We start from the raw sequence: 56,905 nt of genomic DNA on the forward strand, positions 1-56,905 counted from the left end.
GGTGGGGCGCATGGGTGGCAGGAAAAGCAGTACGCGCGTCCACGTCGTCAGCGACGTCCACGGCAACGCCGAGGCGCTCGCCCGGGCCGGCGACGGAGCCGACGCGCTGATCTGCCTCGGTGACCTCGTGCTCTTCCTCGACTACGCCGACCACTCGCGCGGCATCTTCCCCGACCTGTTCGGCGTCGAGAACGCCGACCGGATCGTGGAGCTGCGCACCGAGCGCCGCTTCGAGGAGGCCCGCGACCTCGGACGCCGGCTGTGGGACGGGCTGGACCGGGAGCGGCTGATCGAGGGCGCGGTGCGCCGCCAGTACGCCGAGATGTTCGCCGCGTTCCCGCAGCCCACGTACGCCACCTACGGCAATGTCGACATCCCGGGCCTGTGGGGCGAGTACGCCGGACCGGGCACCACCGTCCTCGACGGCCAGCGGGTGGAGATCGGCGGCCGCGTCTTCGGCTTCGTCGGCGGCGGACTGCCCTCCCCGATGCGCACCCCCTACGAGGTGGACGAGGAGGAGTACGCCGCCAAGGTCGAGGCGCTCGGCGAGGTGGACGTGCTGTGCTCGCACATCCCGCCGGAGGTGCCGGAGCTCTGCTACGACACGGTCGCGCGCCGCTTCGAGCGCGGCAGCGAGGCCCTGCTCGCGGCGATCCGGCGGACCAGGCCGCGGTACGCCCTGTTCGGGCACGTGCACCAGCCGATGGCGCGGCGGATGCGGATCGGCGGCACGGAGTGCGTGAACGTCGGGCACTTCGCCGCCACCGGCAGGCCGTGGGCCCTGGAGTGGTGAGCCGGGCCCTGGAGTGGTGAGCTCCGCACGCACGGTAGCCTGCACGCGGCGGCCGCAGGCCGCACACTTCCTCGTACACTCCCTGGAGGGGCGACCGCCATGGCCGAACACACCAGCTCGAGCATCACGATCGAGGCGGCGCCGGCCGACGTGATGGCCGTGATCGCCGACTTCGCCCGCTACCCCGAGTGGACCGGCGAGGTGAAGGAGGCCGAGGTGCTGGCCACCGACGCCGAGGGCCGCGCCGAGAAGGTCCGGCTGCTGCTCGACGCCGGCGCGATCAAGGACGACCACACCCTCGCCTACACCTGGAAGGGCGCGGACGAGGTCAGCTGGACCCTGGACAAGTCGCAGATGCTGCGCCAGCTCGACGGCTCGTACCGGCTCGCCCCGCTGGACGGCGGCAAGCGCACCGAGGTCACCTACCAGCTGACCGTCGACGTGAAGATCCCCATGCTCGGCATGATCAAGCGCAAGGCCGAGAAGGTCATCATCGACCGCGCCCTGGCGGGCCTGAAGAAGCGCGTCGAGTCGGCCTGATCCATGCGCATCCTGCTGATCACCGGTCCCGGCGGGGCCGGCCGGACCACCGTGGCCGCGGCCACCGCCGTCGCCGCCGCGCGGCCCGGGCAGCGGGTGCTGCTGCTCTCCCAGGACGCCGGGGATCCCCTGGCCGCACTGGTCGGGGAGCCGGCGGGGGAGTCCGTCGAGGCCGCGCCGGGGCTGGCCGCCGTACCGGCCGGCGGGGTGCTCGTGGCCCGCGTGGACTCCGGGGAGGAGTTCCGCGAGGAGCTCGTCGCCCTCCAGGAACGCGGATCGGCCCTCCTCGGCATGGTCGGTGCCCGGCCGCTCGGGGCCGAGGAGCTCACCGAACTGCCCGGCGCAGAGCAGTTCGCCCTGCTGCGGGCCCTGCGCCGGGCCGCCGCGGCCCCGGCGACCGACCTCGTCGTCGTCGACATGCCCCCGCTGCACCAGGCCGTCGCCACCCTCGCCCTCCCCGCCCAGCTGCGCCGCTACCTCGCCCGGCTGCTCCCGGCCGAGCGCCAGGCGGCCCGCGCCCTGCGGCCCGTACTGGCCCAGCTGGCCGGAGTGCCCATGCCCGCGCAGTGGCTGTACGAGGCCGCCGCGCGCTGGGACGAGGAGCTGGCCGCGGTCCAGGCCGTCGTGGAGGCCGGCACCACCTCGCTGCGGGTGGTCGCCGAGCCGGGACCGGGCTCCGACGCCGCGCTGCGGACCGGGCTGCTCGGCCTCGCCCTCGAACAGCTCCCGTTCGCCGGGATCGTCGCCAACCGGATGGTGCCGCAGGGCTCGCCCGACCCCTGGCTGGCCGGGCTCGCCGCCCAGCAGGAGAAGTACGCCGCCCAGTGGGCCGGGGACGTGCCCGTGCTGCCGCTCGGCCACCTCGGGCGGGACCCGGCCGGGCCGGAGGACCTGATCCGGCTGGCCGGGGCGGAGGGGCTCGTTCCGCAGGCTTCGGGGGACTCCCGCCACCGCCGCGGGTGGGCGGTCGAGGACCGGCTCGCCGACGACGGGGTACTCGTCTGGGTGGTGCCGCTGCCCGGCGCACACAAGCGGGACCTCGACCTGGTCCGGCGCGGCGACGAGCTGCTGCTCGCGGCGGGCCCGTACCGCAGGATCGTTCCGCTGCCCTCCGCGCTGCGCCGCTGCACCGTGTCCGGCGCCGCCCTCGCCGACGGGGTGCTCCGGATCCGCTTCACGCCGGACCCGGACCTGTGGCCCCGCAGGGCCTGAACGCCGGGCGGGACCTGAACCGCGTACCCCCGTTCGGGTACCGTCGAAGGTAGTACCCACCGCACCGCCCAGCAGCTGCCGCAGGAGAGTCCGCCATGAGCGAGGCCACCGACCGTCCCACCGACGACGACGCCTGGGCCAAGGCCTGCGCCGAGGACCTTGCCGCCGAGCAGGAGCGCCGAAGGGCCCGCGAGGGCGCCGCCGGCGCCGGCGGCGCGAGCGGCACCGGGACCGCCGCCGAGGAGCTGTTCAAGCTGTTCGAAGCAGTCGCCGACAAGGTGTCCGGGCTGAACAACCCGCTGCTCGGAGCCGCCGCCCAGGGCGCCGTACGCCAGTTCGTCAACCAGGCGAAGGCCGCCGCCAAGCCCGTCGTCGAGCGCAACCCCGAGGTCTTCGACCACCTCGCGGCCGCCGGCTCCGAGCTGCTCGCCGCGTACCGCTCGGCCGTCGAGGGCCACGAGCGCCGCTGGACCCGCGACGAGCCCGCCCCCGGCGGCCCGGCGGACCGTCCCTCCGGCGACCACTCCGACCCGCGCGACGAGGGCGGGAGCGGTCCGACGCAGCGGATCGATCTCGACTGAGACGCTCCGGGGGCATCCGGCGGATCATGACCGGGCCCGGGGGGCCGGCCCTGATCCGCCGGATGCCCCCTCGCCCTCGGGTACCGTTGGCCGTGGCGGGGTTTGACCGGAAACCGAGGGACTAATGGGACTCACCATCGGCGTCGACATCGGCGGCACGAAGATCGCGGCCGGCGTGGTCGACGAAGAGGGCACCATCCTTGAGACGTACAAGGTGCCCACCCCGCCGACCGCGGACGGAGTGACGGACGCGATCTGCGCCGCAGTGTCCGAAGTCAGCAGCAACCACACCATCGAGGCCGTCGGCATCGGCGCCGCCGGATACGTGGACGACAAGCGCGCGACCGTGCTCTTCGCGCCGAACATCAACTGGCGCCACGAGCCGCTCAAGGACAAGGTCGAGCAGCGCATCGGCCTGCCGGTCGTCGTCGAGAACGACGCGAACTGCGCGGCCTGGGGCGAGTACCGCTTCGGCGCCGGCCAGGGGCACGAGGACGTCATCTGCATCACGCTCGGCACCGGCCTGGGCGGCGGCATCATCATCGGCAACAAGCTGCGCCGCGGACGCTTCGGCGTGGCCGCCGAGTTCGGGCACATCCGGGTGGTCCCGGACGGCCTGCTGTGCGGCTGCGGGAGCCAGGGCTGCTGGGAGCAGTACGCCTCCGGCCGCGCGCTCGTCCGGTACGCGAAGCAGCGCGCCAACGCCACCCCCGAGAACGCGGTGGCCCTGCTCGCGCTCGGCGACGGCACCCCCGAGGGCATCGAGGGCAAGCACATCAGCGAGGCCGCGCGGGCCGGCGACCTGGTGGCCGTCGACGCCTTCCGCGAGCTGGCCCGCTGGGCCGGCGCGGGCCTGGCCGACCTGGCCTCCCTCTTCGACCCGTCGGCCTTCATCGTCGGCGGCGGGGTCTCCGACGAGGGCGACCTCGTCCTCGACCCGATCCGCAAGTCCTTCAAGCGCTGGCTGGTCGGCGGCGCGTGGCGCCCGCACGCGCAGGTGCTGGCCGCGCAGCTCGGCGGCAAGGCCGGGCTCGTGGGCGCGGCGGACCTGGCCCGCCAGGGCTGACACCGACTGTTGTCCGAACTGCCCGCCGTGCCCCCTGTGGTACGGCGGGCAGTCTGGCTATGTTGCCGTCCATGCTGCCGAACTCTGTGACGGAACCCGACGGTTCCGCGGTGATCCGAGCCCTCAGCTACAACGTCCGCTCGATGCGGGACGACGAGGAGGCGCTGGCCCGGGTGATCCGCGCCTGCGCCCCCGACCTCGTCTTCATCCAGGAGGCTCCGCGGTTCTTCCGCTGGCGCAAGCACGCGGCGCGGCTGGCCGCGAAGACGGACCTGGTGGTGCTGAGCGGCGGTGCCACGGCCGCGGGCCCGCTCCTGCTCTGCTCCCTGCGGGCCTTCGTGGAACGGACGGAAGACGTCCTGCTGCCCCGTACGCCCGGTCTGCACCGGCGGGGCTTCGCCACGGCAGTGGTCCGCTTCGGGGCGGCGCGGGTGGCGGTGGTGAGCGCGCACCTGTCGCTGGACGGGGCGGAACGCCGGGCCCAGGCCGACCTCTTGCTGGACCGCCTCACCGCGATGGGCGCTCCGCACGGGATCGCGGCCGCAGACGTCAACGAGGGCCCTGCCGGGCCCTCGTTCACGCGGCTCGCCGGTGCGCTCCAGGACTGCAGGGCCGTCGCGCCCTGGGGCGGGGAGCAGACCTTCCCCTCCCGGGCCCCGGAGCGGCGGATCGACGCGGTCTTCGCCACGAAGGGCGTGAAGGTACTGGGCTGCGGCGTCCCGGCGGACCTGCCGGGACTGACCCCCGCCGACCTCACCGCGGCCACGGACCACCTCCCGGTCCTGGCCGCCCTGAGCCTCCCGGCCCCGCCGTAGCCGACCGCCGGGGCCGAGCCGTGCGAGCGGCGCGTCGGGGAAGGCGGCTCCGGGTCGGGAAGGTCAGACCACGGCTCCGCGCCCCGGATCGTCGTCCTCGTCATCGTCGTGCGACATCCGGGCCACGAGCGTCGCGAACCCGCCCAGGAACCCGCCGATCCCCAGCGTCGTGAGCCACCACGTCATGTCCCACTGCAACAGCACCGCCACCAGCAGCAGGACCGGCCCGCCCACCACCGCGAGCCATGCGAACTTCGCCGTGGTGTCCGCGGGCGGCAGCTCCGGCTCCGGGGGGACGAAGTGGCCCTCGTCCTTCTCGTCCGGCTCCGCCGGCGTGTGGTCCCGGGGGCCGGTCCCGGGCCCCGTACCGCCGACACCCACTCCCGGCGCGAAGACCACCGAGCTCCCCAGCGCCTTCGGCGCCGGCGGGGGCTCGGGAGGAGCCTGCGGCGACTCCGCGGACGGCTCGGCCGCCGGGGGCTCCGGCTCCACGTCCTCCTCCGGCAGCATCAGGTTCTCGATGGGCCGGAACGGCCTCGACCCCGGCGGGTCCGGCGGCTCCTGCCCGTACCCGGCGACGATCGCCGCCCAGGCCGCCTCCTCGTCCAGTGGGGGGACGCCCCCCGGGGACTCCTCGTGCTCAGCCACCGCTGGCCGCCCCCTCCCTGCCGACGCTCTCCGCGAGCCGCCCGACGAACGCAAAACTGTCCGCGAAGATCCGCTCCGCGTCATGGTCCAACGTCGCGACGTGGTAGCTCTGTTCCAGCAGGGTCTCGGTGACGTCCGTCGAGGAGATCCGCGAGAGGATCCGCGCCGAGTCGGCCGGGTTCACCACGTGGTCCTGCACGCTGTGCAGCAGCAGCACCGGCTGCGTGACCTGCGGCAGCTCGGAGTCGACCAGCCGCAGGAACTGCCGCAGCGAGGCCGCCGCCCGGGTCGGGACCCGGGTGTAGCCGACCTCGGCGACGCCCGGCTTGGCGATGTCGCTCGCGATGCCCGGGGTGGACCGCAGGAAGTGCTGCGCGACCGGGAGGGCGAAGGCCATCGGGTCGTTGATCTTGTTCACCGGGTTGACCAGGACGATGCCGCTCACGGCGTCCCCGTGCCGGGCCGCCAGCCGCAGGGTCAGGGCCCCGCCCATCGACAGCCCGAAGACGAACACCTTCGTGCACCGCTCCAGCAGCTCCCGCAGCGCCCGGTCCACCTCGGCGTACCAGTCCTGCCAGCCGGTGAGCTGCATGTCCTGCCACCGCGTCCCGTGCCCGGGCAGCAGCGGCACGGAGACCGTCAGACCCTGCCCGGCCAGGTACTCCGCCCACGGGCGCATGGACTGAGTGGTACTGGTGAAGCCGTGGCAGAGGAGGACACCGACCTCTCCGCCCTCGTGGCGGAACGGCTCGGCTCCAGGGAGGACGGGCACCAGGGTCTCCTTCGACGGGTGGGGGGTGCGTAGCGCTGTGTGACTTCACCGTACGCGACGGGGGTGACACCGACCAGGGTCGTCGCCCCCTCCGCCCCGAGCCAGGGGATATGGTCTGTTCGACAGACACAGGAAGGCTTTCGAGTTGATCTACGGCGCAATGAAGTTCTCCATCGGGGGTTCCCTGAAGCTCGCCTTCAGGCCTTGGGTGGAGGGCCTCGAGAACATTCCCGCCGAGGGGCCGGCGATCCTCGCGAGCAACCACCTGTCCTTCTCGGACTCCTTCTTCCTGCCGGCCGTGCTGGACCGGAAGGTCACCTTCATCGCGAAGGCGGAGTACTTCACCTCCCCGGGCGTCAAGGGCAAGCTGACCGCCGCCTTCTTCAAGGGCGTCGGCCAGCTCCCGGTGGACCGCTCCGGTGCGCGCGGAGCCGGCGAGGCCGCGATCAAGAGCGGCATCGAGGTCATCGAGCGCGGGGAGCTGTTCGGTATCTACCCCGAGGGGACCCGTTCACCCGACGGCCGCCTCTACCGCGGCAAGCCGGGCGGTCTGGCCCGCGTGGCCCTGGCCACCGGGGCGCCGGTGATCCCCGTGGCGATGATCGACACGGAGAAGATCCAGCCCCCCGGCAAGGTCGTCCCCAAGCTGATGCGCCCCGGGATCCGGATCGGCAAGCCGCTGGACTTCAGCCGCTACCACGGCATGGACGGCGACCGCTTCATCCTGCGCTCGGTGACCGACGAGGTCATGTACGAGATCATGAAGCTGTCCGGCCAGGAGTACGTGGACATCTACGCGACGGCCGCCAAGCGCCAGATCGCCGACGCGGAGAAGGCCGAGAAGGCCGCCAGGGCCGCAGCCGACAAGCACGACAAGAACGACAAGAACGCCGCGGAGTAGAGCACGGGCGGCATCGCCCGCACGGGGTGGGTGGGGGAGATGGCGAAACGCGAGCGCGTCGTGCGCATGTCGGTCGAGCAGCCGCTGTGGCGGGCGCTGACCGCCTACCGACTGCTCACCATGGTCTACGCGGGCCTGCTGTTCGCCTCCGCGTACCGGGAGTTCGACCGGCCCCGGGTCGCGGCCGGCTACCTCGCCGTACTCGCCGTCTGGACCCTGGCGACCCACCGCCGGGTGGCGAACGCCGCCAGCTGCACCAAGCGGTTCCTGGGCGCCGACCTCACCGTCGCGCTCGCCGGCATCCTGCTCACCCCGATCGCGGACACCCACGAGCGGATCGCCGGGGGCGGCCCCACCCTCCCCTCCATCTGGACGGCGGGCTCCGTCCTCGCCTTCGCCATCAAGGGCGGCTGGCGCTGGGCCGGCTTCGCCTCGACCTTCGTGGCCGCGGCCAACATCGTCGTCCACGGCGGCGAGCCCACCCGCGACACCCTGCACAACGTACTGCTGGTCTGGGTCGCCTCCATCGCCATCGGGTACGTCGTCGAGGTCGCCCGGGCCAGCGAGGCCACGCTGGCCCGCGCCCTGGAGATCGAGGCCGCCACCCGCGAGCGCGAGCGGCTCGCCCGCGACATCCACGACGGGGTCCTCCAGGTCCTCGCCATGGTCCAGCGGCGCGGCACCGAGCTGGGCGGCGAGGCCGCCGAGCTGGGAAGGATGGCCGGGGAGCAGGAGGTCGCGCTGCGCACCCTGGTCTCCAGCGGGCTGGTGCCCACCTCCCGGATCTCCCGGGACGAGTCGCTCGGCGCGCTGGTGGACACCTACGAGGTGGAGGAGCCCGGCGCCGACGAGGGCGAGCTGGACCTGCGCAGCCTGCTCGCCCCGCACGCCGGATCCCGGGTCAGCTTCGCCGAGCCGGGGACGCCGGTGCCGCTGCCGGTGCCCGCGGCGAAGGAACTGGCCGCGGCCGTCGGGGCCGCCCTCGACAACGTGCGCAAGCACGCCGGGGAGGGGGCCCGGGCCTGGATCCTGGTCGAGGACTGGGGCGACGAGGTGATCGTGACCGTCCGGGACGACGGCCCGGGCATCCCGGCCGGCCGCCTCGACCAGGCCGAGGGCGAGGGCCGGATGGGCGTGGCCCTGTCCATCCGCGGCCGGCTGCGCGACCTCGGCGGCAGCGCCGAGCTGGTGTCCGTCCCCGGACAGGGCACCGAAGTGGAATTGAAAGTACCGAGGGGGAGAACCCAGTGAGCCAGAGCGCCGATCCGCAGCCACAGCCGCACGAGATCAAGGTGATGGTCGTCGACGACCACCCGATGTGGCGGGACGCCGTCGCCCGCGACCTCGCCGCCGCGGGCTTCGACGTGGTCGCGACGGCCGGGGACGGCCCCGAGGCCGTCCGCCGGGCCGTGCCCGCGGCCCCGCACGTCCTGGTCCTGGACCTCAACCTGCCGGGCATGCCCGGGGTGCAGGTCTGCAAGGAGCTCGTCGGGGCCGATCCCGCCCTGCGCGTCCTGGTCCTGTCCGCGAGCGGGGAGCACGCCGACGTCCTGGAGGCGGTGAAGTCCGGCGCCACCGGCTACCTGCTGAAGTCCGCCGGCGCCCAGGAGCTGATCGACGCCGTCCGCCGCACCGCCGCGGGCGACCCGGTGTTCACCCCGGGCCTGGCCGGGCTGGTGCTCGGCGAGTACCGGCGCCTGGCCACCGACCCGGTGCCCGCCGCCCCCGACGAGCCGAAGGTCCCCCAGCTGACCGACCGGGAGACCGAGGTGCTGCGCCTCGTGGCCAAGGGGCTCTCGTACAAGCAGATCGCGGAGCGCCTCGTCATCTCGCACCGCACGGTGCAGAACCACGTGCAGAACACGCTCGGCAAGCTCCAGCTGCACAACCGGGTGGAGCTCGTCCGGTACGCGATAGAGCGCGGCCTCGACGACGCGTGACGGGGACGTTCACCGTCTCGTACGTCGTACGCATGTCCTCGTACGAGTGAACGGAGGGACGCAACGCCCCGTCATTCCACCGGAATTGACCCTTCCCGGGCCCTTGCTGTGACCTGAGTCACCACTAGCGTGACCGTCATGCGGGCTCGGTGGGCCCTGTGGCGAAGGGAGATTCCATGAAGGTCGGAGTGCTGACGGGCGGCGGCGACTGCCCCGGTCTCAACGCGGTCATCCGGGCCGTCGTCCGCAAGGGCGTCCAGGAGTACGCGTGCGAGTTCGTCGGGTTCAAGGACGGCTGGCGCGGCGCGATCGAGGGCGACACCGTCCCGCTCGGCATCCCCGCCGTCCGCGGCATCCTGCCGCGCGGCGGCACCATCCTCGGCTCCTCGCGGACCAACCCCTTCAAGCAGGACGACGGGGTCCGGCGGATCAAGGAGAACCTCGCCAAGTACGAGGTCGAGGCCCTCGTCGCGATCGGTGGCGAGGACACCCTGGGCGTGGCCGCCAAGCTGTACGGGGAGTACGGCATCCCCTGCGTCGGCGTCCCGAAGACCATCGACAACGACCTGTCGGCCACGGACTACACCTTCGGCTTCGACACGGCGGTGGGCATCGCCACGGAGGCCATCGACCGGCTGCACACCACGGCCGAGTCGCACATGCGGGTGCTGGTCGTCGAGGTGATGGGCCGGCACGCCGGCTGGATCGCCCTGCACTCGGGGCTGGCGGGCGGCGCCAACGTCATCCTCATCCCCGAGCAGCGCTTCGACCTGGACCAGGTGTGCGCGTGGGTGACCTCCCGGTTCAAGGCGAGCTACGCGCCGATCGTGGTGGTCGCCGAGGGTGCGATGCCCAAGGACGGGGAGATGGTGCTGAAGGACGCCACCACCGACTCGTTCGGGCACGTCCGGCTGTCGGGCGTGGGGGAGTGGCTGGCCAAGGAGATCGAGGCGCGCACCGGCAAGGAGGCCCGGACCACGGTGCTCGGGCACATCCAGCGCGGCGGCACGCCGAGCGCGTTCGACCGGTGGCTGGCGACGCGCTTCGGGCTGCACGCCATCGACGCCGTGCACGAGGGCGACTTCGGGAAGATGGTCGCGCTGAAGGGCACGGACATCGTGCGGGTCCCGATCGCCGACGCGACGGCGAAGCTGAAGACGGTGGACCCCGCGCTGTACCAGGAGGTCGGGGTGTTCTTCGGCTGAGCCGGAGTGGGTGGGCGGACCATGGCCGTTGTCGGACGTAAGGTGCCGAAACGACCATGGTCCGTTTGGTTTTGCACAGCACGGGAGCGAACGTGGAAATCCTGGCATTCGGGGTGCAGGGCGACGAGAGGCCGCTGATCGAGAAGGCGTTCGCGGCCGCCGGGCAGCACGAGGTGCGCTGCCTGGACGTCTTCCTCACCGAGGACACCGCCCCCATCGCGGCCGGGTACGAGGTCGTCTCGTCGAGCGTGAACGCGGACCTGAGCGGGCGGGTGCTGCGGACCCTGGCCGGGGGCGGGACGAAGATGATCGCCCAGCGGTCGACGGGCTTCAACAACATCGACCTGGACGTCGCCCGGCAGCTCGGCATGACGGTGAGCCGGGTGTCGTACTACTCCCCCACTCCGTGGCCGAGTTCGCGTGGACCCTGGCCATGGCCGTGAACCGGCGGATCGTCCGGGCCTCGAACCGGACGCGGGACTTCGACTTCCGACTGAACGGGCTGATGGGCCGCGACATGCGCGGCCGCACGGTGGGGGTGCTCGGGACCGGGAAGATCGGCGAGGCGTTCACGCGGATCGCGCACGGGTTCGGCATGAACCTGCTGGGCTGGGACGTCGCGCAGAACCCGGCCTGCGTGGAGCTGGGGATGAAGTACGTGGACAAGGAGGAGCTGTTCACGTCGGCGGACCTGGTCAGCCTGCACGTGCCGCTGCTGGAGTCGACGCACCACATCATCGACGCGGCGGCGCTGCGCATGATGAAGGACGACGCGATCCTGGTGAACTCCAGCCGGGGCGGGCTGATCGACTCCGAGGCGCTGGTGTCGGAGCTGCGGGCGGGGCGGTTCGAGGGGGTGGGGCTGGACGTGTACGAGGCGGAGGCCGGGCTCTTCTTCCTGGACAAGTCCCTGGAGGCGGTCGAGGACGACACCCTGGCGCGGCTGATCACCTTCCCGAACGTCGTGGTGACCTCGCACCAGGCGTACTACACGCACGATGCGGTGGGGCAGATCATCGACGCGACGGTCCGCAACGTGGCGGACTACCTGGCGGGGCGCCGGTCGGAGAACACGCTGGTCCCCGAGTGACGCGAGTTCGCCCGGAGTTCAGACCGGGGCCATGCGCGCGGCACGGTCACAGGGCCTAGATTCGTCCCTGTGGACATACCTTCCGCGGCCCGCTGGCTCTTGCTGGCCGCCGCCGCACAGTTCGTGTACGCCGTACGGGCCCTGCGGCCCGCGCTCCGCTCCCGGCCGGGGGAGCGGGTGGACCCGTGGCTGGCCTTCGCGGACCCGGCGGTGGGCGTCCCGGTCACGCTGGCGCTGGCCTTCGGGAACCTCCCGGCGCTCCTCGCCGGCCTGGTGGTGCTGGGCCCGATCCTGACCTGGCAGCTGGTCCGGAGCATCACGGCCCGCCGCGCCAAGCCCGGCAGGCCGACCCCGGCGTAACGACCCCGGCGTAACGACCCCGCCGCGCGGAGCCGCCACGCCGTGCGGCGGGGTCGTTACGGCCGGGCCCCCTGGACCGCGGCCGGTGCCATGCCGAGCAGGAGGTCGCGGAGCAGGGCCGGGCCGTTCAGGGTCAGGACGGACTCCGGGTGGAACTGGACCCCCGCGAAGGCGGGGGCCCGCAGGGCGTGGACCTCCCCGGTGGCCGGGTCGCGGGAGACCTCCACCCCCTCCCCCGACAGGCGGGCGGCCACGGCGTCGGAGCAGTGCGCCGTGTACGTGTTGTAGAAGCCCACCACCTCCCGGCTCCCGAAGAAGTCGATCCGCGTCTGCGCCCCCTGCGCCGGCTCCGCCTTGCGGATCAGGGGCAGGCCCAGTTCGGCCGCCAGCAGCTCGTGGCCCAGGCAGACGCCGAGCAGGCCGTGCCGGTGCCCCGCGAGCAGTTCGCCGGCCAGCGCGCGCAGCATCCGCATCTTCGGGTCGGCCGCGTCCGCCGGGTTCCCCGGCCCCGGTCCCAGCACGACCGGGCCCGCCCACGACAGGGCCGCCGCCCGCAGCCCGGGATCGTCGTAGCGGCGTACGGTCACCTCCAGCCCCGCCACCCGCAGCACGTGCGCCAGCATCGCCGTGAAGGTGTCCTCGCCGTCCACCACCAGGGCGTGGCCGGCCCGGGCCGCCGGCCGGTCCTGCATCCGGAGCCAGAACGGGGCCAGGTCCTGCCGCCGCGCCGCCAGGGCCGCCCGCACCCGGGGGTCCTCGCCCAGCCCGGCCCCCTCGAAGGACGCCCGCGGCGCCGCCGGGCGGACCCCGAGCGCCGCCAGTACCCCGGCCGCCTTCGCGTGCGTCTCCGCGACCTCGCCCGCCGGATCCGAGTGCCGCACCAGCGTCGCCCCCACCGGCACCCGCAGCGTGCCGTCCGCCGCGATGTCCGCGGTCCGGATCAGGATCGGCGAGTCCAGCGTCTGGGACCCCGAGGCGTCCACGCCGAGCAGGGCCAGGGCCCCCGCGTAGTAGCCGCGCCCGCCCGCCTCGTACCGCTCGATCACCCGGCAGGCGTTCTGCACCGGCGACCCCGTCACCGTCGCCGCGAACATCGTCTCGCGCAGCACCTCCCGCACGTCCAGCGAGGACCGGCCGCGCAGCTCGTACTCGGTGTGCGCGAGGTGCGCCATCTCCTTCAGCCGCGGCCCGACGACGACCCCGCCCCTGTCCCCGACCGTGCACATCATCTTGAGCTCCTCGTCCACGACCATGGACAGCTCCTCGGTCTCCTTGCGGTCGCCGAGGAAGGCGAGGAGCGATTCGGCCGTCGGACCCCCGGCCGGGTAGCGGTACGTCCCGCTGATCGGGTTCATCACCACCGTGCCTCCGGACATCCGCACGTGCACCTCCGGGCTGGCCCCCACCAGCGTGCGGTCCCCGGTGTGGACGACGTACGTCCAGTACGCGCCCCGCTCGCCCACCAGCAGCCGCCGGAACAGCGCGAGCGCGTCGGCCCGCCCGAAGCCCTCGATCCGGCCCTCGTACGTGCGCCGGATGACGAAGTTCGCCCCCTCGCCGCGGCCGATCTCCTCCCTGATCACGCGCTCGACGGTGGCCGCGTACTCCTCGTCGGGCACGTCGAAGCCGCCGCCCTCGACCCGCACCGGATGCTCCGGCAGCGCGGCCAGCGCCCGCGCGAGCGGGATCTCGTACGCCTCCTCGGCGGCCAGCACGGCCAGCGGCGTGCCGTCGTCGCGTACGTCGAACCCGCGCTCGCGGATCTGCCGGAACGGGACGAGCGCGAGGGTGGGAAGCGATCGTACGGGCAGCTCGGCGAGGCGGCCGGCCTCGTGGACCGGGCCGATCAGCACCTCGACGGTGTCGTGGTCGCGGCCGGGCGTGCGGCGGCGCAGCAGGGCGAAAGGCGGGCAGGACTCGTCGAGCAGGCGGCTGAGCGGGTCGGGCGTGCTGCTGGGTTCCATGGGCTGGCGTCCTTCTCCGTGAAGCGGGGTGAAGGAGGAGCGGCCGGGCCCGGAAAACACCGAAGGCCGCCCCTCGGGCGGCCTTCGCGTCGTGCGTGTCAGTGGGTACGCGCGAGAAGTGGGCCGCCGGGAGCGGGCCACCACCAGTTCTGGTTCGAGTGCGCGTACATGCCGCCGACGATAGCCCACCCGCGAGTCCGCCTGCGAGCCCCACGCGTCCGCAGAGACACCCGTCTCACGGAGTGGGCACCGGGCTGGACGTGGCGCAAGACGCCGTAATGTGTACGAGGTGACCGTGAACGCTGAAACCCAAGCCCCCGCCGCCAAGGCGACCTGGCGAGACCTTCCCGCGGCGCAGCAGCCTTCGTACCCCGATGCCGAGGCACTGCGCGCTGTCGTCGCGGACCTCGAGTCGTATCCTCCGCTCGTTTTCGCGGGTGAGTGCGACCAGCTGCGCGCCCGTCTGGGAGCCGTCGCCAAGGGCGAGGCGTTCCTGCTCCAGGGCGGCGACTGTGCCGAGGCCTTCGACGCCGTGTCCGCCGACCACATCCGCGCCAAGCTGAAGACGCTGCTCCAGATGAGTGCCGTCCTGACGTACGCGGCCTCCGTGCCCGTCGTCAAGGTCGGGCGCATCGCCGGCCAGTACTCCAAGCCGCGCTCCAAGGACACCGAGACCCGCGACGGCGTCACCCTGCCGACCTACCGCGGCGACTCCGTCAACGGCTTCGCCTTCACCGAAGAGGCCCGGATCCCGGACCCCGAGCGGTTGAAGCGCATGTACCACGCGTCCGCGTCGACGCTGAACCTGGTGCGCGCCTTCACCACCGGTGGCTACGCCGACCTGCGCCAGGTGCACGCCTGGAACCAGGACTTCGTGAAGTCCTCCCCCTCCGGGCAGCGCTACGAGCAGCTCGCGCGGGAGATCGACAACGCGCTGAACTTCATGAAGGCGTGCGGCACCGACCCGGCCGAGTTCAAGGCCGTCGAGTTCTACGCCTCCCACGAGGCGCTGCTGCTCGACTACGAGGGCGCGCTGACCCGTACGGACTCCCGCACCGGGAAGCTGTACGACACCTCCGGCCACATGGTCTGGATCGGCGAGCGCACCCGCCAGCTCGACCACGCGCACATCGAGTTCTGCTCGCAGATCGCCAACCCGATCGGCATCAAGCTCGGCCCGACCACCACCGTGGACGAGGCGCTGACGTACATCGACCGCCTGGACCCCGAGCGCGAGCCGGGCCGGCTGACCTTCGTCGTCCGCATGGGCGCCGACAAGGTCCGCGACAAGCTCCCCGAGCTCGTCGAGAAGGTCACGGCCTCGGGCGCGACGGTCGCCTGGGTCACCGACCCGATGCACGGCAACACCTTCGAGGCGGCCTCCGGCCACAAGACGCGCCGTTTCGACGACGTGCTCGACGAGGTCAAGGGCTTCTTCGAGGTCCACAAGGCCCTCGGCACCCACCCGGGCGGCATCCACGTCGAGCTCACCGGTGACGACGTCACGGAGTGCGTGGGCGGCGGCGACGAGATCTTCGTCGACGACCTGCACCAGCGCTACGAGACGGCCTGCGACCCGCGGCTCAACCGCAGCCAGTCCCTGGACCTGGCCTTCCTGGTCGCCGAGATGTACCGCGACCAGTAAGCGGATCAATACGTAGGTACCTACGACTGTGGGGCACGGATCGATGTGATCCGCGCCCCACAGTCGTATCCAGGGCTTTTAGGTAAGCCTCACTTTGGGTACGGTTAGGTAAGCCTCACCGAATACGGGATGGCTGCAGAAACCATTCCTGTCAGGGAGGTGAACCGCGTGTACGTCTGCTCTTGCTTCGGTATCACCGACAAGCAGGTCAAGGACCACGCGGCCGCCGGGGCCTGCACCCCCCGCCAGATCGCCTCGGTCACCAAGGCCGGCACCGACTGCGGATCCTGTGTGCGCACCATCCAGGGCATCCTGGGCCGCGGGGCCTGCCCGCGCCGGGAGCTGCTGGAGAAGGGCAACGCGGCCGCCGTGCTCGCCGCCGATCCGGAGCTCGCGGAAGCCGCGTAGGGCCCGCGCGAGCCATGGGGGCGTGAGCCCGCGGCTCAGCTCTCCGGCTGTTCGATCAGCTGCGCGATGTAGAGCGGCTCGCCGATGCTCTCGATGAGCTCCAGCTGGGTGTCCAGGTAGTCGATGTGGTGTTCCTCGTCCGCCAGGATCTCCTCGAAGAGCCGCGCCGAGGTCACGTCGCCCTTGCCGCGCATCACCTCGATGCCGCGCTTGAGGCGGTCGATGGCCTCGACCTCGACCTGCCGGTCGGCCTGGAACATCTCCGTCAGGGTCTGGCCGACCCGTACGTGGAAGAGCCGCTGGTAGTTCGGCAACCCGTCCAGCATGAGGATGCGCTCGGTGATCTTGTCCGCGTGCTTCATCTCATCGATGGACTCTTCACGCGTGTACTTCGCGAGCTTGGTCCAACCCTTGTTGTCCTGGATCCGGTAGTGGAGCCAGTACTGGTTGATCGCCGTGAGCTCGCCGGTCAACTGCTCGTTCAGAAACTCGAGGACCTCGGGGTCGCCCTGCATCGCAGAGGCTCCTTCCAGGCAGTGTCAGCTACGTGACGGGGCTGGGGGTGTGGCCGGTATCGCCCCAGTCGTGACTGGGGGAGTGCGCGCATCCTTGCACCGCCGCAGGGGGGCGTCCAGTAAGTGCCTCCTTAGTGTGAGTTGGCGTGAGTTGCCCGTATAGGGGCATACCTGGTCGTGACCACCCTGCCGCGTCTGTCACCATGGAGACATGGGTCAGCCGGAAAGCCGGGAATCTCCGGGAGCAGAGCAACTGGAGCTTCCTCCGGGGCAGCGGCTGCAGCGCGGCTGGCCGGTCACCCACTACGGCCCGGTCCCCAAGTTCAAGCCGGACCGCTGGGAGTTCCGCGTCTTCGGGGCCACCGCCGACGGTGAGAAGCACTGCTGGAACCACGAGGAGTTCACGGCCCTGCCGTTCGAATCGGTCGTGGCGGACCTGCACTGCGTGACGAAGTTCAGCATGCCGGGCGCCGAGTGGGGCGGGGTCATGGCCCGCGAGATACTCGCCCTGGCGCCGCCGTCGCCGCAGGTCACGCACGTGATGGTGTGGGCCGAGTACGGCTTCAGCTCCAATCTGCGGCTGGCCGACTTCGCCGGCGACCGGACCGTCTTCGCCACCCACGAGGGCGGCGAACTGCTCACGGCCGAACACGGTTTCCCCGTACGCCTCGTGGTGCCGCACCTGTACGCGTGGAAGGGCCCGAAGTGGGTCCGCGGCATCGAGTACATGACCGCCGACCGCCGCGGCTTCTGGGAGGAGCGCGGCTACCACAACATCGGCGACCCCTGGCGCGAGCAGCGCTACTCGTACCAGGAGGAGCCCGGGGACGGCCCCGAGCTGTAGGCCGTGCCGTGTGGATCGGGCCGGGCTCGCGGCGCAGGGCCCGCCCTCCCGCCGGTCAGTGGTACCGGTGGACGACCGCGTGGCCCTTGCCGCGGCCGATCAGCCACTTGTTGACCGGGGTCGTCACCACGAAGGCGAGCGCGAGCGAGATCGCCAACGCGATCCAGAACAGTGCCTCCGAGAGGTGTGCGTCCATCGCTCCCGGCCAGAGCGCGATCACGCCGTTGTCGATCAGCTCCATGACGGCGATCGAAAGAGTGTCCGCCGCCAACGCCACCCGGACGGCCGTACGCAGGTCCACGCCAGCGGCGAGGATCCCGCGCAGGGTGAGCGCGTAGCCGAAGAAGAACGCCAGGGCGATGGCCAGGATCATCGTCGGAACGTTCCCCCAGCCCAGTGCCGTGCCGATGACCATGCCGAGGACCTCGCCGACGGCGCATCCGGTGAGGCAGTGGAGCGTGGCCCGGGCGGCCGTGGCCCAGCTCGCCCCGGTGCGGCCGGCGGGGTGGTGTCCGTGGTGCTCGTGCCGCTCGTCGTGGCCGTGCTGCTCGTGGTGCGCGTGTGCGTGTTCCATCGGAACCCCCTGGGGATGCCGGACGACGATCCTGCGTACAGGGGAACCGTATACCCCCCAGGGGTATTCCGCGCGTCGGCGGTCAGTGAAGTCCGCGCAGTTCCTTCAGCAGGGCCACGTCCGCGGCGTGGCCCTCCTTCCCGCCCGGGGTTTCGGTGATCAGCGGGACCCCCTCCATCGCGGGGTGCGCGAACAGCTCGGCGAAGGCGTCCCGGCCGATGTGGCCCTGCCCGATGTTGGCGTGGCGGTCCTTGTGGGAGCCCACGCCCTCCTTCGAGTCGTTGGCGTGGATCAGCTTCAGCCGCCCCTCGCCCACGGTGTCCACCAGCAGGTCCAGCGTCTGCTTCGTCCCGCCCGGCTCCGCCAGATCGTGCCCGGCGGCGAAGACGTGGCAGGTGTCCAGGCAGATCCCGAGCTTGGGGTGGTGGTCGAGCGCCTCGAAGTACGGGCCGAAGTCCCAGGTCCGCGAGCACAGCGAGGAACCCTGCCCGGCCGTGGACTCCAGCAGCAGGAACGGGTCGTCCTCGTGTACCAGCTCGTCCAGCAGCGGCAGCATGTGCTCCCTGACCTGCGCGTACGCGGCCTCGCGCGGACGGCCTCCGGTCGCCGAGCCGGTGTGCACGACCACCCCGAGGGCGCCGATCTCCCGGCCGCGGCGCAGCGAGTGCCGCAGCGACTCCACCGACTTCTCCACGGTCGCCTCGGTGTGCGAGCCGAAGTTGATCAGGTACGGGGCGTGGACGTACGCGGGGATCGACTCCCGCGCGCACTGTGCGCGGAACAGCTCGTCCTGCGCCGGATTCCCCACCGGAGTGGCCCAGCCGCGCGGATTGGCGACGAAGACCTGTACGGCCTCGGCGCCCATCTCCCGCGCGTAGGTCAGCCCCACCGAGGCGAGCCCGCCGGCGACCGGGACGTGGCCGCCCACGGGATTGCGCATGGCCTGGTCCATCCCTCTACAGCCCCTTGGTCCGCAGGACGATCGTGCTGCCCTCGGGCGCGCTCTGGCCGCCCGGCACCGACTGGGCGTCCACCGTGTTGCTGAAGGAGATGAGCGGACGCTCCACCTTCACCTTGAAACCGGCCGCTTCCAGCGTCCTGCGGGCCACGTCCGCCTCCTGGCCGACCACCGGCGGCACCGGGATCTGGCGGGGCCCCTTGGACACGGTGAGCGTCACCGTGTCACCGGAGGCGGCCTGGGCGCCGGCGCCGATCGACTGGTTGGCGACCGTACCGGCCGGCAACGGCGAATTGACCTGGTCGGGGGCGGTCTCCACCTTGAGGCCGAGGTCCTGGAGGGCGGCCCGCGCCTGGTCCAGGGGCCGTCCGACCACGTTCCCCACCTGTACCGGCCGGCCCTTGCTGACCACGAGCGCGACCGCCGTGTCGGGGGAGCGCTTCTGTCCGCCCGGCGGGTCGGTGGAGATCACCGAACCCTGGGCGACGTCCTGGCTGAACGCCTGCGTGACCATGCCGGGCGCCAGCCCGCTCTTGACCAGCTCGGCCTTCGCCTCCTCCAGCGGCCTGCCCTTCACGTCCGGTACGAAGACGACCTCCGGGCCGCGCGAGATCGTCAGCGCCACCGCGCCGTTGCCGCGGATGCGCTTGCCGCTCTCGGGGTCGGAGTCCATCACCGTCCCGCGGTCGAAGGTGTCGCTGAACTTGCGGTCCACCCGCTTCACGCCGAGGCCGGCCGCGGACAGGTCGGACTTGGCCTGCGCCTCCGTCTTGCCGAGCAGGTTGGGGACCTTGGTGAACTGGCCCGAGTTGATGTACCAGACCCCGGTGCCGATGCCGAGCGCGAGCAGCACGCCGACGATGGCGAGCAGCGTGCCGCGGCGCGGTCCGCGCGGGCGGGAGCGGGAAGGGACCGGCGCCGGGGCCTGCGCCGGCGTCGCCGCAGGGCGGTCCGGGAGCTCCAGCCGGGAGGTCCGGTCCACGGGCGGCTGCGCCGCGAGGGGGCGCGGGATCACGCTCGTGCGGTCCTCGGTGGCACTGCGGTCCTCGGCACGCGCCTGCGGCGGCACGGCGTCCAGCTCGGCGTCGCCGAGCAGCGCGCGGGCGTCGAGGGCCAGCCCGAGCAGTCCGGCCGCGTCGGTGGGCCGCAGCTCCGGATCGCGGGCGGTGGCGTACGTGACGAGCTGGTCGAGGACGCCGGGCAGCCCCGGGACGGCGGCCGACGGGGGCGGCACGTCCTCGTGGAGGTGCTGGTAGAGGACCTGGGCGGGGGTGCCGCCGGTGTGCGGCTTGGAGCCGGTGAGCATCTCGTACAGGACGACACCGCAGGCGTAGACGTCCACGCGGGTGTCGGTGACGCCGTTCTCGATCTGCTCGGGTGCGAGGTAGGAGACGGTGCCGAGGACGGCGCCGGTGGTGCTGGTGACGGTGTCCACGGACCGGACCAGGCCGAAGTCCGCGACCTTGACCCGGCCGTCGTCGCCGATCAGGACGTTCTCGGGCTTCATGTCGCGGTGCACGAACCCGGCGCGGTGGGCGGCGCCGAGGGCGGCGAGGACCGGCTCGAGGATGTCGAGGGCCGCGCGGGGCCGGAGCGCACCGCGCTCGCGGAGCACGTCGCGCAGGGTGCAGCCGGACACGTACTCCATGGCGAGGTACGTGTACGGCCCGTCGGTGCCCTGGTCGAAGACGGCGACCACGTTGGGGTGCGCGAGGCGGGCGACGGACTTGGCCTCGCGGATGAAGCGGTCGACGAAGCCGGCGTCGGCGGCGAGCGCCGGGTGCATCACCTTGAGGGCGAGCACGCGGTCGAGGCGGGTGTCGACGGCCCGGTAGACCGTCGCCATGCCGCCGGCCGCGATGCGGGCGTCGACGCGGTAGCGGCCGTCGAGTGTCTGCCCGACGAGGGGGTCATCCAGGGTCGTATCCACCCGGCGATTCTACGAGCCGGTGCGTCGGGGCCGTCCCGGGTGTCCAGGCTTGCAGCGCAGCCGTGACATGGAGGGGACGTACGGGTCCCACGGCCCGGGCCCGCCATCTCCCCCTCGGCCCCCCGGGGCGGGTCGGCGGCTGCCCACCCGCCCCCTCGTCCGCGGGCCGGTGGTCCGGGTCAGCCGTACCCTCCTGGGCCGGATCGGAGAGGGTTCGGGGGCTTCCCGTCAGTCCCATCGTCCTTCCGTGCCGCGCCGGCCCGTCAAGGGCGCTCCTCCGTCGCGTCGCCACGCGATGGCCTTCGGCCACCCTTGACCGACCGCCCCGCCCCGGAAAGACAAGGACTGCCGGGAAACCCCCAAAGGAACGGCACGGTCCACAGGAAAGGGACGGGTCTCTCAGCGATGAGACGAGGGGCCGGGGCCCGGCTACCCGCACCACATGCTGACCAGCCTCCTGCGGAGCACCCACGCGCAACAGGTAGCTACGCGCTCCGCTTTTCTCGGCGACTGACAGCCGCCTGGGGCCGATCAGACCGTCAGGGCAATCAGGGCTGCTCGCCCATGGCTGCGCGGAGCCAGTTCAGGGTGCCTTGGGCAAGGAGTTCGTCGGCGAGGCGCTGGGCGGTTTCGGTGGTCAGTCGGCCGCGGCTGTTGTCGATCCACCGTTGCGCGTTCGCGTAGCCCTGCGCCTTGTATTCGATGCCTTGGAGCATGCATTCCAGCTTGTCGGCGTCACGGGCACAGATCGATTCGGGCGTCTCCTTGGCCTCGTACTCCGCGACGAGGTCCTGGATGGTCGAGGCGAGGAGGTCGGGCATGCCGGCCGTCTGGTCGGCCGTGATCGCGGCGGGGTCGGCAGAGGAGGAGTACTTCTTGCCCAGGTGGTTCACGTCGCCACTGCGGGTTTCCTGGGTGTCGTGCCACACCGCGAGGAAGGCTGCGCGGGCCGGGTCGGCTCCCTCCAGCTTGGCGATGACGGAAGCGATCAGAGATGTGCGCCAGGAGTGCTCGGCCACGCTCTCGGGGTTGTTGACGCCGGCCATCCACCAGCCTGTGCGGCGTGCGTTCTTGAGCGTTCCGGCCTCGTAGAGGAAGTGCGCCACCGCGGACAGGTCGTCAGCCACGTCTGTCTCCTTCTCACGCCTCAGCGAGGCGGATCGCGTACCGAATGCCTTCGAGCTCGCGACGCGCTTCTGTCGAGGGCCCGGTCCCATCCAACAGCACGGGCATCCGGGCCCGCAGGTCTCGGGTGGGTTCACCAAGTACTGGAAGAGCTTGTGCCCTTGCCAGGTGGTGGCATCGGTTTCCACGATGAAGTCGTCGGACAGCTGGAGGTGCGCTGCCTCTCCGATCCAGTACGCCCAGTAGTTGAGGTTGGCGGTTTCGCCCAATTCATCGCCTTCGAGCGTGGTGGAGATGAAATGTCCCATGCGCTCTCGGTCACCTTGACGAGCCGCAACGGTGGCCACGGAACGGGCACTGAGCCAACGGGTGAGCCAGTCGTCGGGCCGCTCTGCCTTCTGCTGCTGCAGCAGCCAGTCGACGGTATCCGCTGCCTGGTCGTAGCCCACGAGGTACAGGGCTTGTCGGCGCAGCAGGAACTGATCAGCGTCTCGGGCCTCTTCGGCCGTCGTGCGCAGGTACTGGAAGAACCGGGTGCGTTCTACCGCAGCCAGCTCAGGCCCGTTTGGCACCGGGCCGCGACGGGAGCGACTCGAAGGCGGCAGCGCACGCATGGACTCCGGGGCTTCGCCGTTGAGTGGCCAGGCCAGGATTTCCACAAGGTCGCGTTGCATGACCCACAAGCCGAGAGGGCTGCCGTTGGTCGGCTCATCCCCTTCGAGGGCGCTCAGCAGCAGGACGTCTGCCTCCATCGCCTTTTCCAAGGCAGTGAGTAAGACTGCCGGATTCCCACCCCGCGATGGCATCCGTCGAGAGGTGAAAGGCCTCCGCGAGGCTGTCCTGCGTGTGTCCTAGCTGCTCCCGGATGACCCGGAAGACGTACCCAGAAACCGTTCCGAGGCGGTTGGGCCGTCGGCTTCCCGGACCAGCGGTCAGGGTGGCGCGCCCCTTGCCGACCACAGCACCTCCCTGATCTCGAATTCTTCGCCAAGTACCCGTACCAACGGTCACTTCGACCGGCAGGGTGACCTACCTACGCTCGTGTGCGCGGTAACAAACAGACCACTCAGCGTAGCGACATGGAGGCCGTCGTGAATGCGGCAGAGACAGGCGCAGCCGACGGAGGGCCTCCGTCCGGCAATCGCCCTTGTGGCTCCTGGTCGGAGCCGAAGGGTGCTTCCGCGCCCAGCCCGGCGCTTCTCACCCGAGCGCGCGCCGGCTGGGAGCACTTCGTCGATTCCATGGAGCAGGACGAAAATGAGTGAGTGCTACGAGTACATCCCGCACCGGCTCCTTCGTCGTCGCGTGCGCGACATTGCCTCCAGTGCCGAGGGCGAGCTGATGGCTGTGATCAACGAGAACGTCTCGGACAGCGGGGTGGAGCGATGGGTGCGGCTCGCCTACATCCGGGACGCGACCGGCCTCGAATTCACAACGGCAGTCCGCAACATCGTGCCCGCCGAGTACGTCGAAGCCCCGGAGGGCTGCCTGGACCGACGATGACCGCCGAGTCGACTCGCACGCAGACGGCCTGCGGACGCTGAGAGATGAGGAGCGCGTAGCGATCTGTTGCGCTTCGGTGGTCCGCAGGGCGGTCTGGTCGCTGTTTCATGCGGGTGCCGTCGCCGTTGGCCTGTATTGCGGGCGCAGCGGCGCAGGTGCGTGGTCGGCCGGCCCGTAGGCGGGTCGGCGCTTCGCTGAGGTGGCCGCTCCCGTTGCTCCTGCCCTCTGACCGTCCTTTCGGGGGTTTCCCGGCGGTCCTTGTCTTTCCGGGGCGGGGCGGTCGGTCAAGGGTGGCCGAAGGCCATCGCGTGGCGACGCGACGGAGGAGCGCCCTTGACGGGCCGGCGCGGCACGGAAGGACGATGGGACTGACGGGAAGCCCCCGAACCCTCTCCGATCCGGCCCAGGAGGGTACGGCTGACCCGGACCACCGGCCCGCGGACGAAGGGGCGGGTGGGCAGCCGCCGACCCGCCCCGGGGGGCCGAGGGGGAGATGGCGGGCGCGCGCCGTGGGACCCGTACCCACCCGCCCCCCGTCAGAACGCCGGGCGTTCCGGGTCCAGGGCGGCCCGGCCCTCGGTCGGGGAGGAGGCCTCCGCGAAGCGGCGCTGGGGGATGCGGCCCGCGCGGTGGGCCAGCCGGCCCGCCGAGATCGCGTCGCGCATGGCCGCGGCCATCAGGACCGGGAACTGGGCCCGGGTGACCGCCGAGGCCAGCATCACCGCTGCGCACCCCAGCTCCATCGCCAGTGCCACGTCCGAGGCCGTGCCCGCCCCCGCGTCCAGGATCACCGGAACACCGGCCCGCTCCGCGATCAGCTCGAAGTTGTGGGGGTTGCGGATCCCCATCCCCGATCCGATCGGCGACCCCAGCGGCATGATCGCCGCGCAGCCCACGTCCTCCAGCTTGTGGGCGAGGACCGGGTCGTCGTTCGTGTAGGGGAGGACGGTGAAGCCCTCGTCGACCAGGGTCTCCGCCGCGTCGAGGAGCTCCACCCCGTCCGGCAGCAGCGTCCGCTCGTCCGCCACCACCTCCAGCTTGATCCAGTCCGTGCCCAGCGCCTCCCGCGCGAGGCGCGCCGTCAGCACCGCCTCGCCCGCCGTGAAGCACCCGGCGGTGTTGGGGAGCACGGAGATGCCCAGGCGCGTCAGCACCGACAGCACGGAGCCCTGGACCGTCGGGTCCAGCCGCCGCATCGCCACCGTCGTGAGCTCGGTGCCGGAGGCGACCAGCGCCCGTTCCAGGACGTCCAGGCTCGGCGCCCCGCCCGTCCCCATGATCAGACGGGACGAGAAGGTCCGGCCGCCCAGCACGAAAGCGTCGTCCGCCATCGCGTTCAGCCCCCCTGTACCGCGGTGAGGACCTCGACCCGGTCGCCCTCGCCGACCGGCGTGAGCGGCCACTGTCCGCGCGGGACCACGGTCTCGTTCAGTGCCGCCGCGACGCCGGAGGGCGCCGCGGTGAGCGTGGCGACCACCGCGTCGAGGGTGGTGCCGGCCGCGATCTCGCGCGGCTCGCCGTTGACGGAGATGGTCATGCGTACGACTCCTGACGTGCGGTGGAGAACCGGCGCGGGGTGAAGGGGCGGGCGATCTCCGGCATCGTGCCGGTGGTCAGCAGCTCCGCCATCACGTCGCCGGTGAGCGGGGTCAGCAGCACCCCGTTGCGGTAGTGCCCGGTGGCCAGGTGCAGGCCGGGCAGGTCGGTCGGGCCGAGCAGCGGGGCGTTGTCCGGGGAGCCGGGCCGCAGCCCGGCCCGGGTCTCGGTCAGCGGCAGTTCCGTGATGCCGGGCACCAGCTCGTGGGCGTCGCGCAGGAGCTCGTACACCCCGCCCGCGGTGACCGTGGTGTCCCAGCCGAGTTCCTCGCTGGTGGCCCCGATGACGAGCTCGCCGTTCTCGCGCGGCACCAGGTACACGTGGCTGCCGCGCACCACCGCCCGTACGGTCCGCGACAGGAACGGCGCGTACGCCCGCGGCACCGCGAGCCGCAGCACCTGCCCCTTCACCGGCCGTACGGGGGGCAGGACCTGGGGCGGCACGCCGGCCAGCCGCCCGCTGAGCGAGCCCGCGGCCAGCACCACCTGGTCGGCGCGCAGCTCCGTGCCGTCGTCGAGCCGTACGCCGACGGCCCGGTCGGCGGCGGTCAGCAGCCGCTCCGCGGCCGCCCGGCGGATCTCCACGCCGGCGCCCTCGCAGGCGGCCAGCAGCGCGGCGGCCAGCCGGCGCGGATCGACCTGGTGGTCGCCGTCCACGCGCAGCCCGCCCCGTACGCCCGGGGCCAGCATCGGCTCCAGGCGCCGGCACTCGCGGCCGGTGAGCCACTCGGACTCCAGGCCGCAGCGGCGCTGGAGGGCGTGCAGCTCGCGCAGGTGCAGCCGGTCGTCGGCGTCGAGGGCGACGGCGAGCGTGCCGCAGGCGCGGTATCCGATGTCCATCCCGCCGCTGGCCTCCGCCAGCTCGGCGGCGAACTCCGGGTAGCGGGCGGCGGAGGCGAGGTTGATCCCCAGCAGGGTCTCCTCGCCGTAGTGCAGCTCGGTGACGGCGGCGAGCATGCCGGCGGCGACCTGTGCGGCGCCGCCGCCGGGCGCGGGATCGGCGAGCACGGTCCGCAGCCCGTGCCGGGCCGCCCGCCAGGCGGTGACCAGGCCGATGATCCCGCCCCCGATGACGAGGACGTCGGACCCTGTGGACCCTGCGGACCCTGCGGACCCTGTGGATCCGGGGGATCCCGCTTCGGATCCCTTCCGAGATGAGTGCATGGGCGTCCAGCCCCTCCCTTCGCCGGCATGACCCGGATCAGGTTCGTACGGTCGGAGGCCGCTCAGCCTCCCTCTCAGCCCGGTCCGCCCGGACTCCCGCGATAGGTACGGGCGCCAGCCTAACCCCGGCGCCGGGGGCGGGTAAGGCTGCCTCCCCGGCCGCCGTGCCGGGCCGTTGTTCCTGACGAGCCGTCAGATCGCTAGGCTGGGCGGCGTGAGCGAGCAGACGGAACAGACTCAGAGCGGCGTCGTCATCGTCGGCGCCGGAATGGCCGGAGTGCAGACCGCGGTCGCGCTGCGGGAGCAGGGGTGGCGCCGCCCGATCACCCTGCTGGGCGCCGAACCCCACCAGCCGTACGACCGGCCTCCGCTGTCGAAGGCGGTGCTGCTCGGCAAGGCCGAGGACTCCGCGTTCGACGTGGACTTCGAGGGGCTCGGCATCGTGCTGCGGCTCGGGGTGGAGGTCACCGGGCTGCGGGCCGCCGAGCGCGAGCTGGACACGGAGGCGGGTCCGGTCCCGTACGACGTCCTCGTCCTGGCGACCGGCGCCGAACCGCTGACCCTGCCCGGGTCCGAGGGCGTCCCCGGGGTACACCTGCTGCGCACCCTGGACGACGCGGCCCGGCTGCGGCCGGTGCTGGCCCGCACGCCGGCGACCGTGGTGGTCGGGGCGGGCTGGATCGGCGCCGAGTTCGCCACCGCGGCGCGCGAGGCGGGCTGCGCGGTGACCGTGGTCGAGGCGGCGGACCGGGTGCTGGCGGGGGCGCTGCCCGCGGAGGTCGCGGCTCCCATGGCCCACTGGTACGAGGAGGCCGGGGCCGCCCTGCTGACCGGCGCCAAGGTCTCCTCGGTGGAGTCCGGGCGGGTCCTGCTCGCGGACGGGCGGGAGCTGCCGGCGGGCGCCGTGGTCGTGGGCATCGGGGCCCGGCCGGCGACCCGGTGGCTCGCGGACTCGGGCGTCGAGCTCGGGCCGGAGGGCGCGGTCACGGCGGACGAGTACCTGCGGACCACCGTGCCCGGGGTGTACGCGGTCGGCGACTGCGCCTCCTTCCCGTCGGCCCGCTACGGGGCGCGGCTGCTGGTGCACCACTGGGACAACGCCCTGCAGGGGCCGCGGGTGGTCGCGGCGAACATCGTGGCCGGGAGCGCGATGCAGGTCTACGACCCGGTGCCGTACTTCTGGTCGGAGCAGTTCGGGCGCTTCGTGCAGTACGCGGGGCACCACGCGGGCGCCGACGAGCTGGTGTGGCGCGGGGACCCCGCCGAGGCGGGCTGGTCGGTGTGCTGGCTCCGGGGCGGGGCGCTGGCCGCGGTCCTGGCGGTGGGCCGGCCGCGGGATCTGGCGCAGGGGCGGAAGCTGATCGAGACGGGCGCCCCGGTGGATCCGGCCAAGGTCGCCGATTCCGCGGTCCCGCTGAAATCGGCGCTGGTCTAGGGGGTCTCCGGCGGCGGCGGGGACCCGGACGGGTCGGCCCGGGTACCGGGTGTCGGTGCGAGGTGGCAGGCTTGTGCCCGTGACCGAGATTGACGCAAAGATCGATGCCCTTGTCCCCGCCTGGCTGTACGTCCCCGACATCGCCGAGATGCTCGACATCGAAGTGACCCGGGTCCGCCAGCTGGTCAAGGAAGGTCAGCTGATCGCCGTACGCCGGGGCGAGAACCGTTCGCTCCAGGTGCCCGCCCCCTTCATCGACGGTGACAAGATCGTCAAGGGCCTGCCCGGCCTGCTGACCGTGCTCCGCGACGACGGCTTCTCCGACGAGGAGATCCTGGAGTGGATGTTCACCCCGGACCCGACCCTGCCCGGCACCCCCGCGCAGGCGCTGAGCGAGAATCGCGGCACGGAGGTGAAGCGCCGCGCTCAGGCGCTCGCCCTCTGACCCGAGAGACCCGAGAGACCGGAGAGACCCGGGCGGCCGGAGCAACCCGGCGGCCCGGGTGATCCGAGCCGCCTGATCCATCCGCGGTGCGCGGGCCCTGGACGGCCCGTGCACCGCATCCACCCCGGGGGTACCCATGTCCGCGATCGTGTCCGCGAGCGCCCAGCTGTCCGACGCCCGGCTCTACCTGTGCACGGACGCCCGCAAGCGGCAGGGGGACCTCCCCGAGTTCCTCGACGCGGTCCTGGCCGGCGGCGTGGACATCGTCCAGCTCCGGGACAAGGGCATGGAGGCCGGTGAGGAGCTCGAACACCTCCGGGTGTTCGCCGAGGCCGCCCGCCGGCACGGCCGGCTCCTCGCTGTGAACGACCGCGCCGACGTCGCCCACGCCATCGGCTCCGACGTCCTGCACCTGGGCCAGGACGACATCCCGGTGCCCGCCGCCCGCGGGATCCTCGGCGGGGGAGTCCTCATCGGCCGGTCCTGCCACGCCGAGTCCGAGGTCGACGCCGCCGTCGCCGAGCCGGGCGTGGACTACTTCTGTACCGGACCCTGCTGGCCCACCCCCACCAAGCCCGGCCGGTACGCCCCCGGCCTCGGGCTCGTCCGGTACGCCGCCTCGCTGGCCCCCGCCCGCCCCTGGTTCGCCATCGGCGGCATCGACGCCGGCAACCTCGACGAGGTCCTCGACGCCGGAGCCACCCGCATCGTGGTCGTCCGTGCGCTGACCGAGGCCTCCGACCCGGGCGCGGCCGCCGCCGACCTGGCCAAGCGGGTCCGCGAGCGCGTTTCCGCCTAAGGCTTCACCGGCCGCCCGTGCAGGTGTCCAAAAACGTGTCCAAAAGGCGGACACGGCTTCGGCGTCCGCGAAGGCGCGTCTAACCTGCCCGTATGGCCCTTGGTACCGCTTCCACCCGTACGGACCGTGCACGCACGGTCCGCGACCTGCTGGCGTCCGGGAGCCCGTCGTACTCCTTCGAGTTCTGGGCCCCCAAGACGGAGAAGGGCGAGCGCAACCTCTGGAACGCGCTGCGCCGGATCGAGGCGGTGGGCCCGAGCTTCGTCTCCGTGACCTACGGGGCCGGCGGCTCCACCCGCGGCGGCACCGTCAAGGCCACCCAGGAGATCGCCGCCGACACCACCCTGACCCCCGTCGCGCACCTCACCGCGGTCGACCACTCCATCGCCGAGCTGCGCCACGTGATCGGCCAGTTCGCCGACGCGGGCATTCGCAACATGCTGGCCCTGCGCGGCGACCCGCCCGGCGACCCCATGGGTCCCTGGGTCGCGCACCCCGAGGGCGTCCACTACGCCGCCGACCTGGTCCGGCTGCTCAAGGAGTCCGGCGACTTCTGCGTGGGTGTCGCGGCCTTCCCCGACATGCACCCGCGCTCGGAGGACTGGGACACGGACATCCGTCACTTCGTGGACAAGTGCCGCGCGGGCGCGGACTATGCGATCACCCAGATGTTCTTCGATCCGGAGAATTATCTGCGGCTGCGCGACAGTGCCCAGAAGGCGGGCTGCGAGACCCCGATCATCCCCGAGGTCATGCCTGTTGTGGGCATCAAGCAGCTCGACCGGCTGCCGCAACTGAGCAACGCAGTCTTCCCCGCGGACGTGAAAGAGCGCATGCTCGCCGTCAAGGACGATGCGGCCGCTGTACGCTCCATGGGGATCGAGTTCGCCACGGAGTTCTGCGCGCGGCTGCTGTCCGAGGGTGTCCCGGGGCTGCACTTCATCACGCTGAACAATTCCACGGCGACTCTCGAGATCTACGAGAACCTGGGCCTGCACCAGCGGGCCTGATCGGCCGGCCCCCGTTTCCTGGGCGGTTGGCCGTACCGAGAGGTGCCACGCATGGGAATGACGGTCCTCTACATCGCGTTCGGTTTCGTCGCGCTGTGGCTGCTTGCCGAGGTCCTGATGCAGTACAAGGCCCGGCTGCGCTGGCGGTTGCTCGCGTTCGCCGGGTTCCTCGGTGTGGTCGCGGGGGTCGTCCTGCCGTCGGTGCCGGTCATCGGCCTCGGCGCGGCCGCGTTCGCCCTGGGCCAGACCTTGGTGACGCTCTCCTTCCGCAAGGGCTTCGAGGCGGGCTGGGCGCTGCGCCGCGGCGGCGAGCCCGTACGGCAGCAGAACCGGCGCCGCAAGGCGGGCGGGGCGCGCCCCGGCCCCGCGCTGAAGGTGACCGGGCTGGAGTACGGGCCGGGCGGGACGGAGCCGGACCCCGAGGGCGCGGACCGGGCCGACGAGCCCGACCAGGCGCGGCCGGAGCCGCAGTTCCAGGCCGCGACCGAGGACTTCTACAGCCCGGAACCGCTGCCCGAGGACACGGGCTCGTACGGGATACAGAGCTTCGCCCCCACCGCCGACGCGGGCCGGACGGCGGCCTTCGCCTCGCCGTTCGCCACGGCCGAGCAGGACGCCCACCAGTACGCGCCCCACTACGACGGGCAGGGCTACGACGGGCAGGGCTACGGCGCGCAGGGCCAGGGCGGCTACGACTACTCCGCGGGCTATCCGACGGGCGGCGAACAGCAGGTCTACGCCGCCTACTCGGACCCGTACATCGGCACCGGCGGGGCCGTGATCCCGCAACAGCCGTACGACTACGCGCCGTACGCCGACTACTCCGGCGCCGACCCGTACGCGGGCGGGCAGCAGCAGTACTCGACGGACACCCCGCCCGGCGGGGTGTGGGTGCCGCAGCAGCGGTCCACCGAGGGGGCCGCCGCGGGCTACCCCGGGGACGAGCAGAACCCGTACCCGCAGCAGCAGCAACCGCAGCAGTACCCGTACCAGGGCACCGGCGAGTACGAGCAGTACCGGTACTGACCCGCGAGGGGTACCGGAGCGCGGGCGAGCCCCCGGGGGACGTTCCCCGGGGGCTCCTGCGTCACTGGGAGCCGCGGAAGCCCGCGCCCTCCACGATCAGACCGGCCACCAGGGCACCGGTCATCCCGGCGTGCGCCAGCCCGCCGCCGGGGTGCGCCCAGCCGCCCGCGAGGAACAGCCCGGGCAGGGCGGTGGTGTTGGCGGGGTAGAGCATCGAGCCCCCCGCTCCGGCGAGCGCGGGCGGGGGCACCGCGCCGCCCAGTGCGCCGGTGTCCGCCTCGATGTCCGCCGGCGTGCGCTCGCGCGTCCACAGCAGCCTCTCGCGCAGTCCCGGCACGGCCCGGGCCGCCAGGTCCAGCAGCTCCTCCGCGCGGGGCGCAGGGGCGCCTCCAGGGCCGCAGAGGGCGCTCACGGTGATCGCCTCGTGGTCCGCGTCGGGCCGCACGGCGGGATCGTCGGGGCGCAGCACGGTCAGCTGGGCGGTGGGGGAGTGGACCAGGGTGCGGTGGACGGCGTCCGCGGGGCGAGCGCCGCGCAGCGCGAGCAGCAGCGTGGTCCGGCCGGCCACCCCCGGCCCGCGGGCGGGGGCCCCGCCTTCGGGCAGCGGGGCCCGCAGCTGCCGCGGGTCCACCCCGCAGACCACGTGGTCGGCGGCGACCTCGGAGCCGTCGGCCAGCAGCAGCCCGGCTGCGCGGCCGCCCCGCTCCAGGACCTCCCGTACCGGCGTGTCGAAGACGAAGGCCACCTTCCGTTCGAGGCAGCGCTCGTACACGGCCGTGGCCAGCGCCCGCATCCCGCCGCGCGCGTACCAGCTGCCGAAGGTCTGCTCCATGTACGGGAGCACGGCCGCCGAGGCGGGGGCGGTGGCGGGGTCGACCCCGTACGCCCGCACCCGGGCGGCGAGCAGTTCGCCGAGCTCCCCGCCCAGTTCGCGGTCGGCCACCTCGGCGAGGGTCGGGGGGCGGCGGCGCAGCAGGCCGCTCCTGCGCACCGCGGGGTACGGATCCCTGCCCAGTACCTGCCAGTCGGGGCGCAGCGGCTCCTCCAGCAGGGGGCGGCGGGTGGCGTCCCAGGCGTCCCGGGCCCGGCCCAGGACCCCGTTCCAGCGCTCTCCGGCGCCGGCGCCGAAGGCCTGGTCGAGGACGGCGGCGGCGCCGCCGCGCGAGCCGCCGGGGAGGGTGACGCAGGTGCCGTCGGCGAGGACGTGGCGGACGGCCGGGTCGACCTGGACCAGCTCGACGCAGTCCTCCAGCGGCCGCTTGCCGGTCTTGACGAACAGGTCGCGGTAGACGGCGGGCAGGTGCAGGAGGCCCGGACCGGTGTCGAAGGCGAAGCCGTCCCGCTCGTACCGGCCGACGGAGCCGCCGTAAGCGGCCCCGCGTTCGTACACCGTCACCCGGTGCCCCGCCACGGCCAGCCGGGCCGCCGTCGCCATCGCGCCCATGCCGGCGCCGATCACCGCAATTCGTGCCATGCGGATGACCCTATCGAGCGGGATCGGGGGAGGCCGGAGGAGGCCGGGCACGGTCGGCGGGAGGTCGGCCGAGGTCAGCCGGGTGGTACGGCGGCCCGCGCGGCCGCCTCGCGCTCCTCGGCGGCGAGCCGCTTCTCCTCGCGCCGCTGGGCCCGGCGGCGCAGGAAGCGGCGGATCCGGCTCCACAGGAAGACGAGTATGGCCAGACCGGCCGCGAGCAGGACGGCCGCGATGACGGCGGCGGCCTGGGGGTTGAACATCGCGAAGGTGACGATGGCCGCCACGCCCAGGTCCTCGCCGGTGCTCAGCGCGATGTTGCTGAACGGCTCCGGTGAGGTGTTGACGGCCATCCGGGTGCCGGCCTTGACGAAATGGCTGGCCAGGGCGGTGGAACCGCCGACCGCGCCGGCGGCGAGGTCGGAGAGCGATCCGCTCTGGCCGGCCAGCAGGGCGCCGACCACCGCCCCGGCCACCGGGCGGATCACGGTGTGCACCGCGTCCCAGACGGAGTCCACGTACGGGATCTTGTCGGCGACGGCCTCGCAGAGGAACAGCACGGCGGCGACGATCAGCACGTCGGTGCGCTGGAGGGACGCGGGGACCTCGTCGGTCAGTCCGGTCGCGCCGAAGAGGCCGAGCAGGAGGACCACGGCGTAGGCGTTGATCCCGCTGGCCCAGCCACTGGTGAAGACCAGGGGGAGCACACTCACCGGGCCATCATGCCGCAGGACCGGGCCGCGGCAGGGGCGATCGGGGAGACGGGGCGCAGCAGCACGGCAGAGACGTGAGGGGACGGCCGCCGTACGGCGGCCGTCCCCTCACCGGTGTCTGCGGGGGGCCTACTGCCCCTGTTCGTCGCGGCGGCGCTGCCACCGCTCCTCGATGCGGGTCATCATCGACCGACGCTGGCGGCCCCGGCCGTGGGCCGAACCGCCTGCACTGCCGGAGACGGGCTGCTCGCCAGGCTTGGGTGCCTTGCGCCAACCGGTGACCACGAGGACCGTACAGCCGAGCATGACGAGGAATCCCACCACGCTGACCCAGAGTACGTTCGGAATGATCACACCGGTCATGAGGAGCGCGATACCCACCACAATGCCTGCGACTGCCTGGTAGACCCGTCGCCGGGTGTACGTACGCAGTCCGCTTCCCTCAAGCGCTGTCGCGAACTTGGGATCTTCGGCGTACAGCGCTCGCTCCATCTGCTCGAGCATTCGCTGCTCGTGCTCCGAGAGCGGCACGGGAGTCCTCCTCATCCGTCGGTCGCGGGGGGTAGCGACCAGGGGTCCCCTTCAGGATAGGCGGGGAATCGCCCCCGTGATACCCGCCCTCTGCGCAAGGTTCCAAAACACTGCCCGAAGAAGGCACCGCCCGAAAAGGCGCCGCCCGAGCCAAACCTTGCGCGAAACCGTACCGCCGGGTGGGCGGTCATGAGGCGCTTATTCCCCACTGGCCCGTCCACCATGCCGGTCACTGGGCACGATCATACGGGGCCCACCGGCTGAACGGAGGGTGTCCGGCGTACTCCCTGAGCGGAACTCCGCAGATCAGGCGCGCTTGCCGCCGAGGACGTGCAACTGGGTGGCGACCGCGTGGAAGGCGGGCAGCTCGGCGGCCGCCTCCTCCAGGCGCAGCAGCGCCTCGACCGCACCCGGCTCGGTGTCGACCAGGACACCGGGGACGAGGTCGGCGAAGACGCGGACCCCGTGCACCGCGCCGACCTCCAGGCCGGCCCCGCCGACCAGCTCGGCGAGCTGCTCGGCGGTGAAGCGGCGGGGGACCGGGTCGCCCGCGCCCCAGCGGCCGGCCGGGTCGGTGAGCGCCGTACGGGCCTCGGTGAAGTGGCCGGCGAGGGCGCGGGCCAGCACGGCCCCGCCGAGGCCCGCGGCCAGCAGGCTGAGCGTGCCGCCGGGGCGCAGGGCGGCGACCGCGTTGGCCACGCCCTCGGCCGGGTCGTCCACGTACTCGAGCACGCCGTGGCAGAGCACCACGTCGTACGCGTCGCGCTCGACGACCTCCAGCAGGCCCTGGGCATCGCCCTGCACCCCGCGGACCAGGTCGGCCACGCCCTCCTCGGCGACCCGGCGCTCCAGCCCGAACAGCGCGTTCGGGCTGGGGTCGACCACGGTCACCCGGTGGCCCAGCCGGGCCACCGGCACGGCGAACTTGCCGGTGCCGCCACCGGTGTCCAGCACGTCCAGCACATCCCGCCCGGTCGCCTTCACCCGGCGGTCGAGGGCCTCCTTGAGGACCTCCCACACCACGGCGGTGCGAAGGGAGGCGCGGGGGCGGGAAGTGTCCGACACGGCTGATGGCTCCTCGGCGCGACAAGGGGGTGAGAGATGCGTGCCCCACCCTATTGCCTGCACGATGCCGTGCCGGTCACCCCGCCCTGCTCAGCCCGCGTCCGGATGCTCCGGGTGCTCGGGGCGGGGCTGGGGCAGCGTCGGCGCGGGCGGCTGGAGGGCCAGCATCCGCTCCACCAGCCGCAGGAACATCTCCACGGCACGCACCAGATCGTCCGCGTCCCGGACCGACGCCGCGTCCGGTATCCCCGCCTCGGCCCGCGCCCGGCGGTCGGCGCCGGAGGCGAACAGCGCGCTCCACTCCGTCAGCTCCGGTGCTATCTCCGGCAGTACCTCCCACGCGCTGCGGATCCGGGGCCTGCGCCGCGCGCCGACCGGCTCCGGCTTCCCGCGCGCGGCGAGCACGGCCGCGGCGGTGCGCAGCGCGGCGAGGTGGGCGGTGGCGTACCGCTCGCCCGGCCGGTCCAGCCGGACGGCCTCGGCCAGGCCGGAGCGGGCCTTGGCGAGCAGATCGAGCGCGGCCGGCGGTGCGGCCGACCTGCGCGGGACGGGGTGGACAGGGGACGGGGACGGTGTGGCCATGACGAACCTCCTGTCGTTGCGTACTGCCGTGTCTGTGTTTGTGCCTGCCCCCATCGTGACGGTCGCCACTGACAATCCGGCTGACCTGCGGCTTTGTCCTCGCTTTCCGGTCAACTGCCCCCCGCCGCACATCCGGTGCCGCCGAAGGTGCTAGTTTTTGAACTGACCGGTCAGTTCAAAAGAAGGGGGGCGCGGCGTGGACAGCCCGCACGGAGCGGCCGTCAAGGCCGAGGACTTCGGACTCAAGGGCCCGCGCGGCTGGGTGTTCCGGGGAGTGCGCCTCGACGCGGAGCCCGGCTCGCTCATCGCCGTCGAAGGCCCCTCCGGCAGCGGCCGGACCTGCCTCCTCCTCGCCCTCACCGGACGCATGAAGGCCACCGAGGGCCACGCCGAGATCGCCGACCACCGGCTGCCGCGGCACATGACCGCGGTCCGCCGGGTCGCCGCCCTCGGCCCGGTCACCGGGGTCAACGAGCTCGACCAGTCCCTCACCGTCGCCGAGCAGCTGCGCGAGGGCGCGCTGCTCCAGCGCCGCTACGAGGGCCCCGTCCGCGCCCTGCTGCGCCCGCGCGGCGAGCGCCGCGCGGGCACCCGGTCCCGGATCGACGCCGCCCTGGCCGCGGCCGGGCTGGACCTCGCCACCCTCCCCAAGGGCCCGCGCACCTCGGTACGCGACCTGGAGCGCCTGGAGGCGGTCCGGCTGTCCGTGGCCATCGCCCTGCTGGGCGAGCCGCGACTGCTGGCCCTCGACGACCTGGACCTCAAGCTCTCGGACGCCGAACGCGCCGAGGCCTGGACCCTGCTCCGCTCGATCGCCGCCGCCGGGACCACGGTCCTCGCGGTGTGCAGCGAGGCGCCGCGGGACGTGACGGTCCTGCGCACGGGCGCCGCCGAGGCCGGGGCCGAGCCCGCCGCCGGCACGGACGAGAACACCGAACAGGCCGAGCAGGCCGAACAGACCGACGACGACACCACGAAGGGGGCGGACGATGCGCTCGCCGAAGCTGGCCGCGCTTGAGCTGAAGCGGTTCGGACGGGGGAAGCTGCCCGTCGCCGCCCTCATCGCGCTGCTCCTGCTGCCACTGCTGTACGGCGCGCTGTACCTGTGCTCCTTCTGGGACCCGTACAAGAACCTGGACAAGGTGCCCGTCGCCCTCGTCAACGCCGACAAGGGCGCCACCGTCGACGGTCGGCACGTCGACGCCGGCGGCGAGATCGCCAGGAAGCTCCACGACAGCAAGACCTTCGACTGGCGAGAGGTCAGCGCCGACGAGGCGGCCGAGGGGGTCGAGAAGGGGACGTACTACCTCTCCCTCACCATGCCCGCCGACTTCAGCACCAAGGTCACCTCGAGCGCGGGTGACGATCCGACCACCGGCGCCCTGCAGGTCCGTACGAACGACGCCAACAACTACATCGTCGGCTCGATCTCGCGCACCGTCTTCTCCGAGGTCCGCTCCGCGGCCTCCACCAACGCCTCCCGCGGCTTCCTCGACAAGATCTTCGTCTCCTTCTCCGACCTCCACGACAAGACCGCCGAGGCCGCCGACGGGGCCGACCAGCTCAAGGACGGAGCCGGCAAGGCCCAGCAGGGGGCCAAGGAGATCGCCGACGGCCTCGACACGGTCGAGGAGAAGAACGGGGAGATCACCGGCGGGCTGAAGAAGCTCAACTCGGCCGCCGGCAAGCTGGAGTCCGGCACGAAGGACATCGCCGACGGCACCCAGACCCTCGCCGACAAGGTCGGCGGCGCCGCCTCCCAGGCCAAGCCGATCCTCAAGGACCCCAAGCAGATCGCCGACACGGCCATCCTCGTCGCCGACACCGCCAAGGTCGTCAACAACCACCTGGACACCTTCGCCAAGAAGGCCCCGGCGGCGGCCTCGGTCACCCAGCGGGTCTCCGCCGGCGCCTCCGACATCTACGCCAAGACCTGCACGGCCGGCACCCAGCCGGTGCCCGCGACCTGCCCCCAGCTGAAGAAGCTCAAGGACGACGCCGCCGAGGCCGCGCTGCTCGCCGGCGACGTCAACACCCTGGTCAAGGACACGGGCGGCGACCTCGGCAAGCTCAAGCGCCAGCTGGCCGACCTGGAGAAGCAGGCCCGCGACCTCGCCGCGGCGGCCCCCGGCCTGTCCTCCAAGCTCGATGCCGCCGTCGCCCAGGTCAACGCCCTCAACGCCGGCGCCCACAAGGTCGCCACCGGCATGGGCCGGCTGCACACCGGCCTCGGCAAGGCCACCGACGGCTCCGAGGCCCTCGGCGACGGCGTCGGCAAGCTCGGCGACGGGGCCCACCGCCTCGACGGCGGCATGTACAAGCTCGTCGACGGCACCGGAGAACTCGCCGGCGGCCTGCACGACGGCGTCGGCAAGATCCCGGACTACGACCAGCAGCAGCGCGACACGCGCACCCAGGTGATGGCCGACCCGGTCAAGCTCGCCAACCAGTCGCTGCACAAGGCGCCCAACTACGGCACCGGCTTCGCGCCGTACTTCATCCCGCTCTCCCTCTGGGTCGGCGCGATGGTCGCCTACATGCTCATCGCCCCGCTGAACCGGCGGGCCCTGGCCGCGGGCGCCTCGCCCTGGCGGATCGCCTTCGCCGGCTGGCTGCCCGTGGTCGGCATCGGCGCCGTGCAGGTGCTCGCCCTGATGTCCGTGCTCCACTGGGGCCTCGGCCTGGAGATGGAGCGCCCCGCGCTCGCCATCGGCTTCCTCGCGCTGGCCTCCGCCTGCTTCGCGGCGATGGTCCAGTGGCTCAACGCGAAGTTCGGGGCCGCCGGCCGGATCCTCGTCCTCGTCGTGCTGATGCTCCAGCTGACCTCGGCGGGCGGTACGTACCCCGTTCAGACCAGCCCCGCCTTCTTCAACTGGATCCACCCGTACCTGCCGATGACCTACATCGTCGACGGGCTGCGCCGCCTCATCTCCGGCGGGGACCTCACCCGGGTCTGGGTCGGATGCGGGGTCCTGGCGGCCTTCACCGCGGGATCGCTCGTCCTCACCGCGCTCGCCGCCCGCGGCAAGCAGGTGTGGACGATGGACCGCCTGCACCCGGAACTGAGCCTGTAGGGACCGGGCCCGGAGAGATCGGTTGACCTGTGAGAATCAGCGCCATGGAACGCAGCAGCACCGGTACCGGCGGCGGCCGCCGGCAGGCGACCCGCCAGAAGCTCTACGAGGCGGCCGTCACCCTCATCGCCGAGCAGGGCTTCTCCGCGACCACGGTCGACGAGATCGCCGAGCGGGCGGGGGTCGCGAAGGGCACCGTCTACTACAACTTCGCGAGCAAGAACGAACTCTTCGAGGAACTGCTGCGGCACGGGGTCGGGCTGCTGACGGCCTCCCTGCGCGACGCGGCCGAGGAGACCGAGCGGCGCGGCGGCAGCCGGGTGGAGGCGCTCGACGCGATGATCCGGGCCGGACTCGTGTTCATCGACCGGTACCCGGCCTTCACCCAGCTGTACGTCGCCGAGCTGTGGCGGACCAACCGGGCGTGGCAGTCCACGCTGATGGTGGTCCGGCGGGAGGCGGTGGCCGTCGTGGAGACGGTGCTGCGGGAGGGTGTGGAGCGGGGGGAGCTGAGCGCCGAGATCGACGTGCCGCTGACCGCCGCCGCGATGGTGGGCATGGTGCTGGTGGCCGCGCTGGACTGGCAGTCGTTCCAGAGCGAGCGGTCGCTGGACGACGTGCACTCGGCGCTGTCGCTGCTGCTGCGGGGCCGGGTCAGCGGGAACCGCTGAGGGGCGGTCCGGATGGTCCCGGGCGGGCTCGGGTGACCCCCGATCGGCGGTGCCGCGGGGCGGCGGGACGGCGTAGAACTGGGGGCGCCACCCGCCGCGTGTGAGTACGCGTACCTAGGCACGGAAATGAGTACGCACGCGGATGGCCCCCACCTGCGGGAACGCCAGACTGGGGATACGGACGGGGACCCGGTCCGGACCGCCGACACGGGGCGGCCGGTGCGGACCGGGTACCTGTGCCGCGGACACGAAACGGCGGGGCTCGGGGGGAACGAGCCCCGCCGTTTCGCGTCCGCGGGTGGTACGGCCCGCCGCCGAGCGGCGAGGAGCCGCCCGCCTCAGCCGCGGCCCCGCAGGGGGAGCCGGGACAGCAGCGCCGCGACGGGGGCCAGCCGGGCCGTGACGGCCGCCGTCAGGGCCGACCAGCGGGCCGCGGCCGACCAGCGCAGGCGCGCCGACGAGCGGGGGAGGAGCACCGCGCGGGCGCGGGCCACGCGGCCCAGCGGAGCCAGCAGCGCGGCGCGGGCCAGCAGGACGTCCGCCCCCAGGCCCTCGTACGCCGCCTGCGTGCCCGGCGGTGCGTAGAGCGAGCGCTCCACCGCCTCGGCGACCCGGTGCACGGCATCCGCCGCCTCCGGCGCAGGCCGGCCCAGCTCCACCACCCTCGCCGCCGCCCGGCGGGGGGACAGGGCCTCGTCCGGGGTGATGCCCACGTCCCAGGCCGCGTCCGCCAGCTCCTGCCACGCCTGCAGGACCTGCCCCGTCGCCAGCCGCCGCTTGCGCAGCCGCGTCCGCCACAGCAGGGGGAGCAGCGGCAGGGCCAGTACGGCCGCGATCGACAGCGCCCAGGTGAGGACCGTCTGCGGCGACGGGCCGCCGCCACCGGAACCTGCCTTCGCCTGAGGCGCCGCCGCCCCGCACTCGCCGAGCTTCTTCGCCTCCGGCGGGCAGTCGTCGGCCTTGGACGGCGCGGCCGACGGCTGCGCCGCGCCCTGCGAGGGCAGCGCCGTCGGCGCGGACGGCTGGGCCGCCGGGAGCTCGGCCCGGGAGTAGTCCGGGATCGTGATGCCCTGGCGCGGCGTCGGCTCGAACCGGGTCCAGCCCACGCCCTCGAAGTACAGCTCCGGCCAGGCGTGCGCATCCCGCATCGACACGTTCACGCTGCCGTCCGACTGCTTCTCGCCGGGCGTGAACCCCACCGCCACCCGCGCCGGGATCCCGAGCGAGCGCGACATGGCCGCCATCGAGAACGCGAAGTGGATGCAGAACCCCTCCTTGTCGGCGAGGAAGCGGGCGATGGCCTGCGGCCCCGTGCCCGAGGCCACCTTCGTGTCGTAGCGGAAGCCGCCGTTCACGGCGAAGTAGTCCTGGAGCTTCACCGCACGCGTGTAGTCGTCCTTCGCGCCCTTCGTCACCTGGCGGGCCGTATCGCCGACCACCGCCGGGATGTTGTCCGGGATCTTCGTGTACTCGGCCTTGATCAGCGGATCCGGCTCCGGCGCCGCTTGCAGCTGCTCCGCCGTGGGCCGCAGCAGCAGGCTCCGCACCGTGTACATCGCGCCCTGGACGTTCTGGAACCTGTCCCGGCCGAGCTGGTCGCCGACCAGGGTCCGGCCGGCCGGCTCGAACCGCCACTTGCCCGGGATGTCCACGGAGGTCGCCGGGTACGGCATCGGCAGGTAGCGCTGGGCGTAGGTGTCGGCCGCGGAGATGCTCGTCCGCACCTCGGTGCCGGTCCGGCGGACCGGATCGCTCAGCCCCGGCGGGGCCGGCAGCCGCTCCGGCACGTCGGTCAGGGCCCGGCCCGAGGCCTCCCACTTGACGCCGTTGAACTCGTCCAGGGCCAGGATCCGCAGGTACTGCTCGCCGAGCTGCGGGCTGTCCGTGCGGTACTTCAGCACCACCCGGTTGTCCTGGGCGTTCAGGCTGCCCTGCAGGGACACCAGCGGGTTGACCGCCGAGATCGTCCCGCCGACCCCGGAGCCGCCGTCGCCCGACTCGCCGCCCTGCGCGCCCAGCAGCCCGCCGCCGAGCGCGGGCAGCGCCGCCGGCACCGCCAGCGCGATGCCCAGCGCCACCGCGCCGATCCGCCGCCCGGTCCGTACGGGGGCCAGCGCCTGGCCGGAGCCCGCGCCGACGCCGCCGTACCCCGAGCCCGACGCGGCCCGCGCGCTCGGGGCCGCGCCGAAGACCCGCCCCCACTGGGCGAGCCGGTCGCGGCCCTCGGCCAGCAGCAGCAACAGGTAGCCGCAGCCGGCCAGCAGGAAGGAGATCCAGGAGGCCCCGGAGCCGCCGGAGAGACCGGCGGCGACCGAGTACAGCGCGAGCAGCGGCAGCCCGGCCGCGGCGGCGGTCCGCAGGGTCACCGCCAGCAGGTCCACCAGCAGCCCGATCAGCAGCACCCCGGACAGCAGCAGCAGCCGGATGCCGTCCGTCAGCGGAGCCGGGATCGCGAACTCGCCGACGTCCTGGACGCCCCGCTGGAACAGGGCGCCGAAGTCCGTCACCAGGTAGGCCATCGGCCCGGTCCCGGTGGACTCGCCCTTGCCCGCGAACAGGAACATCAGCACCAGCAGCGACACCAGCACCTGGGACGCCACGGTGAGCGTGCGCCCCAGCGGCACCCGCCGGACCCCGGCGCCCACCGCGCTCTGCACGGCCAGCAGGACCCCCGCCTCGAGCACCCAGCCCGACGAGTCCACCAGCGCGGCCAGCGACCACGAGGTGAGCAGCGTCGCCAGCATCGCGAAGAGCGTCACGCGCGCCCGCCCGCTCATCCCCAACCTCCGGACGTACCCGTGCCGAGCGGAGCGTTCCCGGCCCGGCGCCACAGCTCTCCGAACGCCACCCCGGGCGGCACGGCCAGCGCCGTCCAGCCCGCGTCGCGCAGCCTGCCCGTGCGGGCCTCCACCCGCGAGGGCCGCCCGTCCCACAGCGCGGAGTCCAGGACGAAGGCCACCGCGGCCCCGCAGCGCCCGCGCATCTTGGCCGCCACTTCCGTCTGTACGTCGTCCAGGTCTCCGAAGAAGGCGACGAGGAGCCCGTCACCGCCGGCTCCGGTGAAGCCCCCGCCGCCGCCGCCGCGCACCGCTTCGTACGCGCGCGTCAGCCCGGCGCCGTCGGAGTGCCCGACGACCGCGAGGGTGTCCATCATCAGCCCGGCGGCCTCCGCGGACTCCTGCCCGCCGGAGGAGAAGCCGCCGCCGTCGCCGGGCACCGCGGTGCCCGAGTCCGTCAGCAGCCGTGCGGAGAAGCCCTGCTCGAGCAGGTGCAGCAGGGTCGAAGCGGCCCCGGACACCGCCCACTCGAACGCGGAGTCCGGTCCGGCGCCCTCGAAGGCGGCCCCGCGGGTGTCCAGCAGGACCGTGGCCCTGCTGCGCTGCGGCTGCTCCTCGCGGCGCACCATCAGCTCGCCGTAGCGGGCGGTGGAGCGCCAGTGCACCCGGCGCAGGTCGTCGCCGCGCCGGTAGCCGCGCGGGATCACGTCGTCGTCGCCGGCCAGGGCCAGCGAGCGGCGGCTGCCGTCGCCGTAGCCGGAGGTCTCGCCGGTCAGCCGGACCGGGGGCAGGGCCTCGGTGCGGGGGATGACGGTGAGGGTGTCGTACGCGCTGAACGAGCGGGTCAGCTCGACCAGCCCGAAGGGGTCGGTCAGGCGCAGCTGGAGCGGGCCCAGCGGGTAGCGGCCGCGCAGGTCGGAGCGGACCCGGTAGGAGACCTCGCGGCGCCCGCCGGGCTCGACCCGGTCCAGGACGAAGCGGGGCCGGGGGCCGAGCACGTACGGCACCCGGTCCTGGAGCATCAGCAGTCCGGTGGGCAGCCGGGAGACGTTCTCCATGCGCAGCTGGACCCGGGCCTCGGAGCCCGCGGGCACCCGCATCGGGGTCAGCCGGCGGCTGCCGGAGACCCGGTGGCGGGTGCGGTGCAGGGCGAGGACGCAGATCAGCGGCAGGGCGGCGAGCAGCAGCCCGACCCGGAGCAGTTCGCCCTGGCCGAGCACGTACGCGCACAGCGCGGCGGCGACCCCGGCGGCCAGGAAGGACCGGCCGCGGGTGGTCAGCCCCGCCAGGGAGGCGCGCAGCCCGCCGCGGCCCTCGCCGGCGCCGCGCGGGGCACCGGCGCTCATCAGAAGCCCCGGATGCCCGCGCCGGGCGGCATCTCGCCGCGGGCGTGCGCGGCGGGGACGGGGGTGCGCTGGAGGATGTCGTGGACGACCTGCTCGGCGGTGCGCCGGTTCAGCTGGGCCTGCGCGGTGGGCAGCAGACGGTGCGCGAGGACGGGCGCGGCCAGCGCCTGCACGTCGTCGGGCAGGACGTAGTCCCGGCCGGACAGGGCGGCGGAGGCCTTCACGGCGCGCAGCAGGTGGAGGGTGGCGCGGGGCGAGGCGCCCAGGCGCAGGTCCGGGTGGCTGCGGGTCGCGGAGACCAGGTCGACGACGTAGCGCCGGACGGGCTCGGCGACGTACACCTCGCGGACGGCCTCTATGAGCTTGACGATGTCGTGGGCGTGCGCGACGGCCTGGAGGTCGTCGAGCGGGGAGACCCCGCCGTGCACGTCGAGCATCTGGAGCTCGGCGTCGGGGCTCGGGTAGCCGACGGAGACGCGGGCCATGAAGCGGTCGCGCTGGGCCTCGGGGAGCGGGTAGGTGCCCTCCATCTCCACCGGGTTCTGGGTGGCGACCACCATGAACGGGCTCGGCAGCGTGTACGTCGTGCCGTCGATGGTGACCTGGCGCTCCTCCATCGACTCCAGCAGCGCGGACTGGGTCTTCGGCGAGGCGCGGTTGATCTCGTCGCCGATGACGATCTGCGCGAAGATCGCGCCCGGCTTGAACTCGAACTCGCGGCGCTGCTGGTCGTAGATGCTGACACCGGTGATGTCGGAGGGCAGCAGGTCCGGCGTGAACTGGATGCGCTGCACCGAGCAGTCGATGGACTTCGCCAGCGTCTTGGCGAGCATCGTCTTGCCGACGCCGGGGACGTCCTCGATCAGCAGGTGCCCCTCGGCGAGCAGCACGGTCAGCGCGATGCGTACGACCTCGGGCTTGCCCTCGATCACGCTCTCGACGGAGTGGCGCACCCGCTCCGCCGTGCTCGTCAGATCCGCGAGGCTCGCTCGGTCGTCATACGTCGTCACCTGGTTCTCCTCGGCCCTTTCCGCAGGGCCGACGCCACTAGCGCACTCCGGCCCACCCCGACACGGACGCCGGCCCGGACGGTTTTCCGGGCGGCGTCTTCCCGCATTCTTGACGGCGTTGTGGCCCTGTGTCACTCACGAGGCGGGATCGATCTCCCGCAGGAGTCCGGTGTGCACGTCGAAGACGAAGCCTCGCACATCGTCGCGGTGGGGCAGGAAGGGGTTCGTCCGGACCCGCTGCATGGACTGCCGGACGTCCTGGTCCACGTCCCGGAAGGCCTCGACGGCCCAGGCGGGGCGCTGGCCGACCTCGTCCTCGAGCTCGTGCCGGAAGTCCTCGGTCAGGCTTTCGAGGCCGCAGCCGGTGTGGTGGATCAGTATCACCGTGCGGGTGCCCAGGGCGCGCTGGCTGATGGTGAGGGAGCGGATGGTGTCGTCGGTGACCACGCCGCCCGCGTTGCGGATGGTGTGGCAGTCGCCCAGCTCCAGGCCGAGGGCCTTGTGCAGGTCGAGACGGGCGTCCATGCAGGCCACGACGGCCACGTGCAGGACGGGGCGGGCGTCCATGCCGGGATCCTGGAACGCCGCGGCGTACCTTCCGTTCGCCGCGACCAGCCGGTCCGTGACGGAGCCGCCGCTGGATGCCTGGGGGGTGGTCTCTGCGGGCAGGGATGCGGAAGTCGTCATGCCTACGACGTTAGTGGTCACCGCTGGTAAAGGCATGGAGTGAGGGCGGACAAAGAACGTCAACCGTCCTTGTTGTGAGCTAACCCACAGGGGTGAGGTGGCGGCGGCCATACGGGTGATTCGGGGCTTTTGGGGGTTCCGTACGAGTGGGTCGCACGGCGCGCGGGGCGGTTCGTTGACCGCGGCGACCGTTGCACTAAAGTGACGCGAACCGGCCGGAGCCCGGCCCTGACCGGCCGCCCGGCCCCCTGGTAACACTCCGCGTGCGCGGCGCGGCGTATGCCTGCCGCGCCGTTATCTGAGAGGGCGCTTTGACTAGCGAGTCCCGACATGTCCCGGTGATGCTCCAGCGGTGCCTGGACCTGTTGGCCCCGGCGCTGGAAGGGCCCGGGGCCGTCGTCGTCGACTGCACCCTCGGCCTCGGCGGCCACAGCGAGGCCCTGCTCACCCGGTTCCCCGAGGCGCACCTGATCGGCCTCGACCGCGACAAGGAGGCCCTGCGGCTCTCCGGCGAGCGGCTCGCGCCCTTCGGTGACCGCGCCACCCTCGTCCACGCCGTGTACGACGAGCTGCCCGACGTGCTGGACCGGCTCGGCATCCCCGCGGTCCAGGGCGTCCTCTTCGACCTGGGCGTCTCCTCCATGCAGCTCGACGAGGCCGACCGCGGGTTCGCGTACGCGCAGGACGCGCCGCTGGACATGCGCATGGACCAGACGACCGGGATGAGCGCCGCCGAGGTGCTCAACACCTACCCGCCGGGCGAGCTCGTACGGATCCTGCGCCAGTACGGCGAGGAGAAGCAGGCCAAGCGGATCGTCTCGGCGATCGTCCGCGAGCGGGAGAAGGAGCCGTTCACGAACAGCGCGCGGCTGGTCGAACTGATCCGCGACGCGCTGCCGCAGGCCGCGAAGCGGACGGGCGGCAACCCGGCCAAGCGGACCTTCCAGGCGCTGCGCATCGAGGTCAACGGCGAACTGTCGGTCCTGGAGCGGGCGATCCCGGCCGCCGTGGAGCGGATCGCGGTGGGCGGCCGGATCGCGGTGCTCTCCTACCACTCGCTGGAGGACCGGCTGGTCAAGCAGGTCTTCGCGGCGGGCGCGGCCTCGACGGCGCCGCCGGGGCTGCCGGTGGTGCCGGAGAAGTACCAGCCCAAGCTGAAGCTGCTCACCCGGGGCGCGGAGCTGCCCACGGAGGAGGAGATCGCCGAGAACCGGCGGGCCGCACCGGCCCGCTTCCGCGGGGTCGAGCGCATCCGGGAGGCGCGGCTGTGAGCAGAGCCGGGGGACTGGGGCGACTGCGGGGCGGCTCCGCGGGGCAGGCGGCGCGGACGCCGTTCGTCGCGCTGGTGGTGGCGCTGCTGGCCGGTGGGCTGATCAGCCTGCTGCTCTTGAACTCGGCGCTCAACCAGGGGTCCTTCCAGCTGAGCAAGCTGAAGAAGGAGACCACCGCGCTCACGGACGAGGAGCAGGCGCTGCAGCGGGACGTGGACGGGTACTCGGCGCCGGACGCCTTGCAGCGGCGGGCGCACGAGCTCGGCCTGGTCCCGGGCGGCAGCCCGGTCTTCATCGGCCCGGACGGCAAGGTGACGGGCACGGCGGCCCCGGCGGAGCCCCCGCCGCCCCCGGCCGCCGCGGCCGGCGCCCCGGCCCCGGGCGGTGCCCCGGCGGGCGCCCCGGCAGCGTCCCAGGGCGGTGCCCCGGCGGGCGCCCCCGGCCCGGCTCCGGCCGGCACCCAGGGTCCCGCCTCCGGCGGTGCCCCGGCGGCCGGCCCCGGCCCGGCCCAGGGCGGCGCGCAGGGTTCCGCCCCGGCGGGCACCCCCGGCTCCGCCCCGGGCGGCGGCCCGGCGGGCGCACCGCAGGCCGGGCAGCCCGCGCCGGGCGGTGCCCCCCAGTCCAACCCGACCTCCGGAAGGTGACGTCGTGACGCGGACCCTCCCCCAGCTCCCGCCGGGGGCACCCCCGGCGGGAGATCCCCGCACAGGTCCGTCCGCCCCCACCGGGCCCGACCGGGCCGCGCGGCGGCGCCGGGGCCCGGCCGCGGCGGTGGCCGCGTGAGCGCCCCGGGCGGGCGGCGCGTGCCCGGGCCCGGCTCCGGGCCGGGACGGGCGCGCGCCACCACGCGGCCCGCGACCCGGCGGCCCGGCCCCGCGAGGCAGCCGCACACCATCCGGCTCGGGAGCCCCAAGCCCCGGCTGCGGCTCGTCAGCGTCGGGCTGACCCTCGTCATGCTGGCCTTCGTCGTGCGGCTGCTCCAGGTGCAGGCCGTCGACGCCTCCGCGTACTCCGCCAAGGCCTCCGAGAACCGCTTCGCCAGCTACACCCTGGCCGCCGAGCGCGGCGAGATCACCGACCGCAAGGGCGTCGCCCTCGCGACCAGCGTCGACGCGTACGACATCACCGCCGACCCGAAGATGTTCACCCCGCAGGACAGCAAGGCCCCGGACGCCCCCGAGCAGGCCGCCGCCCTCCTCGCGCCCATCCTCGGCAAGGACGCCAAGGAGATCGCCGCCCGCCTCAAGACGAAGAACACCCGCTACGTCGTCCTGGCCCGCCGCCAGACCCCCCAGGTCTGGAACCAGATCAAGGACCTCAAGCGGGTCTTCGCCGACAAGGCCGCCGCCGACAAGAAGAACAACGGCCCCGGCGCCAACGTCCTCGCCGGGGTGTTCAACGAGGACAGCAGCAAGCGCGTGTACCCGGGCGGGGACCTCGCCGCCGGGATACTGGGCTACGTCAACGCCGAGGGCAAGGGCGCCGGCGGGCTGGAGTCCTCCCTCGACAAGAAGCTGGCCGGCAAGGACGGCGCGATCACGTACGCCCAGTCCGGCGGCCGCCGCGTGCCCACCGCCGGGTCCAGCGAGAAGCCCGCCGTGCCCGGCGAGGACATCGAGCTGACCATCGACCGCGACATCCAGTGGGCGGCGCAGAGCGCCATCACCGAGCAGGTCGCCAAGTCCGAGGCCGACCGCGGCTACGTCGTCGTCCAGGACACCCGCACCGGCGAGGTGCTGGCCATGGCCAACGCCCCCGGCTTCGACCCCAACGACCTGTCGAAGGCCAGCTCCGCCGCCATGGGCAACGCCGCCCTCCAGGACGTGTACGAGCCCGGCTCCACCGCCAAGGTGATGTCGATGGCCGCCGTACTGGAGGAGAAGAAGGCCACCCCCGAGACCCACGTCGAGGTCCCCAACCGGCTGCACCGCGGCGACCGGCTGTTCAAGGACGACATCGACCACCCGACCTGGTACCTGACCCTCAACGGGGTCCTCGCCAAGTCCTCCAACATCGGCACCATCCTGGCCACCGGCCAGCTCGGCGCCACCCAGCCCGAGGCCAACCGGGTCCTCTACTCCTACCTGAACAAGTTCGGCATCGGGCAGCCCACCGGCCTGAACTACCCGGGCGAGTCCCGCGGCATCCTCGCCCGGCCCGAGGCCTGGTCCACCTCCCAGCAGTACACGATCCCTTTCGGCCAGGGCCTGTCCCTCAACGCCATGCAGGCGGCCTCCGTGTACTCGACCATCGCCAACGGCGGCGTGCGGATCGCACCCACCCTGGTCCGCGGCACCAAGGGCCCCGACGGCCGCTTCACCCCGGCCCCGGCGCCCGAGCAGACCCGCGTGATCAGCCCGGAGACCGCCAAGACCCTGTCCGAGATGCTGGAGTCGGTCGTCGACGACCAGGAGGGCACCGGCACCAAGGCCCGCATCCCCGGCTACCGGGTCGGCGGCAAGACCGGCACGTCCAACCGGGTGGATCCGGCCACCGGCCGGTACAAGGGCTACACCGCCTCCTTCGCCGGCTTCGCACCCGCCGACAACCCGCGGATCACCGTCTACTGCGCCATCCAGAACCCCACCAAGGGCAGCTACTTCGGCGGCCAGATCTGCGGCCCGATCTACAAGAAGGTCATGGAGTTCGCCCTCAAGACCCTCCAGGTCGCCCCGACCGGAACCGCCCCCGCGGGGCTCCCGGTCACCTTCGACGCCGGCCCCGCACCCGCCCCCCAGCCCTCCGCAGCGCCCTCCGCACAGCCCAGCCGGCAGCCCGGCCAGTGACCCGGCGGGCCGGCCGGCCCGCCAGAAATCCGTGAGGCACCATCAGTGACAACGATCACCCCGAAACCCGGGAACCCGTCGGCAGCCGGCCACGCGGCCGGGCCCTCACTTCGCGAGCGGCCCGCCGGGCCCGGTACGCTCACCGCCGTGCCCCACGCTGATCAGCCCAGAACCGCCCAGAAAGACGCCCCGGCAACGCCGCCGGGAGCGCCCCGGCCCCAGGCCGCCCGCCCGACACCCCTGGGCGAGCTGGCCGCGCTGCTGGGCATCGAAGCCCCCGGCGGCTCCGCCGCGGCGGAGCCCCCGCAGATCACCGGGATCACGCACGACTCCCGTGCCGTGCGCCCCGGCGACCTGTACGCGGCCCTGCCCGGCGCCAAGCTGCACGGCGCCGACTTCGCCACCCAGGCCGCCGCCCTCGGCGCCGCGGCCGTGCTGACCGACCCGGCGGGCGCCGAACGCGCCGCGGCGACCGGCCTGCCGGTCCTGGCCGTCGCCGATCCGCGCGGCCGGATGGGCGAGCTCGCCGCCACGATCTACGGCCGTCCCGGCGAGGGCCTGCTGCAGATCGGCATCACCGGCACCTCCGGCAAGACCACCACGGCCTACCTCGTCGAGGGCGGCCTGCGCGGAGCCGGACGCTCCACCGGTCTGATCGGCACCGTCGAGATGCGCATCGGCGACGAGCGCATCAAGTCGGAGCGCACCACCCCCGAGGCCACCGACCTCCAGGCCCTGTTCGCGGTCATGCGCGAACGCGGGGTCGAGGCCGTCGCCATGGAGGTCTCCAGCCACGCCCTGGTGCTCGGCCGGGTCGACGGATGCGTCTTCGACGTCGCCGTCTTCAACAACCTGAGCCCGGAGCACATGGAGTTCCACTCGGACATGGAGGACTACTTCCAGGCCAAGGCGCAGCTCTTCACCGAGCGCCGGGCCCGCCTCGGAGTGGTCAACATCGACGACGAGTACGGCCGCCGCCTGGCCAAGGAGGCCGCGATCCCGCTGGTCACCTTCTCCGCCGAGGGCGACGCGGCCGCCGACTGGCGCGCCGAGGACGTCGTGTTCGGGCACATGGACTCCTCGCTGACCGTGGTCGGCCCCCAGGGGCAGCGCGTACGGGCCACGGCCCCGCTGCCCGGGCCGTTCAACGTCGCCAACACCGTCGCCGCGATCGTCACGCTCGCCGCGGCCGGCCTCGACCCGCAGACCGCCGCCGACGGCGTCGCCGCGGTCCCCGGGGTCCCCGGCCGGCTGGAGCGGGTGGACGCGGGCCAGCCGTACCTCGCCGTCGTCGACTACGCGCACAAGACGGACGCGGTCGAATCCGTGCTCCGCGCACTGCGCGAGGTCACCACCGGCAAGCTGCACATCGTGCTCGGCTGCGGCGGCGACCGCGACACCACCAAGCGGGCCCCGATGGGCGCCGCGGCCGCCCGGTTCGCCGACACCGCCGTACTGACCTCCGACAACCCGCGCTCCGAGGACCCCCTCGCGATCCTCGCCGCGATGTTCGGGGGCGCCGTCTCCGTACCCGCCGAAGAGCGCGGCACGGTCCTCGTCGACGCCGACCGGGCCGCGGCCATCGCCGCCGCCGTCGCGCGCGCCGAGCCCGGCGACACCGTGCTGGTGGCGGGCAAGGGCCACGAGCAGGGCCAGGACACGGCGGGCGTCGTACGGCCCTTCGACGACCGCGCGGTGCTCCGCGCCGCGATCGAACGCCAGCAAGGCAGCAACGTCCGACAGGCCGAGGTGAACCAGTGATCGCCCTCTCCCTCGCCGAGATCGCCGACATCACCGGCGGGCGGCCCCACGACATACCGGATCCGTCCGTGCGGATCACCGGCCCCGTGGTCATCGACTCCCGCCAGGTGGAGGCCGGCAGCCTGTTCGCCGCGTTCGCCGGCGAGCACGTCGACGGCCACGACTACGCGCAGCGCGCGGTCGCCTCCGGGGCCGCGGCCGTCCTCGCCGCCCGGCCCGTCGGGGTACCCGCGATCGTCGTCGCCGACGTCGAGAAGGCCCTGGGCACCCTCGCCCGGGCCGTCGTCGAGCGCCTCGGCACCGATGTGGTGGCCCTGACCGGCTCCGCCGGCAAGACCTCCACCAAGGACCTCATCGCCCAGGTGCTCCAGGCCCACGCGCCCACGGTGTGGACCCCGGGCTCCCTCAACAACGAGATCGGCCTGCCGCTCACCGCGCTGCGCGCCACGGAGGAAACCCGGCACCTGGTACTGGAGATGGGCGCCCGCGGCATCGGGCACATCGCCTACCTCACCGGCCTGACCCCGCCGCGCATCGGACTCGTCCTCAACGTCGGGACCGCCCACATCGGCGAGTTCGGCGGCCGCGAGCAGATCGCCCGGGCCAAGGGCGAACTCGTCGAGGCCCTGCCGGCCGAGGCCGAGGGCGGAGTCGCCGTCCTCAACGCCGACGATCCGCTGGTGCGCGCGATGTCCGCCCGGACGAAGGCCCGTACGGTGCTGTTCGGCGAGGCCGACGACGCCGACGTACGGGCCTCGGAAGTCCGCATGACACCCGCAGGACAGCCCTCCTTCACACTCCACACACCCACCGGGTGCGGCGAAGTGACCTTGCGCCTGTACGGTGAGCACCACGTGTCGAACGCGCTCGCCGCGGCCGCCGTCGCCCATGTACTGGGCATGTCCGTCGAGGAGATCGCCACCGCGCTCTCCGGGGCGGGCACCTTGTCCCGGTGGCGGATGGAGGTCACCGAGCGGGCGGACGGCGTGACGATCGTCAACGACGCCTACAACGCGAATCCCGAGTCCATGCGGGCCGCTCTGCGCGCGCTTGCCGCGATGGGCGGCGCCGCCAGGGCCGACGGGGGACGCACGTGGGCGGTGCTCGGTCCCATGGCCGAGCTCGGGGACGCATCGTTGGCCGAGCACGACGCGGTGGGACGGCTTGCCGTCCGGCTCAACGTGAGCAAGCTCGTCGCAGTCGGGGGCAGGGAAGCGTCCTGGCTGCAACTGGGCGCATATAACGAGGGTTCGTGGGGTGAGGAGTCGGTGGTCGTGTCCGACGCGCAGGCGGCGATCGACCTGTTGCGCAGTGAACTGCGCCCGGGTGACGTCGTGCTGGTGAAGGCTTCCAGGTCGGTCGGCCTGGAGCGGGTCGCTCTGGCTCTGCTGTCCGGTGAGGGCGAGGTCGCCGACCGATGAGGCAGATCCTCTTCGCCGGTGTCATCGGCATGTTCCTGACCGTGATCGGCACCCCGCTGCTGATCAAGCTGCTGGCCCGCAAGGGCTACGGCCAGTTCATCCGCGACGACGGCCCGCGCGGCCACGCCGGGAAGAAGGGCACGCCCACCATGGGCGGCATCTCCTTCATCCTGGCGACGATCATCGCGTACGGCCTGACGAAGGTGATCACGGGCAGTCAGCCCACGTTCTCCGGCGTGCTGGTGCTCTTCCTGATGGCCGGCATGGGCCTGGTGGGCTACCTCGACGACTACATCAAGATCGTCAAGCGCCGCTCGCTTGGTCTGCGGGCCAAGGCCAAGATGGCCGGCCAGCTGATCGTCGGCATCGCCTTCGCCGTGCTCGCGCTGCAGTTCAAGGACGCCCGCGGCAACGCCCCGGCCTCCACCAAGCTGTCGTTCGTCACGGACTTCGGCTGGTCGATCGGCCCGGTGCTGTTCGTGGTCTGGGCGCTGTTCATGATCCTGGCGATGTCCAACGGCGTGAACCTGACGGACGGTCTGGACGGTCTGGCCACCGGCGCCGCGGTGATGGTCTTCGGCGCGTACACGTTCATCGGCGTCTGGCAGTTCCAGGAGTCGTGCGCCAACGCGCAGACCCTGACGAACCCCAACGCCTGCTTCGAGGTGCGAGATCCGCTGGACCTCGCCATCGTCGCCTCCGCGCTGATGGGCGCCTGCTTCGGCTTCCTGTGGTGGAACACCTCGCCCGCCAAGATCTTCATGGGTGACACCGGCTCGCTGGCCCTCGGCGGCGCCCTCGCCGGTCTCGCGATCTGCTCCCGCACGGAGTTCCTGATCGCCCTCCTCGGCGGCCTCTTCGTCCTCATCACCATGTCGGTCGTCATCCAGGTCGGCTCCTTCAAGCTCACCGGGAAGCGCGTCTTCCGGATGGCCCCGCTGCAGCACCACTTCGAACTGAAGGGGTGGTCCGAAGTCCTGGTGGTGGTCCGGTTCTGGATCATCCAGGGCATGTGCGTCATCGTGGGTCTCGGACTCTTCTACGCGGGATGGGCAGCGGACAAGTGACGTCCTGGCAGGGCAAGAACATCACCGTCGCCGGTCTCGGCGTGAGCGGCATCAGTGCCGCCCGCGCCCTGGCCGGCCTCGGCGCATCGGTGACCGTCGTCGACGGCGGCGACAGCGAGGGCCACCGGGCCCGGGCCGCCGAACTCGGCGAGCTGGGCATCCCGGTACGGCTCGCGGACGCCGAGACGCTGCCCGAGGGCACCGACCTGGTGGTCACCTCGCCCGGCTGGCAGCCGGACAGCCCGCTCTTCGCGGCCGCCGCGGCGGCCGGCGTCGAGGTCGTGGGCGACGTCGAGATCGCCTGGCAGCTGCGCGGCCCGGACGCGGCCCCGTGGCTGGCGATCACCGGGACCAACGGCAAGACCACCACCACCCAGATGCTCGCGTCGATCCTGAAGGCCGCGGGCCTGAAGACCGCGGCCGTCGGCAACATCGGCACCCCGATCATCGACGTGGTGCTCGGCGAGGAGAAGTACGACGTGCTCGCCGTCGAACTCTCCAGCTACCAGCTGCACTGGGCCCCCTCGCTGCGCGCCCACTCGGCGGCCGTGCTCAACCTGGCCCCGGACCACCTGGACTGGCACGGCTCGATGGAGGCGTACGCCGCCGACAAGGGCCGCATCTACGAGGGCAACACGGTCGCCTGCGTCTACAACGTCGCCGACCCGGCCACCGAGAAGCTCGTCGAGAACGCCGACGTCGAGGAGGGCTGCCGGGCGATCGGCTTCACCCTCGGCGCTCCCGGCCCGTCCATGCTCGGCGTCGTCGACGGCATCCTCGTCGACCGCGCCTTCGTCGAGAACCGGCAGAAGAACGCCCAGGAGCTCGCCGAGGTCAAGGACGTCAACCCGCCGGCCCCGCACAACATCGCCAACGCGCTCGCCGCGGCGGCCCTGGCCCGCGCCTTCGGCGTCGCGCCGCGCGCGGTCCGCGACGGCCTGCGCGACTTCCGCCCCGACGCGCACCGCGTCGCGTACGTGGACGAGGTCGCGGGGGTCACGTACATCGACGACTCCAAGGCCACCAACACGCACGCCGCCGAGGCCTCCCTGGCGGCCTTCGAGCCGATCGTGTGGATCGCCGGCGGCCTCGCCAAGGGTGCGACCTTCGACGAGCTCGTCCAGAACTCGGCGAAGCGGATGCGCGCCGTGGTGCTGATCGGCGCCGACCGGGCGCTGATCGCCGAGGCGCTGGCGCGACACGCCCCCGAGGTCCCGGTCGTCGACCTCGACCGGACCGACACTGGGGCGATGCTCGCAGCGGTCCGGGAAGCGGCCCGGCTCGCAGAGCCCGGCGACACGGTTCTGCTGGCCCCGGCCTGTGCCTCGATGGACATGTTCGCGAACTACAACAAGCGCGGGGACGCATTCGCGGACGCGGTGCGTGAGCTGGCCGCCGAGGGCGCGTAGGTCCGGCCGGTCCGTTCTCAGGTCGGCGAGTCCTCCCCGACCGGCTGCTCGCCGCGTACGAGTGGAGGGGAAGGTCACACATGCCGGCCAAGCAAGTGCTGCCGGGGCGGCGGCCGTCCGCCGTGAAGGCCGCCAAGTCCGTGAGCGGCGCCAAGTCCGCCAGGACGGTCAAGGCGCAGGGCCGCAGGCGTCCGGCGGGGAGCCTGCGGCCGCCCGGCGGCCGCGGCCCGCTGGAGCGGCTGCGGCGTACGCAGCGGCAGTTGCGCAAGGCCTGGGACCGGCCCCTCACCGCGTATTACCTGATTTTCGGCAGCTCGCTGCTCATCACCGTGCTCGGCCTGGTGATGGTCTACTCGGCCTCGATGATCAAAGCGCTGCAGCTGGGGCTGGGTGACGCGTACTTCTTCAAGAAGCAGTTCCTGGCCGCCCTGATCGGCACCGGGCTGCTGCTGATCGCCTCCCGCATGCCGGTCAAACTGCACCGGGCGCTGTCGTACCCCGTGCTCGCGGGCACCCTGTTCCTGATGGTCCTGGTCCAGGTCCCCGGGATAGGGGTCGCGATCAACGGCAACCAGAATTGGATCTCCCTTGGCGGTCCGTTCATGCTCCAGCCCAGTGAGTTCGGCAAGCTGGCACTGATCCTCTGGGGAGCGGACCTGCTGGCCCGCAAGGGCGAGAGGGAGCTGCTGAGCCAGTGGAAGCACCTGCTGGTGCCCCTGGTGCCGGTGGCCTTCCTGCTGCTCGGGCTGATCATGCTGGGCGGGGACATGGGCACCGCGATGATCCTCGGGGCCATCCTGTTCGGCCTGCTGTGGCTGGCCGGGGCCCCGACGCGGATGTTCGTGGCGGTGCTCGCCTTCGCGGGTGTGATCGTCGCACTGCTGATCAAGACCAGCCCGCACCGGATGGACCGGCTCGCCTGCCTCGGCGCGACGGATCCAGGCCGGGGCGACCTGTGCTGGCAGGCCGTGCACGGGATCTACGCTCTGGCATCGGGCGGATGGTTCGGTTCCGGTTTGGGCGCCAGTGTGGAAAAATGGGGACAACTGCCCGAAGCCCACACCGACTTCATCTTCGCCATCACCGGGGAGGAACTGGGTCTGGCAGGGACGCTGTCGGTACTCGCCCTGTTCGCGGCTCTAGGCTATGCGGGTATCCGCGTGGCCGGACGCACGGAGGACTCCTTCGTACGGTATGCCGCGGGAGGCGTGACCACCTGGATCACGGCGCAGGCCGTGATCAACATCGGTGCGGTGCTCGGTCTGCTGCCGATCGCCGGAGTCCCGCTCCCGCTGTTCTCGTACGGAGGGTCCGCGCTGCTGCCGACGATGTTCGCGGTCGGACTGCTCATCGCCTTCGCGCGGGAGGAGCCGGCGGCGCGCGCGGCGCTCGCGATGCGCCAGCCGAAGACCGGCTGGAAGCGGACCGGGCAGAGATGGAAGTCGATGAGACGGAGCGTCAAGAGGCGTCCGTCCGGAGAGCGGTGAATTTCGGTGCATGTCGTACTCGCCGGTGGGGGGACCGCCGGCCACATCGAGCCGGCGCTCGCCCTCGCGGACGCCCTGCGCAGGCAGGACCCTTCCGTGGGCATCACCGCCCTCGGCACGGAGCGCGGGCTCGAAACCCGCCTCGTGCCCGAGCGCGGTTATGAGCTGGGACTGATCCCGGCCGTCCCGCTGCCCCGCAAGCCCACCCCCGAGCTCATCACCGTCCCCGGACGGCTGCGCGGGACGATCAAGGCCGCCGAGGAGATCCTGGAGCGCACCAAGGCCGACTGCGTCGTCGGCTTCGGCGGCTACGTGGCCCTGCCCGGCTACCTGGCCGCCAAGCGGCTCGGGGTGCCGATCATCGTCCACGAGGCCAACGCCCGGCCCGGACTGGCCAACAAGATCGGCTCCCGCTACGCGCACGCCGTCGCGGTCTCCACCCCCGACAGCAAGCTGCGCGGCGCCCGCTACGTGGGCATCCCGCTGCGCCGCTCCATCTCCACCCTGGACCGGGCCGCGGTCCGCCCGGAGGCGCGCGCCGCGTTCGGCCTGGACCCCAACCTGCCGACCCTGCTGGTCTCCGGCGGCTCGCAGGGCGCCCGCCGCCTCAACGAGACCATCCAGCAGGTCGCTCCGACCCTGCAGCGCTCGGGGATCCAGATCCTGCACGCGGTCGGCCCGAAGAACGAACTGCCGCGTGTCGACAACATGCCCGGGATGCCGCCGTATGTGCCGGTACCGTACGTGGACCGGATGGATCTCGCGTACGCCGCCGCCGACATGATGCTGTGCCGCGCGGGCGCGATGACCGTCGCCGAACTCTCCGCCGTCGGGCTGCCGGCCGCGTACGTCCCGCTGCCGATCGGCAACGGCGAACAGCGGCTCAACGCCCAGCCGGTGGTCAAGGCCGGC

The 56,905-nt window shown here is 72.8% G+C and carries 52 protein-coding genes, 1 pseudogene and 1 riboswitch (1 of these 54 cut by a window edge); of the genes and pseudogenes, 33 read left to right on the forward strand and 20 right to left on the reverse strand.

The features are described from left to right. Positions 1–10: 10 nt before the first annotated feature. The 6 genes from ACFYZS_RS23160 to ACFYZS_RS23185 all read left to right on the forward strand — a co-directional run bounded on the left by ACFYZS_RS23160 (position 11) and on the right by ACFYZS_RS23185 (position 5,007). Positions 11–793, forward strand: coding sequence for a metallophosphoesterase (locus ACFYZS_RS23160; RefSeq protein WP_389015653.1), 783 nt, complete (start codon positions 11–13; stop codon positions 791–793). 99 nt (positions 794–892) lie between these two features. Beyond that, positions 893–1,333, forward strand: a complete 441-nt coding sequence (locus tag ACFYZS_RS23165; protein WP_389015656.1) for an SRPBCC family protein — start codon at positions 893–895, stop codon at positions 1,331–1,333. 3 nt (positions 1,334–1,336) lie between these two features. Beyond that, positions 1,337–2,545 (forward strand): ArsA family ATPase, encoded by a 1,209-nt coding sequence (locus ACFYZS_RS23170; protein ID WP_389015659.1) that lies wholly within the window; start codon positions 1,337–1,339, stop codon positions 2,543–2,545. A 95-nt stretch (positions 2,546–2,640) separates the two neighbouring features. Further along, entirely contained in the window at positions 2,641–3,126 is a 486-nt protein-coding gene (locus ACFYZS_RS23175; protein ID WP_389015662.1) for a DUF5304 domain-containing protein, read from the forward strand. 124 nt (positions 3,127–3,250) lie between these two features. Beyond that, entirely contained in the window at positions 3,251–4,192 is a 942-nt protein-coding gene (locus tag ACFYZS_RS23180; protein WP_376015470.1) for an ROK family glucokinase, read from the forward strand. A 59-nt stretch (positions 4,193–4,251) separates the two neighbouring features. Continuing rightward, positions 4,252–5,007, forward strand: coding sequence for an endonuclease/exonuclease/phosphatase family protein (locus ACFYZS_RS23185; RefSeq protein WP_389015665.1), 756 nt, complete (start codon positions 4,252–4,254; stop codon positions 5,005–5,007). A gap of 63 nt (positions 5,008–5,070) precedes the next feature. Here the strand turns inward: ACFYZS_RS23185 and ACFYZS_RS23190 are convergent, their stop codons facing one another. Together ACFYZS_RS23190 and ACFYZS_RS23195 are read right to left on the reverse strand one after the other, a co-directional pair. After that, positions 5,071–5,655: a hypothetical protein gene (locus ACFYZS_RS23190; protein WP_389015667.1), complete on the reverse strand. Its 585-nt coding sequence runs from the start codon at positions 5,653–5,655 to the stop codon at positions 5,071–5,073. Beyond that, positions 5,648–6,427 (reverse strand): alpha/beta hydrolase, encoded by a 780-nt coding sequence (locus tag ACFYZS_RS23195; RefSeq protein ID WP_389015670.1) that lies wholly within the window; start codon positions 6,425–6,427, stop codon positions 5,648–5,650. The genes ACFYZS_RS23190 and ACFYZS_RS23195 overlap by 8 nt, the downstream gene beginning before the upstream one ends. Before the next feature lie 160 nt (positions 6,428–6,587). Here ACFYZS_RS23195 and ACFYZS_RS23200 point away from each other — a divergent pair, with 160 nt between their 5' ends. The 6 genes and pseudogenes from ACFYZS_RS23200 (at position 6,588) to ACFYZS_RS23225 (ending at position 11,923) form a co-directional block, all read left to right on the forward strand. Beyond that, positions 6,588–7,328 carry a lysophospholipid acyltransferase family protein gene (locus ACFYZS_RS23200; RefSeq protein WP_389015872.1) on the forward strand — a complete coding sequence of 247 codons (741 nt, stop codon included), beginning with the start codon at positions 6,588–6,590 and terminating at the stop codon, positions 7,326–7,328. A gap of 39 nt (positions 7,329–7,367) precedes the next feature. Next, the gene (macS, locus tag ACFYZS_RS23205; protein ID WP_389015673.1) at positions 7,368–8,579 is read left to right on the forward strand and encodes a MacS family sensor histidine kinase; all 1,212 of its coding nucleotides are present in this window, start codon (positions 7,368–7,370) and stop codon (positions 8,577–8,579) included. A gap of 44 nt (positions 8,580–8,623) precedes the next feature. Next, complete coding sequence (locus ACFYZS_RS23210; RefSeq protein WP_389015875.1) at positions 8,624–9,268, forward strand: response regulator; 645 nt, start codon at positions 8,624–8,626, stop codon at positions 9,266–9,268. A 176-nt stretch (positions 9,269–9,444) separates the two neighbouring features. Next, a complete protein-coding gene (locus tag ACFYZS_RS23215) occupies positions 9,445–10,473 on the forward strand; it encodes a 6-phosphofructokinase (protein WP_389015676.1) in 1,029 nt (342 codons plus the stop codon). Positions 10,474–10,565: 92 nt separating this feature from the next. Then, positions 10,566–11,563, forward strand: a pseudogene (locus tag ACFYZS_RS23220) (2-hydroxyacid dehydrogenase). Between the two features lie 69 nt (positions 11,564–11,632). Then, complete coding sequence (locus tag ACFYZS_RS23225; RefSeq protein ID WP_389015679.1) at positions 11,633–11,923, forward strand: hypothetical protein; 291 nt, start codon at positions 11,633–11,635, stop codon at positions 11,921–11,923. Positions 11,924–11,979: 56 nt separating this feature from the next. On the opposite strand, the gene ACFYZS_RS23230 is transcribed toward ACFYZS_RS23225, so the two are convergent. Then, entirely contained in the window at positions 11,980–13,887 is a 1,908-nt protein-coding gene (locus ACFYZS_RS23230) for an anthranilate synthase family protein (RefSeq protein WP_389015682.1), read from the reverse strand. 280 nt (positions 13,888–14,167) lie between these two features. Here ACFYZS_RS23230 and ACFYZS_RS23235 point away from each other — a divergent pair, with 280 nt between their 5' ends. Further along, positions 14,168–15,532, forward strand: coding sequence for a class II 3-deoxy-7-phosphoheptulonate synthase (locus tag ACFYZS_RS23235; protein WP_389015685.1), 1,365 nt, complete (start codon positions 14,168–14,170; stop codon positions 15,530–15,532). A 168-nt stretch (positions 15,533–15,700) separates the two neighbouring features. Next, the gene (locus ACFYZS_RS23240) at positions 15,701–15,940 is read left to right on the forward strand and encodes a bacterioferritin-associated ferredoxin (RefSeq protein ID WP_030863597.1); all 240 of its coding nucleotides are present in this window, start codon (positions 15,701–15,703) and stop codon (positions 15,938–15,940) included. 35 nt (positions 15,941–15,975) lie between these two features. Here the strand turns inward: ACFYZS_RS23240 and bfr are convergent, their stop codons facing one another. After that, entirely contained in the window at positions 15,976–16,455 is a 480-nt protein-coding gene (gene bfr / locus ACFYZS_RS23245; RefSeq protein ID WP_389015688.1) for a bacterioferritin, read from the reverse strand. A 211-nt stretch (positions 16,456–16,666) separates the two neighbouring features. Between bfr and ACFYZS_RS23250 the strand changes: the two genes are divergently transcribed. After that, complete coding sequence (locus ACFYZS_RS23250) at positions 16,667–17,299, forward strand: sulfite oxidase-like oxidoreductase (protein ID WP_389015691.1); 633 nt, start codon at positions 16,667–16,669, stop codon at positions 17,297–17,299. Positions 17,300–17,354: 55 nt separating this feature from the next. Here the strand turns inward: ACFYZS_RS23250 and ACFYZS_RS23255 are convergent, their stop codons facing one another. The 4 genes from ACFYZS_RS23255 to ACFYZS_RS23270 form a co-directional block, all read right to left on the reverse strand. Beyond that, positions 17,355–17,873 carry a DUF4396 domain-containing protein gene (locus ACFYZS_RS23255; RefSeq protein WP_389015693.1) on the reverse strand — a complete coding sequence of 173 codons (519 nt, stop codon included), beginning with the start codon at positions 17,871–17,873 and terminating at the stop codon, positions 17,355–17,357. An 82-nt stretch (positions 17,874–17,955) separates the two neighbouring features. Next, on the reverse strand, positions 17,956–18,813 hold the full coding sequence (locus ACFYZS_RS23260; protein WP_389015696.1) for a deoxyribonuclease IV: 858 nt from the start codon (positions 18,811–18,813) through the stop codon (positions 17,956–17,958). A 16-nt stretch (positions 18,814–18,829) separates the two neighbouring features. After that, complete coding sequence (gene pknB / locus ACFYZS_RS23265) at positions 18,830–20,761, reverse strand: Stk1 family PASTA domain-containing Ser/Thr kinase (RefSeq protein WP_389015699.1); 1,932 nt, start codon at positions 20,759–20,761, stop codon at positions 18,830–18,832. 548 nt (positions 20,762–21,309) lie between these two features. Beyond that, positions 21,310–21,888 (reverse strand): HD family hydrolase, encoded by a 579-nt coding sequence (locus ACFYZS_RS23270; RefSeq protein WP_376099558.1) that lies wholly within the window; start codon positions 21,886–21,888, stop codon positions 21,310–21,312. A 1,303-nt stretch (positions 21,889–23,191) separates the two neighbouring features. Here ACFYZS_RS23270 and ACFYZS_RS23275 point away from each other — a divergent pair. Next, on the forward strand, positions 23,192–23,389 hold the full coding sequence (locus ACFYZS_RS23275) for a hypothetical protein (RefSeq protein ID WP_389015701.1): 198 nt from the start codon (positions 23,192–23,194) through the stop codon (positions 23,387–23,389). 536 nt (positions 23,390–23,925) lie between these two features. On the opposite strand, the gene ACFYZS_RS23280 is transcribed toward ACFYZS_RS23275, so the two are convergent. From ACFYZS_RS23280 to thiO, 3 genes are all read right to left on the reverse strand, one after another. Continuing rightward, the gene (locus ACFYZS_RS23280) at positions 23,926–24,720 is read right to left on the reverse strand and encodes a thiazole synthase (protein WP_389015704.1); all 795 of its coding nucleotides are present in this window, start codon (positions 24,718–24,720) and stop codon (positions 23,926–23,928) included. A gap of 5 nt (positions 24,721–24,725) precedes the next feature. Beyond that, the gene (gene thiS, locus ACFYZS_RS23285; RefSeq protein ID WP_030156043.1) at positions 24,726–24,926 is read right to left on the reverse strand and encodes a sulfur carrier protein ThiS; all 201 of its coding nucleotides are present in this window, start codon (positions 24,924–24,926) and stop codon (positions 24,726–24,728) included. Beyond that, positions 24,923–26,149 carry a glycine oxidase ThiO gene (gene thiO / locus ACFYZS_RS23290; protein ID WP_389015707.1) on the reverse strand — a complete coding sequence of 409 codons (1,227 nt, stop codon included), beginning with the start codon at positions 26,147–26,149 and terminating at the stop codon, positions 24,923–24,925. Before thiO ends, thiS begins: the two co-directional genes overlap by 4 nt. Next, a riboswitch (TPP riboswitch) is annotated at positions 26,147–26,259 on the reverse strand. (Overlaps the previous gene by 3 nt.) A 104-nt stretch (positions 26,260–26,363) precedes the next feature. Here thiO and ACFYZS_RS23295 point away from each other — a divergent pair. The 5 genes from ACFYZS_RS23295 (at position 26,364) to ACFYZS_RS23315 (ending at position 30,864) form a co-directional block, all read left to right on the forward strand. Beyond that, a complete protein-coding gene (locus tag ACFYZS_RS23295; RefSeq protein ID WP_389015709.1) occupies positions 26,364–27,584 on the forward strand; it encodes an NAD(P)/FAD-dependent oxidoreductase in 1,221 nt (406 codons plus the stop codon). A gap of 79 nt (positions 27,585–27,663) precedes the next feature. Next, the gene (locus tag ACFYZS_RS23300) at positions 27,664–28,029 is read left to right on the forward strand and encodes an Rv2175c family DNA-binding protein (protein ID WP_030863625.1); all 366 of its coding nucleotides are present in this window, start codon (positions 27,664–27,666) and stop codon (positions 28,027–28,029) included. Between the two features lie 136 nt (positions 28,030–28,165). Continuing rightward, on the forward strand, positions 28,166–28,828 hold the full coding sequence (thiE, locus tag ACFYZS_RS23305) for a thiamine phosphate synthase (protein WP_389015712.1): 663 nt from the start codon (positions 28,166–28,168) through the stop codon (positions 28,826–28,828). Between the two features lie 92 nt (positions 28,829–28,920). After that, complete coding sequence (gene metF / locus ACFYZS_RS23310) at positions 28,921–29,838, forward strand: methylenetetrahydrofolate reductase [NAD(P)H] (RefSeq protein ID WP_389015714.1); 918 nt, start codon at positions 28,921–28,923, stop codon at positions 29,836–29,838. Positions 29,839–29,889: 51 nt separating this feature from the next. Continuing rightward, complete coding sequence (locus tag ACFYZS_RS23315) at positions 29,890–30,864, forward strand: hypothetical protein (RefSeq protein WP_389015717.1); 975 nt, start codon at positions 29,890–29,892, stop codon at positions 30,862–30,864. A 61-nt stretch (positions 30,865–30,925) separates the two neighbouring features. On the opposite strand, the gene ACFYZS_RS23320 is transcribed toward ACFYZS_RS23315, so the two are convergent. The 5 genes from ACFYZS_RS23320 to ACFYZS_RS23340 all read right to left on the reverse strand — a co-directional run bounded on the left by ACFYZS_RS23320 (position 30,926) and on the right by ACFYZS_RS23340 (position 35,226). Beyond that, on the reverse strand, positions 30,926–32,338 hold the full coding sequence (locus ACFYZS_RS23320; protein ID WP_389015720.1) for a phytoene desaturase family protein: 1,413 nt from the start codon (positions 32,336–32,338) through the stop codon (positions 30,926–30,928). 74 nt (positions 32,339–32,412) lie between these two features. After that, the gene (locus tag ACFYZS_RS23325; RefSeq protein WP_389015723.1) at positions 32,413–33,048 is read right to left on the reverse strand and encodes a DUF4126 domain-containing protein; all 636 of its coding nucleotides are present in this window, start codon (positions 33,046–33,048) and stop codon (positions 32,413–32,415) included. A 129-nt stretch (positions 33,049–33,177) separates the two neighbouring features. Continuing rightward, complete coding sequence (locus ACFYZS_RS23330; protein ID WP_389015725.1) at positions 33,178–33,579, reverse strand: DUF3040 domain-containing protein; 402 nt, start codon at positions 33,577–33,579, stop codon at positions 33,178–33,180. A 306-nt stretch (positions 33,580–33,885) separates the two neighbouring features. After that, on the reverse strand, positions 33,886–34,644 hold the full coding sequence (locus tag ACFYZS_RS23335) for a methyltransferase (RefSeq protein ID WP_389015728.1): 759 nt from the start codon (positions 34,642–34,644) through the stop codon (positions 33,886–33,888). A 90-nt stretch (positions 34,645–34,734) separates the two neighbouring features. Then, positions 34,735–35,226 (reverse strand): SAV_6107 family HEPN domain-containing protein, encoded by a 492-nt coding sequence (locus ACFYZS_RS23340; RefSeq protein ID WP_389015731.1) that lies wholly within the window; start codon positions 35,224–35,226, stop codon positions 34,735–34,737. 196 nt (positions 35,227–35,422) lie between these two features. Here ACFYZS_RS23340 and ACFYZS_RS23345 point away from each other — a divergent pair, with 196 nt between their 5' ends. The 3 genes from ACFYZS_RS23345 to ACFYZS_RS23355 are packed head-to-tail and all read left to right on the forward strand — an operon-like array spanning position 35,423 to position 38,971. Continuing rightward, complete coding sequence (locus ACFYZS_RS23345) at positions 35,423–36,244, forward strand: ATP-binding cassette domain-containing protein (RefSeq protein WP_389015733.1); 822 nt, start codon at positions 35,423–35,425, stop codon at positions 36,242–36,244. Continuing rightward, positions 36,216–38,300 (forward strand): YhgE/Pip family protein, encoded by a 2,085-nt coding sequence (locus ACFYZS_RS23350; protein ID WP_389015736.1) that lies wholly within the window; start codon positions 36,216–36,218, stop codon positions 38,298–38,300. Before ACFYZS_RS23345 ends, ACFYZS_RS23350 begins: the two co-directional genes overlap by 29 nt. A 44-nt stretch (positions 38,301–38,344) precedes the next feature. After that, entirely contained in the window at positions 38,345–38,971 is a 627-nt protein-coding gene (locus ACFYZS_RS23355; protein ID WP_030156018.1) for a TetR/AcrR family transcriptional regulator, read from the forward strand. A gap of 338 nt (positions 38,972–39,309) precedes the next feature. Here the strand turns inward: ACFYZS_RS23355 and ACFYZS_RS23360 are convergent, their stop codons facing one another. From ACFYZS_RS23360 to ACFYZS_RS23375, 4 genes are all read right to left on the reverse strand, one after another. Then, positions 39,310–41,748, reverse strand: coding sequence for a transglutaminaseTgpA domain-containing protein (locus ACFYZS_RS23360; RefSeq protein ID WP_389015741.1), 2,439 nt, complete (start codon positions 41,746–41,748; stop codon positions 39,310–39,312). Continuing rightward, a complete protein-coding gene (locus tag ACFYZS_RS23365; protein ID WP_389015744.1) occupies positions 41,745–43,094 on the reverse strand; it encodes a DUF58 domain-containing protein in 1,350 nt (449 codons plus the stop codon). Before ACFYZS_RS23365 ends, ACFYZS_RS23360 begins: the two co-directional genes overlap by 4 nt. Then, a complete protein-coding gene (locus ACFYZS_RS23370) occupies positions 43,094–44,104 on the reverse strand; it encodes an AAA family ATPase (protein ID WP_389015747.1) in 1,011 nt (336 codons plus the stop codon). Before ACFYZS_RS23370 ends, ACFYZS_RS23365 begins: the two co-directional genes overlap by 1 nt. Before the next feature lie 135 nt (positions 44,105–44,239). Then, a complete protein-coding gene (locus tag ACFYZS_RS23375; protein WP_389015750.1) occupies positions 44,240–44,854 on the reverse strand; it encodes a beta-class carbonic anhydrase in 615 nt (204 codons plus the stop codon). Between the two features lie 278 nt (positions 44,855–45,132). Between ACFYZS_RS23375 and rsmH the strand changes: the two genes are divergently transcribed. From rsmH to murG, 9 genes are all read left to right on the forward strand, one after another. Then, positions 45,133–46,062, forward strand: a complete 930-nt coding sequence (rsmH, locus tag ACFYZS_RS23380; protein WP_389015878.1) for a 16S rRNA (cytosine(1402)-N(4))-methyltransferase RsmH — start codon at positions 45,133–45,135, stop codon at positions 46,060–46,062. Beyond that, positions 46,059–46,706, forward strand: a complete 648-nt coding sequence (locus ACFYZS_RS23385; protein WP_389015753.1) for a hypothetical protein — start codon at positions 46,059–46,061, stop codon at positions 46,704–46,706. The genes rsmH and ACFYZS_RS23385 overlap by 4 nt, the downstream gene beginning before the upstream one ends. Before the next feature lie 135 nt (positions 46,707–46,841). Continuing rightward, positions 46,842–48,848 (forward strand): peptidoglycan D,D-transpeptidase FtsI family protein, encoded by a 2,007-nt coding sequence (locus ACFYZS_RS23390; RefSeq protein WP_389015756.1) that lies wholly within the window; start codon positions 46,842–46,844, stop codon positions 48,846–48,848. Between the two features lie 45 nt (positions 48,849–48,893). Beyond that, positions 48,894–50,609, forward strand: coding sequence for a UDP-N-acetylmuramoyl-L-alanyl-D-glutamate--2,6-diaminopimelate ligase (locus ACFYZS_RS23395; RefSeq protein WP_389015759.1), 1,716 nt, complete (start codon positions 48,894–48,896; stop codon positions 50,607–50,609). Beyond that, a complete protein-coding gene (gene murF, locus ACFYZS_RS23400) occupies positions 50,606–52,030 on the forward strand; it encodes a UDP-N-acetylmuramoyl-tripeptide--D-alanyl-D-alanine ligase (protein ID WP_389015762.1) in 1,425 nt (474 codons plus the stop codon). Before ACFYZS_RS23395 ends, murF begins: the two co-directional genes overlap by 4 nt. Then, positions 52,027–53,097 carry a phospho-N-acetylmuramoyl-pentapeptide-transferase gene (gene mraY, locus ACFYZS_RS23405; protein ID WP_389015765.1) on the forward strand — a complete coding sequence of 357 codons (1,071 nt, stop codon included), beginning with the start codon at positions 52,027–52,029 and terminating at the stop codon, positions 53,095–53,097. The genes murF and mraY overlap by 4 nt, the downstream gene beginning before the upstream one ends. Further along, the gene (murD, locus tag ACFYZS_RS23410; protein WP_389015768.1) at positions 53,079–54,506 is read left to right on the forward strand and encodes a UDP-N-acetylmuramoyl-L-alanine--D-glutamate ligase; all 1,428 of its coding nucleotides are present in this window, start codon (positions 53,079–53,081) and stop codon (positions 54,504–54,506) included. Before mraY ends, murD begins: the two co-directional genes overlap by 19 nt. Positions 54,507–54,586: 80 nt before the next feature. Beyond that, the gene (gene ftsW / locus ACFYZS_RS23415) at positions 54,587–55,993 is read left to right on the forward strand and encodes a putative lipid II flippase FtsW (RefSeq protein WP_389015771.1); all 1,407 of its coding nucleotides are present in this window, start codon (positions 54,587–54,589) and stop codon (positions 55,991–55,993) included. Between the two features lie 6 nt (positions 55,994–55,999). Beyond that, positions 56,000–56,905: the 5' portion of an undecaprenyldiphospho-muramoylpentapeptide beta-N-acetylglucosaminyltransferase gene (murG, locus tag ACFYZS_RS23420; RefSeq protein ID WP_030863673.1), read on the forward strand. Its footprint extends 189 nt past the window's final position; the window shows 906 of its 1,095 coding nt (coding positions 1–906); it begins with the start codon at positions 56,000–56,002; its stop codon lies beyond the right edge, outside the window.

The organism is Streptomyces sp. NPDC001903, from assembly GCF_042891345.1.
Lineage (GTDB): Bacteria > Actinomycetota > Actinomycetes > Streptomycetales > Streptomycetaceae > Streptomyces.

Coding starts and splice junctions, on each gene's coding strand:
- ACFYZS_RS23160 (WP_389015653.1), top strand. CDS start 11: ATGGGTGGCAGGAAAAGCAGTACGCGCGTCCACGTCGTCAGCGACGTC.
- ACFYZS_RS23165 (WP_389015656.1), top strand. CDS start 893: ATGGCCGAACACACCAGCTCGAGCATCACGATCGAGGCGGCGCCGGCC.
- ACFYZS_RS23170 (WP_389015659.1), top strand. CDS start 1,337: ATGCGCATCCTGCTGATCACCGGTCCCGGCGGGGCCGGCCGGACCACC.
- ACFYZS_RS23175 (WP_389015662.1), top strand. CDS start 2,641: ATGAGCGAGGCCACCGACCGTCCCACCGACGACGACGCCTGGGCCAAG.
- ACFYZS_RS23180 (WP_376015470.1), top strand. CDS start 3,251: ATGGGACTCACCATCGGCGTCGACATCGGCGGCACGAAGATCGCGGCC.
- ACFYZS_RS23185 (WP_389015665.1), top strand. CDS start 4,252: ATGTTGCCGTCCATGCTGCCGAACTCTGTGACGGAACCCGACGGTTCC.
- ACFYZS_RS23200 (WP_389015872.1), top strand. CDS start 6,588: ATGAAGTTCTCCATCGGGGGTTCCCTGAAGCTCGCCTTCAGGCCTTGG.
- macS (WP_389015673.1), top strand. CDS start 7,368: ATGGCGAAACGCGAGCGCGTCGTGCGCATGTCGGTCGAGCAGCCGCTG.
- ACFYZS_RS23210 (WP_389015875.1), top strand. CDS start 8,624: ATGGTCGTCGACGACCACCCGATGTGGCGGGACGCCGTCGCCCGCGAC.
- ACFYZS_RS23215 (WP_389015676.1), top strand. CDS start 9,445: ATGAAGGTCGGAGTGCTGACGGGCGGCGGCGACTGCCCCGGTCTCAAC.
- ACFYZS_RS23230 (WP_389015682.1), bottom strand. CDS start 13,887: ATGGAACCCAGCAGCACGCCCGACCCGCTCAGCCGCCTGCTCGACGAG.
- bfr (WP_389015688.1), bottom strand. CDS start 16,455: ATGCAGGGCGACCCCGAGGTCCTCGAGTTTCTGAACGAGCAGTTGACC.
- ACFYZS_RS23250 (WP_389015691.1), top strand. CDS start 16,667: ATGGGTCAGCCGGAAAGCCGGGAATCTCCGGGAGCAGAGCAACTGGAG.
- ACFYZS_RS23255 (WP_389015693.1), bottom strand. CDS start 17,873: ATGGAACACGCACACGCGCACCACGAGCAGCACGGCCACGACGAGCGG.
- ACFYZS_RS23260 (WP_389015696.1), bottom strand. CDS start 18,813: ATGCGCAATCCCGTGGGCGGCCACGTCCCGGTCGCCGGCGGGCTCGCC.
- ACFYZS_RS23280 (WP_389015704.1), bottom strand. CDS start 24,720: ATGGCGGACGACGCTTTCGTGCTGGGCGGCCGGACCTTCTCGTCCCGT.
- thiS (WP_030156043.1), bottom strand. CDS start 24,926: ATGACCATCTCCGTCAACGGCGAGCCGCGCGAGATCGCGGCCGGCACC.
- thiO (WP_389015707.1), bottom strand. CDS start 26,149: ATGCACTCATCTCGGAAGGGATCCGAAGCGGGATCCCCCGGATCCACA.
- thiE (WP_389015712.1), top strand. CDS start 28,166: ATGTCCGCGATCGTGTCCGCGAGCGCCCAGCTGTCCGACGCCCGGCTC.
- metF (WP_389015714.1), top strand. CDS start 28,921: ATGGCCCTTGGTACCGCTTCCACCCGTACGGACCGTGCACGCACGGTC.
- ACFYZS_RS23315 (WP_389015717.1), top strand. CDS start 29,890: ATGGGAATGACGGTCCTCTACATCGCGTTCGGTTTCGTCGCGCTGTGG.
- ACFYZS_RS23320 (WP_389015720.1), bottom strand. CDS start 32,338: ATGGCACGAATTGCGGTGATCGGCGCCGGCATGGGCGCGATGGCGACG.
- ACFYZS_RS23340 (WP_389015731.1), bottom strand. CDS start 35,226: ATGGCCACACCGTCCCCGTCCCCTGTCCACCCCGTCCCGCGCAGGTCG.
- ACFYZS_RS23350 (WP_389015736.1), top strand. CDS start 36,216: ATGCGCTCGCCGAAGCTGGCCGCGCTTGAGCTGAAGCGGTTCGGACGG.
- ACFYZS_RS23355 (WP_030156018.1), top strand. CDS start 38,345: ATGGAACGCAGCAGCACCGGTACCGGCGGCGGCCGCCGGCAGGCGACC.
- ACFYZS_RS23360 (WP_389015741.1), bottom strand. CDS start 41,748: ATGAGCGGGCGGGCGCGCGTGACGCTCTTCGCGATGCTGGCGACGCTG.
- ACFYZS_RS23365 (WP_389015744.1), bottom strand. CDS start 43,094: ATGAGCGCCGGTGCCCCGCGCGGCGCCGGCGAGGGCCGCGGCGGGCTG.
- rsmH (WP_389015878.1), top strand. CDS start 45,133: ATGCTCCAGCGGTGCCTGGACCTGTTGGCCCCGGCGCTGGAAGGGCCC.
- mraY (WP_389015765.1), top strand. CDS start 52,027: ATGAGGCAGATCCTCTTCGCCGGTGTCATCGGCATGTTCCTGACCGTG.
- murD (WP_389015768.1), top strand. CDS start 53,079: ATGGGCAGCGGACAAGTGACGTCCTGGCAGGGCAAGAACATCACCGTC.
- ftsW (WP_389015771.1), top strand. CDS start 54,587: ATGCCGGCCAAGCAAGTGCTGCCGGGGCGGCGGCCGTCCGCCGTGAAG.